Genomic DNA, 57,671 nt, shown 5'->3' on the forward strand with positions numbered 1-57,671 from the left:
GTTTGTAATTGGAGTTTTTTTGTTTATCAAAAGAGGATAAGCTTGACTGCAAGCTTTTTGGTAGCTCTCCTTGAATGCCCCACTTTTCTTTAAAAAAAGGAGTTTTTTATGTTGAAAAAATGGCAGTTAAAAGATGTTATCTTGCTTGCTTTCTTGTCTATCTTTTTTGGTGGCGTTTTTGTGGGTTCAGGCTATCTGTTTGATATCCTCACTCTGATTTTAGCCCCTCTTGGTTTACAGGCCTTTGCCAATGAAATCCTCTTTGGTCTCTGGTGTATGGCTGCGCCCATTGCGGCTATCTTTGTTCCAAGAGTCGGAAGTGCGACGATTGGAGAAGTGCTCGCTGCGCTTGCTGAAGTTCTTTATGGTAGCCAATTCGGCCTAGGTGCCCTATTGTCTGGCTTGGTTCAAGGCTTGGGAAGTGAATTTGGTTTTCTCGTAACCAAGAATCGCTATGAAAGTTGGCTCTCTCTAACTGCTAATAGTATTGGGATTACACTTTTTAGCTTTGTCTATGAATACATTAAGTTAGGTTACTACGCCTTCTCCCTTCCTTTTGTCCTTTCCTTGCTTGTGGTTCGTTTTATTTCCGTCTTTTTCTTCTGTACCATCTTGGTTCGTGCCATTGTCAAACTCTACCATCAGTTTGCGGCCGGAGGCAAGGTGTAGATGTGGCTAGAACTACGGGGGATTCAGTCACCAATCTTTTCGGAGCCGATTGATTTTACTTTTCATGCACAAGCTTTTACCTTGTTAGTTGGGAGCAGTGGTTCAGGAAAATCCAGTCTCTTTCAAGTCATTGCTCAAGTCTGTTCTCTTCCCTATAGTGGTCAAGTGCTGATAGATGGAAGGCTAGTCAGTCAGCTTTCTACCGTTGAACGTGTTCAGACGGTTGGTATTCTCTTTCAAAATCCCAATCATCAATTTACCATGGAGAATTTGTTTGAGGAGCTGATTTTTACCTTGGAGAATATCGGCCATCCTGTTCAAGAAATTGATTCTAAAATAGCTGAGGTGGTCCGGCAATGTCGTTGCGAGGCAATCTTGCACCGTCCCATCCATCACTTATCAGGTGGGGAAAAGCAAAAAGCTGCGCTGGCTGTTCTCTTTGCCATGAATCCTAGGGTCTATCTCTTGGATGAGCCCTTCGCTTCCATTGACCGCAAGAGCAGAATCGAGATCTTAGAGATTCTAAAAGAGTTGTCCTCTAATGGGAAGACAATTATTTTGTGCGATCATGATTTAACGGACTATGGAGCCTACATTGACCATATGGTGGAGCTAAGAGACGGGCAACTAAGGGAAATAAATAAAATCCCTACCTCTGAGATGACACTGGTCGCTTCAAAGGAAGTTGCTCCTAGTCCAGAACTATTCCATATGGATCGTGTGACTTGTGAGCTAGATCATCGCCCCCTCTTTTCCATTTCTGATTTTACATTCTACCAAGGAATTTCTTGTATCTTGGGTGATAATGGTGTCGGGAAATCAACCCTCTTTCGCTCCATTCTTCAATTTCAAAAGTATAAAGGGCGCATTACTTGGAAGGGGAAAGTCCTGAAAAAGAAAAAGAGCCTGTATCGTGACCTGACGGGTGTTGTTCAGGAAGCTGAGAAGCAATTTATCCGAGTCAGTCTGAGAGAGGAACTGCAATTAGATAGTCCAGACTCTGAAAGAAATCAGCGGATTCTCCAAGCTTTACAATACTTTGATCTTGAGCAGGCACTTGATAAGAGTCCCTATCAATTAAGTGGTGGCCAACAAAAGATTCTTCAGCTTTTGACCATCTTGACCAGCAAGGCTTCTGTGATCTTGCTAGATGAGCCATTTGCTGGTTTGGATGATAGAGCCTGCCATTATTTTTGTCAGTGGATTGTGGAGGATAGAAATCAGGGAAGAAGTTTTTTGATCATTAGCCATCGTTTAGATCCCTTGATCTCTGTTGTTGATTATTGGATCGAGATGACTAGTGAGGGGCTCCGTCATATTAAAGACGTGATAATCAGCAAACCTTTCAGTTTTCTGAGTAGGAATGCTCAAGGGGAGGTGAGGTAGTATGATCAAAGTAGCAACTAAGACACCAGTTATCAGCCTCTTCTTTCTAATTTTATCCTTGGAAACATCTTTCCTTCCTTCGATTGCTCTTAATCTTTCAGTAGTCGCATTTTGCATCCTCTTTATGCTCTATTATCGTCGATTTAAAGTATTGGCTTGGATGATTCTGCTCGCCATTTTGCCATCCTTCGCTAACTATTGGGCAGTACAGTTACATGGGGATGCTTCGCAGGCAGTGATACTTGGAACGAGAGCTTTTGTGACGGTTTGTATTGGTCTTGTCTTTGTTTCTAGTATTTCCCTAAAAGAGCTTCTCTTGTACTTGGCTCAAAAGGGGTTATCGCGTTCTTGGGCCTATGCCTTGATTGTGGTATTCAATTCCTTTCCCCTCATTCAGCAGGAAATCAAGTCCCTCAAGGAAGCTTGCTTACTGCGTGGCCAAAAACTGCATGTTTGGTCGCCCTTGATTTACAGCAAGGTTCTGATGACGGTCTTTAGATGGCGCCATCTCTACTTGAGAGCTCTGTCTGCACATGGATATGATGAGCATGCACAGTTGGAGAATCGCTATCGGACTTTTTATATTTCTCAGAGGACAAAATTGATCTACCTACTTTTCTTTTTATTGCTTCAAACCAGTTTATTTCTATAAAGGAGTTATTATGGAATTTACAGATATTGCGATGGAATTATCCACGGAAGCTTGGCAGGCTTCCTTTCATCATCCCTTTGTTTTACAGTTACAAGAGGGAACGTTAGAACCTACTATTTTCCGCTATTACTTGATTCAGGATGCCTATTATCTGAAGTCTTTTTCAGAAGCCTATCACCTCTTGGCTGATAAGACTTCAAACGAGGAGATGAAAAGACTCTTGAAACAAAATGCTCAGAGTCTAGTGGAGGGTGAATTATTTATCCGTCAACAATTTTTCAAGGAATTAGGAATCAGCGACCAGGAAATGGAGCAACATCCAATCGCTCCAACCTGTTACCATTACATTTCTCATATTTATCGACAGTTTGCAGAGCCAAACTTGGGCATTGCTTTTGCTAGTTTGCTCCCATGTCCTTGGCTATACCATGATTTAGGCAAGGCACTGAATCGCAAACCATCCCCGAATCCTCTTTATCAACAGTGGATTGAAACCTATATCACCGATGAGTTAGAACAGCAGATTAAAGAGGAAGAAGCCCTGGTGAATCAACTCTATCGAGAAAGCGACGAGACGGACAAACAAAAAATGCTAGAGGCCTTCCACAGAAGTGTCCACATGGAAGCCAAGTTTTGGGAGATGGCTTACCAACATCAAACATGGACGAGTGATTTGCAGTCCTTAGAAAAAGAGAAGAAATAGAAAATGAGAAACCACCAACTTCAAGTTCACAAATTAACCATTTTATCCATGATGATTGCCCTTGACGTAGTTCTTACACCCATTTTTCGAATTGAAGGAATGGCACCAATGTCCAGTGTAGTCAACATTCTTGCAGGGATCTTGATGGGGCCTGTTTATGCCTTGGTCATGGCTACAGTCACAGCCTTTATCCGTATGTCTACTCAGGGCATTCCCCCTTTGGCCCTAACAGGAGCTACTTTTGGAGCCCTCCTCGCAGGTCTCTTTTATAAGTTTGGTAGAAAATTTTACTTCTCTGCCCTAGGAGAAATTTTGGGAACAGGGATTATCGGATCCATTGTTTCCTATCCTGTTATGGTACTTTTTACAGGATCGGCTGCTAAGCTCAGCTGGTTTATCTACACTCCGCGATTTTTCGGAGCGACCTTGATTGGTACAGCCATAGCTTTTCTTGCCTTTCGATTTTTGATCAAGCAGGAATTCTTTAAAAAAGTGCAGGGATATTTCTTTGGAGAAAGGATAGAATGATGCAGAAATTGACAAATCCTTTCCCTCTGGCAACCAGTTCCTTGATTCACTGTATTACCAATGAGATTTCTTGTGAGATGCTGGCTAATGGTATTTTGGCCCTGGGATCTAAACCTGTCATGGCAGATGACCCTCGTGAGGTCCTTGATTTTACCAAACAAAGCCAAGCTCTCTTTATCAATCTGGGGCATTTGTCAGCTGAGAAGGAGAAAGCAATCCGTATGGCAGCTTCTTATGCAAATCAAGCTTCTCTACCAATGGTAGTAGATGCGGTTGGCCTAGCAGCATCTACCATTCGTAAGGGGCTAGTCAGAGAGCTTTTAGAATACAAGCCCACGGTCCTTAAAGGAAATATGTCGGAAATCCGAAGTCTTGTTGGTTTAAAGCACCACGGAGTGGGAGTTGATGCTAGTGCTAAAGATCAAGAAACTGAGGATTTGCTTCAAGTCTTGAAAGACTGGTGTCAACTTTATCCTGGTATGTCGTTCCTAGTCACTGGACCCAAGGATCTCATCGTTTCGGAGAATCAGGTTGCAATATTGGGAAATGGCTGTGCAGAATTGGACTGGATAACAGGGACAGGAGACTTGGTTGGAGCCTTGACAGCCGTTTTTCTCAGCCAAGGAAAGACTGCCTTTGAAGCTTCGTGCCTAGCAGTTTCTTATTTCAATATCTCTGCTGAGAGAATAGTTGTTCAAGGAATGGGATTGGAAGATTTTCGTTACCAAGTTCTCAATCAACTCTCTCTCCTAAAAAGAGACGAAGACTGGCTAGAAGCCATCAAAGGAGACTTTTATGAATAGAGAAGCACTTAGACTGTATCTAGTAACCAATCGCTACCAAGATTCCTTGGAAAGCTTTCTTGAAAAAGTTGAGACGGCTTGCCGTTCAGGTGTTACCATAATCCAACTACGAGAAAAAAATCTCACCACTAATCAATACTATCAGCTGGCAAAACAAGTCAAGGAAATAACAGATGCCTACCAAGTACCCTTGATTATAGATGATCGGTTGGATATCTGTCTTGCAGTCGATGCTGCTGGGTTGCATATAGGCGACGATGAACTACCAGTTTCGGTTGCCCGCAAAGTACTAGGTTCGGAAAAAATCCTCGGTGTCACTGCTAAAACAGTTAAAAGAGCTCTCGAAGCAGAAACATCGGGTGCGGATTACTTGGGAACAGGAGCCATTTTCCCGACTACGACCAAGGAAAATGCACCCATCACCCTAATTTCAACCTTGAAAACCATTTGCCAAACGGTCGCCATTCCAGTAGTTGCTATCGGAGGCTTGACGTCAGAGAATATTGACCAGCTTATCGGCACGGGTATAGCTGGAGTAGCAGTCGTACGTGATTTGATGCAGGCAGAAGATATTGAGGCAAAAACGCAAGCCTTTTTAACAAAGCTGGATGACATGATTTCCTAATCAAAAACTCTCTAGTTCCCTTAAACTGGGAACTAGAGAGTTTTTCTTAATCTTTAAAAGTTGTATGGTTGACTGGGCCAGAACCATGTCCGAGTTGAGGAGCGTCTTGGATGGCTTTCGTGATAAAGGCCTTGGCCTTATCGACTGCCTGGTAAAGGCTTCTGCCCTTGGCTAGTTCAGCCGTAATCACAGCAGCAAAGGTACATCCGGTACCATGGGTGTGACAGGTTTGAATTCGTGGACTTTCCCAGACAAATTGCTCCTCCTTGGTAAAGAGGAAATCCTTGGCACCACCTTCCAGATGGCCACCTTTGATAACAACAGACTGAGGACCAAATTCTTTTATAATCAGGCGACCAGCACGCTGCATGTCTTCTGGGTCATGAATCGAAAAACCAACAATCTCTTCTGCTTCAGGAAGATTCGGAGTGATAATGGTTGCAAGGGGAAGCAGATTTGTTTTTAGGTAGTCTCTGGCACTAGAATCAATCAGGGTGTCCCCACTCGTAGCGACCATAACAGGGTCAAGCACATAGGGACAGTCCAGTTTTTTAAGATAGGGTTGGATGATCTCCATGATCTCAGTAGTTGCCAACATCCCTGTTTTTACAGCCTGAGGCTTGATATCCGAAAAGACACTATCCAATTGAGCTTCCAGCATTTGGTTGGAGACGTGCTCGATTAATTGAACGCCTCTGGTATTTTGAGCGACAAGACTGGTCACAACGGCCATTCCATAGACATCTCTAGCTTGGAATGACTTCAAATCAGCCATAATACCAGCACCGCCACTAGGGTCTGTCCCAGCAATGGTTAGAGCAACGGGTAAATAAGTCATCTAAAACCTCCCAACCAACTGAAGTTTGTATTCTCAAGAACAAGCTAGTCTGTTTGAGGAAAGTAATAGAAGACAAGTAGTCCTCATTATCATTTCCACTTCCATCAGCTAGCATTACCTAGATTGAGTCAAAGGGATCTAACAGTCGTTAATCTCAGCTTTACGCACCCCTAGTGGTTGTTTTCTTTTTTCTTCAGTATAGCATATTTTTATAGTTTATATAGTAAAATTTGACTGCAAATCTCTCGTTACATGATTAGAATTCTATTTTTCAAAAAAAAAATAAAAATTATAGTTGACAAATGTAGATTTTCGAAGTATACTAATAACTGTAATCGACAAATGTAGATTTAGGAGGTGTGATTATGCAGATTTCAGATGCAGAATGGCAGGTCATGAAGATTATCTGGATGCAGGGCGAGCAGACCAGTAGCGATTTGATCAGGGTTCTGGCAGAGCGGTTTGACTGGTCCAAGTCCACGGTTCAGACCCTTTTGGCTCGTCTGGTTGAGAAAGAGTGTCTGACCAGGAAAAAAGAGGGCAAGTCCTTTGTTTATTCAGCCCTTTTAACACTAGACCAAAGCCGATACTTGCTTGTCCAAGATATCAAAGACAAGGTTTGTTCCCGTAGGATTAAGAACTTGTTGGCTGATTTGATTGTGGAATGTGATTTCACTTTGGCTGACTTGGAAGATTTGGAAGCTGTGATTTCTGAGAAAAAAACTAGCGCAGTTGCTGAAGTAAAATGTAATTGTATGTAAAGGAGACGTCATGTTAAATAGTATTGTAACCATTATTTGTATTGCCCTTATTGCGTTTATCTTGTTTTGGTTTTTCAAAAAGCCTGAAAAGTCTGGACAAAAGGCCCAGCAAAAAAAGGGCTACCAAGAGATTCGAGTGGAAGTCAAAGGGGGCTATACGCCTGAGTTGATTATCCTCAAGAAATCAGTGCCAGCCCGCATTGTCTTTGACCGCAAGGACCCTTCACCCTGTCTGGATCAAATTGTTTTTCCAGATTTTGGTGTGCATGCGGACCTGCCTATGGGGGAGGAGTATGTAGTGGAAATCACGCCTGAGCAGGCTGGGGAGTTTGGCTTTTCATGTGGTATGAACATGATGCACGGCAAGATGATTGTAGAGTAGGAGGAGATTATGACTGAAATTGTGAAAGCAAGCCTAGAAAATGGCATTCAAAAAATCCGTATACGAGCTGAAAAAGGTTATCATCCAGCTCATATCCAGCTTCAAAAAGGGATTCCGGCTGAGATTACCTTTCATCGAGCAACTCCTTCAAACTGTTACAAGGAAATTCTGTTTGAAGAAGAAGGCATTTTGGAACCAATCGGCGTAGATGAGGAGAAAGTCATTCGTTTTACACCTCAAGAATTAGGTCAACATGAATTTTCTTGTGGTATGAAGATGCAAAAGGGGAGTTATACCGTAGTTGAGAAGACGCGAAAATCTTTGTCACTTTTGCAACGTTTTTGGATTACCAGTATCTTTACTGTGCCGCTGGTTATTCTCATGATTGGGATGTTGACAGGGACTATCAGTCATCCAGTCATGCATTGGGGTACCTTTTTAGCTACAACGCCTATTATGCTTGTGGCAGGCGGTCCTTATATTCAGAGCGCTTGGGCCAGCTTTAAAAAGCACAATGCCAACATGGATACCTTGGTTGCTCTGGGAACCCTAGTGGCCTATCTCTATAGTCTAGTTGCCCTCTTTGCTGGTCTTCCTGTCTATTTTGAAAGTGCTGGATTTATCCTCTTCTTCGTTCTTTTGGGAGCCGTTTTTGAGGAAAAAATGCGAAAAAATACCTCCCAAGCTGTGGAGAAATTACTTGATTTGCAAGCTAAAACAGCAGAAGTCTTGCGTGAGGATAGCTATGTTCAAGTTCCCTTGGAGCAAGTCAAGGTAGGAGACCTGATTCGGGTGCGTCCCGGTGAAAAGATTGCGGTGGATGGTGTTGTAGTCGAAGGCGTCTCCAGTATTGACGAATCCATGGTGACAGGTGAGAGTCTGCCAGTAGACAAAACAGTTGGAGATACGGTCATTGGCTCCACCATCAATAACAGCGGCACTCTTATTTTTAAAGCAGAAAAAGTTGGTTCAGAGACTGTCTTGGCTCAGATTGTGGACTTTGTGAAGAAAGCTCAAACGAGCCGTGCACCGATTCAGGATTTGACGGATAAGATTTCAGGAATTTTTGTCCCAGCAGTTGTCATTTTAGCGATTCTGACTTTTTGGATTTGGTTTGTCTTGCTTGGGGCTAGCTTTGTGTCTTCTCTTCTTTATGGGGTGGCAGTTTTGATTATCGCCTGCCCTTGTGCCCTAGGTCTCGCAACACCAACGGCTCTCATGGTGGGAACAGGACGGAGTGCCAAGATGGGAGTTCTCCTCAAGAATGGAACCGTCTTACAGGAAATCCAGAAAGTCCAAACTCTCGTCTTTGATAAGACAGGGACTTTGACAGAAGGAAAACCAGTGGTCACTGATGTCATTGGCGACGAGACAGAAGTACTTGGCTTAGCTGCCTCTTTAGAAGAAGCCTCTCAACACCCATTGGCTCAAGCTATTGTCAAGCGAGTGACTGAAGCAGGACTTGAGCTTCAACCTGTAGAAAATTTCCAAGCCTTGCATGGAAAAGGTGTTTCAGGGCAAATCAATGGGAAACAAGTCTTGCTTGGAAATGCTAAAATGCTAGGTGGGATGGATATTTCGACCGCTTATCAGGAAAAACTAGAAGAACTGGAAAAAGAAGCTAAGACAGTTGTGTACTTGGCTGTTGACAATGAAATCAAAGGCTTGCTTGCCCTGCAAGATATTCCCAAAGAAAATGCCAAGCTTGCCATCAGTCAGCTGAAAAAACGTGGTCTCCGAACAGTTATGCTGACAGGAGATAATGCTGGCGTGGCGCGTGCTATTGCAGATCAGATCGGCATTGAGGAGGTTATTGCTGGTGTCTTGCCAGAAGAAAAAGCCCATGAAATCCATCAACTGCAACAGGCTGGTAAAGTAGCCTTTATCGGAGATGGTATCAATGATGCGCCAGCTCTCAGTGTGGCGGATGTCGGGATTGCCATGGGTGCAGGAACCGATATTGCCATTGAGTCGGCAGATTTGGTGTTGACAACTAATAACCTTCTAGGAGTGGTTCGTGCCTTTGACATGAGTAAGAAAACCTTTAATCGAATTCTGCTCAACCTCTTCTGGGCCTTTATCTACAATGTCGCCGGCATTCCGATTGCAGCAGGAGTCTTTTCAGGAATTGGTCTCGTTCTCAATCCAGAACTGGCTGGTCTAGCCATGGCCTTTAGTTCTGTATCTGTTCTGACTAGTTCACTCTTACTAAACTTTAGTAAAATAGACTAAAAGCGAGCTTGCTCGCTTTTTATTATAAAACAGTTCTGAAAAACGTTTTCAAACTGTACTGTAATAGAGAATAAAAACTTCTGAGCACATTCTTAGGATACCCAAAACAAATGTGGTAAAGTAGTAGAGTAAAAATTTGCTGAAACGTTTCCAATTAGTATATGAAAACGGATTTATCAAGTTTTAAAAATATTTGAAGGAGAGTTATCATTATGACTCAAGGGAAAATTACTGCATCTGCAGCAATGCTCAACGTATTGAAAACATGGGGCGTAGACACAATCTACGGTATCCCATCAGGAACACTCAGCTCATTGATGGACGCTTTGGCTGAAGACAAAGATATCCGTTTCTTGCAAGTTCGCCACGAAGAAACAGGTGCTCTTGCAGCGGTCATGCAAGCTAAATTTGGCGGCTCAATCGGGGTTGCTGTTGGTTCAGGTGGTCCAGGTGCGACTCACTTGATTAACGGTGTTTACGATGCAGCTATGGATAACACTCCATTCCTTGCTATCCTTGGATCACGTCCAGTTAACGAACTCAACATGGATGCCTTCCAAGAATTGAACCAAAACCCAATGTACAACGGTATCGCTGTTTACAACAAACGTGTCGCTTACGCTGAGCAATTGCCAAAAGTAATCGACGAAGCTTGCCGTGCTGCAGTTTCTAAAAAAGGTCCAGCTGTTGTTGAAATCCCAGTAAACTTCGGTTTCCAAGAAATCGACGAAAACTCTTACTACGGTTCAGGTTCATACGAACGTTCATTCATCGCTCCTGCTTTGAACGAAGTTGAAATTGACAAAGCAGTTGAAATCTTGAACAATGCTGAACGTCCAGTTATCTATGCTGGTTACGGTGGTGTTAAAGCAGGTGAAGTGATTACTGAATTGTCACGTAAAATCAAAGCACCAATCATCACAACTGGTAAAAACTTTGAAGCCTTTGAATGGAACTACGAAGGTTTGACAGGTTCTGCTTACCGTGTTGGTTGGAAACCAGCCAACGAAGTGGTCTTTGAAGCAGACACCGTTCTTTTCCTTGGTTCAAACTTCCCATTTGCTGAAGTTTACGAAGCCTTCAAGAACACTGAAAAATTCATCCAAGTTGATATTGACCCTTACAAACTTGGTAAACGTCATGCCCTTGATGCTTCTATCCTTGGTGATGCAGGTCAAGCAGCGAAAGCAATCCTTGACAAAGTAAACCCAGTAGAATCTACTCCATGGTGGCGTGCAAACGTTAAGAACAACCAAAACTGGCGTGATTACATGAACAAACTCGAAGGTAAAACCGAGGGTGAATTGCAATTGTACCAAGTTTACAATGCAATCAACAAACATGCTGATCAAGACGCTATCTACTCAATCGACGTAGGTGACACTACTCAAACATCTACTCGTCACCTTCACATGACACCTAAGAACATGTGGCGTACATCTCCACTCTTTGCGACAATGGGTATTGCCCTTCCTGGTGGTATCGCTGCTAAGAAAGACAATCCAGATCGCCAAGTATGGAACATCATGGGTGACGGTGCATTCAACATGTGCTACCCAGACGTGATCACAAACGTTCAATACGACCTTCCAGTTATCAACGTTGTCTTCTCAAATGGTAAATATGCCTTCATCAAGGACAAATACGAAGACACAAACAAACACTTGTTTGGTTGTGACTTCCCTAACGCGGACTACGCGAAAATCGCTGAAGCTCAAGGTGCTGTAGGATTTACAGTTGACCGTATCGAAGATATCGATGCAGTTGTTGCAGAAGCTGTTAAATTGAACAAAGAAGGTAAAACTGTTGTGATCGATGCTCGCATCTCTCAACACCGTCCACTTCCAGTAGAAGTACTTGAACTCGATCCAAAACAACACTCAGAAGAAGCAATCAAAGCCTTCAAGGAAAAATACGAAGCAGAAGAACTCGTACCATTCCGCCTCTTCTTGGAAGAAGAAGGATTGCAATCACGCGCAATCAAATAATTCCTCTCGTCGAAAATCAAATGTAAACTTTGTAGATTTTATTCTTTGATTTTCTTAGAGCAGAACTTGAAAAGATCGGAGTAATCCGGTCTTTTTATGGAGGATAGTAAATGAATTTAAATCAATTAGATATTATTGTTTCAGATGTCCCCCAAGTCTGTGCTGACTTGGAGCGTATTTTGGATAAAAAGTCCGATTATGTTGATGACAGTTTTGCTCAGTTTACGATTGGCAGTCATTGTCTCATGTTGTCCCAAAATCATTTGATTCCTTTGAACAATTTTCAGTCAGGAATCATTCTTCACATCGAGGTTGAGGATCTAAATCAGAACTACCAACGATTGAAAGAAATTGGTGTCGAGATTTTACACGGTCCAGCTGTAACTGATTGGGGAACAGAGTCTCTACTAGTTAAAGGCCCTGCTGGTCTTGTGATTGATTTTTATCGTATGAAATAGGTCGCTTAATCATTTGAAGCTAACCTTAATCATTCTTAAAACAGAATGTGAGAATATGAACTATTGAAAGATCGGAGCAATCCGGTCTTTTTATGGAGGAATTTCATATTGAAGAAATTTTTTAGTTGTTATTTATATTTTAAGATTTTCTAACGAATAGAACAAATTTTCATGACCAAACAAAGATATAAAATAACAATTATAAAGAATGAACTACGTGTTACTGATATTTAAACAGTCTTAATTATTATTTTTATCTAACTAATAATAATATTTTCAAGTCCCTATAAATTTAAACTATTTATATGATATAATGTATATGAAATTTATTCTAAATATTGAAGGAGATTGGGAATATGTCCCGCAACAATGAAGAACATTCTAAAATTGTTAATAATAGAAAGTTAAATAAGTATTTAGTGTCTAAAGAGAAACTGTTTATAATTACAGCCCTCCTTTTTTTGATTATGATTATTCTTACCGCTATCATTTTATCAAAAATAAAAGATAATCATGTACCAAATGATAATGTTGTCTCTTCTAATACTATTGTGGAAAGTTCTACATCAAGTGCCACAAGCAATTACGCCATAATTGATGCTACAAATAAAGAATTGGAGAATCTGGATTATTATCTTCTTAAAGATAGAACTAAAATAGGGCAAAAATACCGTTTTTCCTTAAAACTTCCTAAAAGATCTGAATGGCGAACTTCTCCGTATATTGATGGTTTTACTGAAATTGAAATAAAAGAATTTTCTTTTATAAGAGTACAAGTATCAAATAGTCTTGCTGATCAACTTGAGGGGGAAAAAACAACTAAATTTGTTGTTGAGGTTGTAGAGAAGAATAGCGAGAGATACTTAATGGCTCTTGAAGCTAAGCTAGAAGAAAAAGATTCTTTAAGCCCAAATCAATCAGTTCCACCAGAATCATCATCTGATTTGTCAACAAAATCTGAGCAATCTGTAACTAAAAAGATAGACTTAGAAAAATACTATAATGCTATAAAGGATTCAGTTGAAACTGTAAATACAGAGGCGGGCTATAGTTTACTTGAGATGGAAAAAACTTCAGTAACTCCGGGTATAAGAATTATTCTTACTGAAAACAATGACTCTTATTCAGAAAAAGAACTTAGAACGGTTATTAGGGCGTTAAATAAATCTTTGTATAAGATTGCTATAACTCATGGAGTGAATAGCCCAAGATTTTATTATATTTTAAGTGGCGAAGAAGTTGCTGTTAATCGTTATATCATGGCACCTGATGAAGTAAAATTTTCTGGGAAATTAAAATAAATATAGGTCTACTCTAATAAATTATGAGAGTGCAATCTTTAACTAAGTGTAAAGTAGAACTCGGGGATACAAATGAAAAGAATAGAACATAGCTCAACCTTGTCAGCATTAAAAAGGTTGCTCTTTTGATTGAAGAAAATTGTCCAAAATGGACTTTTTCTTCAATCTGAAGAGGACTTTATCACAAGATTGTGATAGTTTACATCTTCATAACAAAAGCTTCAAAGTCTTGATTGTTTTGAAGAAAGATTATAAAATATGATTCATAAAAATGAAAGAGGTTTTGAAAATGTCTGAAAAACAAATGAAAATTTTGGGTTGGGTAGCGACCTTCATGTCTGTTATGATGTATGTGTCTTACTTCCCACAAATCATGAACAACCTGGCTGGTCAAAAAGGAAACTTCATCCAACCCTTAGTCGCAGCCATCAACTGTAGCCTATGGGTTTATTACGGTCTTTTCAAGAAAGAAAGAGATATTCCCCTCGCGGCTGCTAATGCGCCAGGTATTATTTTTGGTCTGGTAACGGCTATCACAGCTTTGATTTAAAAAGAAGACTGGTTTGAACTGCACCCCAAAAGTTAGATTTTTTCTGTCCAACTTTTTGGGGGCAGTACATATTGCATCCTTTTTAAATTTTTAGTGGATTAGATAAATACATAAAATTTTAGGTCATAAATTTTTCTACAATATAATTATATTTCTTAGTAAGAATTTCTTTTGTTTCAATGGCATTAAGTATTTTGTATAACAACATTCTCTTGCATTGAAGCATATTATGGTTATTGTGATATAAAAAATCCATTTCGCTTCTTTTACTTTTGTAAAACATTTTTCATTCTTCGTTCTAAATTTAAGTATTCCATAAAAGTTTAAAATTCTGTTAAAATTTCAAAAAAACTATGACGAATTAAGAGTAAGTTTTATTTTTATTATGTTATAATATAATAAAGGTAATGTTTTTTCAAAACAGTCTTAGTTACTTTATAATACAGTCAATAGCTTTAGCATATGAAAGGATAGTTTAAATGAATAGAGGTTCTGAATTTAGAAAATGGGATTTGCATATACATTCACCATATACAGTGTTAAATAATCAATTTAGTAAATTTGAAGATGGAAGTCCAGATATTGAAAGTTTTATTCAAAAAATTAAGGATGAGGATATTTCAGCAATTGGTTTAACTAATTACTTTAATTTTACCGATGACGATTTTAATTTAAAAACAAGACTTGAAGAGAACGGTATTGTAACTTTTCTTAATTTAGAAGTGAGATTATCTAATATAAATAAATCTGACCAGTTATTTGATTATCACATCATTTTTGATAATACATTAGATGATGGTATTATTAAGAATTTATTAGGGGAATTAAAGGCAAATATTGGTGCAACTGAGAAAGCATTCAATAGATTAAGTAATAAAGAGATTGAGTCTTCTGCTCATGTTGATTTCAAAAGTTTAAATCAAATATTAGAACGGAATACAGAATTAAATGGAAACTATTTAAAAGGATTTCTCTCGAGAGGGCATGGTAGTGCTACTAGTGATTCTGATTCCAAAAATAAGGCTGTTTATGAACAGATTTGTGTGAATTCAGATTTTATTATTCATTCTAGTTGTAATGATTCTTCGACTTGCCAAGACCCCAAATGCAAACATATGAATATAATATCTGACCGAGAATATTGGTTGCATAAATCTGATTATGTTAGACCTCTTTTACAATCTTCTGATTCGCACTCTTTAGAAGGGATTGGAACGAAGTATAGTTGGATTAAAGCAGATTTGACTTTTGAAGGTTTGAAGCAAATAATCTTTGAGCCAGAACATCGGATATGTGTAGGAATAGGAAAACCAGTTCGAACTGATGATGAGCTAATTATTGATAGAATTGAATATGATGGAGATACCATACTTTTATCAGATAATTTAAATACGATTATTGGTGGTAGATCAACTGGAAAATCCACCTTATTAAATTCAATTGCCTATAAACTTAATGATAGTGAATCTAAAAATAAATATACGTATAAAGATATGGAAAACTTTCATGTGTTCTGGAAAGATAGGGAAGAGGATGATACTAGAAAAATACAATACCTACCTCAAGAACATATGATTCAACTAGCGAATAATACTGAAAAGTTAAATTTTCTTGTTAATGAAATTATTCAATCTAAAGGATTGGATGAAAATATTAAAAGTTATCAACAAAGTCATAATAAAATAGATATCGCAATTAAGGGACTTTTAAATGAATTTAAAGAAAATCTTCAACGTCAACAAAATCTCGTAAAACCAGAATTTGATAAAAAAGCTACTAACAAAAGGATTATTGAACTTCATAAAAAACGAGATGAATTGTTATCCGCAGTAGATATTGATGATGAAGAGAAGAAAAAATTTGAGATAGATAACTCTACTATTAAGAAGTTACAAGGTGAAATAAATCGGCTTGAAAAAGATTTTGTATTTATTGATAATTTATTTATTCCTAATATTGCAGCATATTCCAAATCTAATTCTGCACTTGAACATAGTGACGAAATAAGAGATATAATTAATAGTGCTGTTGAGGATATTAATCAAAAAGTACAACAAACATTTGAAGACAAAATTAATATTCTTAAGCAGAGATTAAATGATCAACTTTATGAAACTAAGAATAAAATTGGTTTAATTAGAGATACTCCAGATTTTAAAAAGTTTTTATCTTACTTACAAGATAATAATGAGTTGTCATTTATAGAAGAGAACATAAAGCAAGAAACTACCATATTGAAAAAAATTGAAAGTTACGAACAAGAGATATCCAACCTTAAAACTGAAAACGATCAATTAAAACAAAATATTATTAATCAGTATAGAGAGTATTCAAAAATTCGAAAAGAATTACTTACTTCGTTCGATATATCTGAAAGTGATTTAAAAATTACTGTAGATTTTTACCTCAAGGATTTGGAGCTAGAGTTTGACTACATTAATGCTCAAGGACGTTCAAAAGCAGAATTTATTGAGAAATTAAATTTTGAGTTTGATTCAATGATTGATACTATATTTGAGGATAATTCTTTAAAATTTAATGGAAACAAAACCACATTAGACCATATCGAAAAGTTTTTCACTACTGATTTTTACTCTTATAAATTTGATATTGAATATCAGAATGATAAGTTTGAACAGATGTCACCAGGTAAAAAGGCTTTCGTTGTATTAAAACTGATTTTAGATTTTTCTAATAGTCGGGTTCCTGTATTGATTGACCAGCCAGAGGATAGTTTAGATAATAGAGCTATTTACCATGAGTTGACAGCATATATTAAGCAGAGAAAATTAAAAAGGCAAATTATTATTGTCACACATAATCCTAATATCGTCGTATCAGGTGATTGTGAAAATGTTATTGTAGCAAATCAACATTCAGAAAATAATCCTAATCCCCATAACAAAGTTTTTGCTTATAAAAATGGAGCTTTAGAGAATCAGATAAAAGAACCTGACAGTAATTTTATTTTAAACAAAAAATGTATAAAAGAACATGTTTGTGAAATTTTAGAAGGGGGGATTGAAGCATTTAAGAGACGAGAAGATAAATATGGTATTAAAATAGATAATCTAAATTCTCCAAAGGTAATTCAAGAATAGAAATAAGAAAGTTTGAGTTTTGATTAATGATATCTTAAAACTATTGATATATGACCCTAAAAAACCGAAACAATCTTTCGTCGAAAGACCATTAAAACCTGATCGTTATGTATGGCTGTCTATGTGTTTTGTCTACTTGCTTGTTTTCGTGATGATTATGTTAGCTTTTTTCATCATGTTCGTTCTTCCAAATCTTATGAAAGAATAGCTTCTTTTAGATTTATCAAAAGTATGAAAACCATATCGTTACTATTTTTATAAAATCTTCTCCCTACTTTATAAGATAGTAAAAAGAGTTCAATTCGAACTCTTTTTTTGCTATAATGAGGGGAGAAAAATCAGACAGGAGATCAAGATGTCAGAACCGTTATTTTTAAATTCTGTAATGCAAGAAAAAATCTGGGGTGGGACTAAACTACGTGATGAGTTTGGTTACGACATTCCTAGTGAAAAAATCGGAGAATACTGGGCTATTTCAGCCCACCCAAATGGAGTTTCAAAGGTCGCTAATGGGCACTACGAGGGAACAGACCTAGCTACTTTGTATGCAGAACACCGTGAATTGTTTGGCAACCGTCCAGAACCTGTATTTCCACTCTTGACCAAGATTCTGGATGCCAACGACTGGCTCAGTGTCCAAGTTCACCCAGACGATGCCTATGGACTAGAACATGAAGGCGAGCTCGGAAAAACAGAGTGCTGGTACATCATCGCAGCAGACGAAGGTTCAGAGATTATCTACGGTCACAATGCCAAATCAAAAGAAGAACTCCGCCAGCAAATTGAGGACAAGAACTGGGATGCCTTGCTGACAAAAGTACCAGTTAAAGCTGGAGATTTCTTCTATGTACCAAGTGGTACCATGCACGCTATTGGGGCGGGTATCTTGATTCTTGAAACCCAGCAGTCTAGCGATACCACCTACCGTGTCTATGACTTTGACCGTAAGGATGACAAGGGCAACTTGCGTGAACTTCACCTTGAAAAATCCATCGATGTTTTGAACATTGGTGAGCCTGCTAATAGCCGTCCAGTAACTGTCAAAGCTGATGATTTGCGTTCTACACTCCTCGTTTCTAGCGAGTTCTTCGCAGTTTACAAGTGGGAAATCACTGGCAAAGTTGATTTTGAAAAGACAGCTGACTACAGCTTATTTAGTGTCTTAGCTGGTCAAGGTCAGCTTACTGTTGACGGAAAAAACTATCCAATCCAAAAGGGTAGCCACTTTATCCTACCAAGTGATGTTGAAGCTTGGACCTTGGAAGGGCAAGGTTTGGAATTGATTGTTAGCCATCCATAAAAAGAAAGGGCCTGAGTTTACTACTCAAGTCCTTTTTGATTACATAAATGGGGCGATAAAAACCACGATGATGATGATTGGAATGATAAAACGAAGAAGGAAGAGCCAGACTTGGAAAAGTCCCTGTTTCCATGCTCTTTCATCGAGATGGAGTTCCTCCTTAGCAAGAGCCTTCTTAAAGATGTAGCCTGTAAAAAGTGACAGGCAGAGAGCGCCAAATGGCATGAGGAGATTGGAAACCAAGAAATCCATGGCATCAAAGAAGGTTTTACCCAAAATATGAACATCCGCCATAACACCGTAAGATAGGGCTGAAGGAATTCCAAAGACGAAGGTCAAGATTCCTAAAATGGCACTCCATTTGGCACGCTTGCGGTTGTCTTGATTGGTGATATTGCCCACATTGATCTCCAGCATCACGACAGATGAAGTGACTGTCGCAAAAAGGAAGAGCAAGAGGAAGAGGATGTAGAAAATGGTTCCAAAGGGCATCTTGTCAAAGAGTTGAGGCAAGACGATAAAGAGCAGGCTTGGTCCCCCTTCAGACTGGATATTGAAGGCTGACATGGCTGGGAAAATGGCTAGACCTGCCATGATGGATACCGAGATGTTCATGGATACGATGGAAATCCCTGACTGGACCAGATTGGTTTTCTTGTCTAAGTAAGAAGCATAGGTCAGCATGGCTGTAACCCCTAGTGAGAGAGCAAAGAAAGATTGTCCCAGAGCATAGAGGAGACCAGCACTGGTCAGTTTTGAAAAGTCTGGTTTTAGGAAGTAAAGAACCCCTTCCATAGCATTTGGCAAGCTGAGAGAGCGCCCGATGATCACGACAAAGATGATAAAGAGCAGGGGCATCATGACTTTCGAAGCTCTTTCGATCCCTTTTTGAACCCCACGTGATACAATAAAGATATTCAATAAGATAAAGGCAGCTTGAGCTCCTAGGGCAATGGCTGGATTTGAAATGATGGAAGTAAATAACTGAGCATAATCACCCGTTCCACCAAGTTGGAACAATTTCCCAAACTCAATACCCAGATAGACTAGAATCCATCCTCCAATAACACTGTAAAAGGAGAGAAGGATAAAGAGGGCAAAGGCACCAATCCAACCGATAAAGTTGTACTTGTTATTCTTGCCCAGTTTTCCAAAGGTTTTGATAGCGGAAACGCCAGCACTACGGCCAAGGGAAAACTCAGCCAGCAGGAGAGGGAAACCGATTAAAATAGTGGAAATGAGAAAGACTAGTAAAAAGCCTCCACCGCCATTAGCAGCAGTCATGTAGGGAAACTTCCAAACGGCACCAAGCCCGATGGCCGAGCCAGCAGATGCTAGAATAAAGCCAAGTTTCGACCCCCATTGTGATTTTTCTGACATAGTTGAAACTCCAATCTTGTTTTTTAAATAAGAAAAGGCTACTTGAGTTGTCAAATAGCCTTCTCTCAATGGCTCTTTATGAGCCTTCTGTTTGATTGATAGACTTGACTATCCTATCACGTTTTCTAAGGCCTGTCAAGAAAACCATTTTCAAGTTTTCACACCTTTCTCAAAAAAGTTAAAAAATTTTCGCAAAAGCGCTTGACTCTGACCTAAGGGGAGGGGTTATACTATCCTTGTAAGGAGGAAATCATGTACCATATAAAAGAAGCTGCGCAGCTTTCAGGTGTCTCTGTCAAGACCCTGCACCACTACGATAAGATAGGGCTCTTGGTTCCCTTAAAGTCGGAAAACGGCTATCGAACCTATAGTCAGGAGGATTTGGAACGACTTCAGGTCATTCTGTATTACAAATATCTAGGTTTTTCTTTAGAAAAAATAGCAGAGCTGTTAAAGGAAGAAAGGACAGATTTATTGCCTCATTTGACTAGGCAGTTGGACTATCTAACTCGAGAAAGGCAACATCTGGATACCTTGATTTCCACCTTGCAAAAAACCATTCAAGAACAAAAAGGAGAAAGAAAAATGACGATTGAGGAAAAATTCACTGGATTTAGCTATCAAGACCATCAAAAATACCACCAAGAAGCGGTAGAGGAGTACGGACAAGAAGTCATGGATCAAGCCCTCGAACGCCAAAAGGGTCGCGAAGATGAGTCTACGGCCGCCTTTAACCAAGTCTTTCAAACTTTGGCGCAAAATCTTCAAGCTGGTTTACCTGCAACAGCAGCCGAAAATCAAGAAGAAGCAGCCAAACTCTTGCAAGCCATTCGTACTTATGGATTTGACTGCTCTATTGAAGTCTTCGGTCATATCGGTAAAGGGTACGTCTACAACCCAGAGTTTAAGGAAAACATTGACAAGTTTGGTTCTGGAACAGCCCAGTACACGTCAGATGCCATTGCGGCTTACGTTCAGACAAATGCAGAATAAATAGGCTAGGAATTTCCTAGCCTATTTTTTATTTCAAATCATAAAGCCAGTCGTCACCATCTTTCTAGTAGAAGAACTCACTGAGATCTTCTACTAGAAACACACGAAGCATATCAGACATATCATCGGTTGCAAGTTTTAGATGAGAAAGATTTTCAAAGTCCTCCCACCAAACTTTCCCTTCGTCTGAAGACTGGAGTTCACCAGTAAAGTGTTCTGTCTTGTAAAAAAGGACGACATAACGATAATCCTTGTCATCGTACCAGTTTTTGATACCACAGAGTTGGGGTTTGGAAATGGTCAGACCAGTTTCTTCTTTCACTTCACGAATGACAGCATCGACAAAGGATTCGCCACGTTCAACATGACTACCAGGAAAAGTAATGCCGGGCCAGTCGGGACTAACTCGATCTTGAACCAGAACCTTGTCTCCGTTTTGAATCATACACATGTTGACAAATTCGACTGTTTCTCTTCTGTTCATTTTTCACAACCTTTGATCTTTAATCATAATGCAGACTTCCTGCCACCCAACCGGTACAGAGGGCAGAAGTGATGTTAAAGCCGCCCGTGTGGGCATTGATATCCAGTACCTCGCCAGCAAAGTGGAGCCCAGGAACGAGTTTGCTTTCCAGAGTTTTAGGATTGATTTCTTTGAGACTGACACCGCCTTTGGTGACAAAGGACTTAGCAAGGGACATTTTGCCAGTCACAGGAATTTTGAGGGCCTTGATAGATTGGACAAGCTGGTCGCGTTCTTTTTCAGTTAGCTGTTTGACTTTTTCAGGAAATCCTTGTACAAAAAACTCAGCCAAGCGTTCCGGAAGAAAAGTTTTCAAAGCATTCTTCAAGGATTTTTCCCGATTTTCTTCTAGAAATGCAACCAAGTCACTCTCAGAAAGTTGAGGCAAGACATCGAGAGAGAGAACCTCCCCACCCTTGACAAAGCTAGATATACGCAGAGCAGCTGGACCAGATAAACCAAAGTGGGTAAAGAGCAAATCATGAGTGATGACATGCTTGCCATAGCTTAGGGTCACGTCATCTAGGGAAATTCCCTGCAAGGCCTTATGCGGAAAATCTGTTAACAAAGGACTTTCAGCGGCTTCAAGCTCGGTAATGGTGTGCTTAAAATGGCGGGCAATCTCGTGACCAAAACCAGTTGAACCAGTGGAAGGGTAGGATTTTCCACCAGTTGTGACAATGAGTTTATTGCAAGTGAAGATTTGGTCTGCGGACTTGAGGACAAACTGGTCGTCTATCTTTTTAACCGAAACAATCTCCGTTTGAGTAGCAACTTGTCCGCCGAGTTCAGTGATTTTCTTTTCCAAGGCTTCGATAATGGTCCGAGACTTGTCGCTGGCAGGAAAGACGCGGCCGTGGTCTTCAACCTTGAGTTTAACACCGTTTTCCGTGAAAAAGTTGATGATATCATGGTTATCAAACTGGGAAAAGACACTGTATAGAAAGCGTCCATTTCCAGGGATACCAGCTAGTAGGTCATCTAAACTTCCGTTATTGGTCACATTGCAGCGACCACCGCCCGTTCCAGCTAATTTTTTCCCAAGTTTGCGATTTTTCTCGATGAGAAGGGGTTTCTGACCATAAAAGCTACTGGAAATCGCAGCCATCATGCCAGCAGGTCCACCACCGATGACAATAGTATCAAAATGTTTCATAGCTCTATTGTACCACAAAAAACAAGAGATGCTTGGCATCTCTTGTTGCTCATAATCTTAGTTAATTTCATATCCCATCAACAAACCGCCATCTTCTGCATAAAAACTGCAGAGACCAGATGTTGGAATGATTTTGATATTGGCTTGAGGGAATGTTTCCAGCAAGCGTTCTGACAATTGCTGACAGAATTTTTCATTGCTGCGATGAGCCATGACGATACGGCCACCAGTATAGCCAGCCTTGGTGAGTTCTTCATAGGCTGCTTGAAGGGATTTTTTAGCACCGCGAGCCTTTTGTAGCAACTCTAGGGTTCCTGTTTCACTTGCTTCCCCAACCATACGGATGTTGAGAAGGCCAACGACTGTACCGATAAGCTTACTCAAACGGCCATTTTTTACCAAGTTATCGACTTTAGCGAGGACAAAGAGCAACTTGGTTTTTTCTTGGTAGGCTGTAGTAGCTTCAACAATTTCCTCAAAAGAAAGTCCTTGATCAATCAAATCATTGATTTTTTCGACAATCAAGTCAACCTCACCACCTGCAGACAATGTATCGATCACATGAATCTGAGTGTCAGGATGTTCTTCAAGGTAGATATTTTTAGCGAGCTGCGCACTATTATGACTACCTGAAAGAGTACCAGTGATAGTAACGACAAAGATATGCTTAGCACCTTCAAATGCACGCAAGTAATCATCAGGGCTAGGACAAGCTGATTTTGAAGCCTCAGAAGTCGCATACATGGTTTCCATCATGTGGTCAATGTCAAGATTGGCATCATCAATAAAGACCTGATTAGCTACCTGAATGGTTAAAGGAACACTAACAAATTCCGTATCAATAGCAGGAGTTGCCAGTTGACGATAATCACAACCAGAGTCAGCTACAATCTTCCAAGTCATAGAAATTCTCCATCTTTGTCACTTATACATTGACAAAGGTTCTGTCTTTTTTTACAATTATATCATGAAAGCCCTTGAAACAAAAGTACCACCTCTCTGTTGTCACAAGTAGAAAGAAATTGTTATGTCTGAACGTAGAATATCTGAAAAATCTCTTGAAAATCTCAGAAAATCAAATCAAGAATCCAATTTTTTAACCAGAGAAGCAATCGAGACGGCTCTTTTGCAACTTCTAGAAAAAAAAGATTTGGCCAAGATCAGCATTTCGGAGCTGGTCAAGCGAGCGGGCGTCTCTCGTGCTGCCTTCTATCGTAACTATGACTCTAAAGAAGAAATTTTGGAAAGCGTCTTTAAACGCAGTGTCCATAACATCATGGAACAGCTCAGCCACTACGATGTCAAAACGGACCTTTATCTAGTCTGGGTTCACCTTTTTCGAGCAGCCAAGAAAGAAGCCAAGGTTATCCAACTTGCTCTGGACTACCACTTGGAAAAGATTTTCGTCCAAGCCATGCAGGAATTTCTGGAAAAATACCACGGAAAATCAAAAGGTGTCAGCAGCTACCTTCATTCCTTTTGGAGTTCTGCTATCGTATCGGTTCTGCTCAAATGGATCAAGGATGGCATGAAGGTTCCAGCAGAAAAGATTGCAGATTTACGCTTGCCATTTTTCAAAAAATAGGGGATAAGGAGAAGAATTATGACAGAAAAAAGACTGGCTTGGGATGAGTACTTTGCAGCCCAGGCTTTACTGATTGCCAATCGTTCTACTTGTAAACGCGCCAAAGTAGGAGCTGTCCTCGTTAAGGATAATAAAGTCATTTCAACGGGTTACAATGGTTCCGTATCAGGAACTGAGCACTGTATTGACCACGAATGTCTGGTCATTGAAGGTCACTGTGTCCGAACCCTTCACGCCGAGGTCAATGCCATTTTACAAGGAGCCGAACGAGGGGTTCCAAGGGGATTTACAGCTTATGTGACCCACTTCCCTTGTCTCAACTGTACAAAACAACTCTTACAAGTCGGTTGCAAGCGCGTGGTTTATATCAACCAGTACCGAATGGATGACTATGCCCAGTACCTTTATCATGAAAAAGGCACCGAGTTAACCCATTTGCCATTAGAGACTGTTCAGACAGCTCTCCAAGAGGCAGATTTGATTTAAAAATTAATAAAAATAAATGGTTTAGAAAGCTTTTTAAACCGTTTTTTGATATAATAAGAAGAATAAATTGAAAGAAGGAATTCAGAAAATGGGAAAAATTGAAGTCATTAATCATCCACTCATTCAACACAAATTGTCAATCTTGCGACGTACAGATACTTCTACAAAAGCTTTTCGTGAACTAGTAGACGAGATTGCAATGTTGATGGGATATGAAGTACTTCGTGATCTTCCACTTGAAGACGTGGAAATCGAAACACCTATCACAAAGACCGTTCAAAAACAATTGGCTGGTAAAAAATTGGCGATTGTCCCAATCTTGCGTGCAGGTATCGGGATGGTAGATGGTCTCTTGAATCTGGTTCCAGCAGCAAAAGTTGGACACATCGGTATGTACCGTGATGAAGAAACCCTTCAACCAGTTGAATACTTAGTGAAATTACCTGAGGATATTGACCAACGTCAAATTTTTGTCGTTGATCCAATGTTGGCAACAGGTGGCTCAGCAATCTTGGCAGTAGATTCCCTTAAAAAACGTGGCGCTTCAAATATCAAGTTTGTCTGCCTAGTATCTGCTCCAGAAGGAGTGAAAGCCCTCCAAGAAGCACACCCAGATGTAGAAATTTTTACTGCAGCCTTGGATGAACGCTTGAACGAACACGGTTATATCGTTCCAGGTCTTGGAGATGCTGGAGACCGCTTGTTTGGTACTAAATAAAATTCCAAAGTAAATATTGAAACTAGAAGTTCGTTTTTGACTTGAAAGGAGGTTGAGTTTTTGTTTCTGTTTAGAGAATAGAGCAAAAATTTGACCTTTTTTGACCAAAAAGATATAATAGTTGTATTGAGTCGTAAGACTAAGAAAATTCAACCTTAAAAGGAGAAATGAATGATTCCTGTAGTTATTGAACAAACAAGCCGTGGAGAACGTTCATATGATATTTACTCACGTCTACTAAAAGATCGTATCATCATGTTGACTGGACCAGTTGAAGACAACATGGCCAACTCCGTTATTGCTCAATTGCTCTTCTTGGATGCTCAAGATAGTACAAAAGATATTTACCTTTATGTAAATACTCCGGGTGGTTCTGTATCAGCTGGTTTGGCAATCGTTGATACCATGAACTTTATCAAGGCAGATGTCCAAACAATCGTTATGGGGATGGCTGCATCCATGGGAACTGTCATTGCATCAAGTGGCGCAAAAGGCAAACGTTTCATGCTTCCAAATGCAGAGTACATGATTCACCAACCAATGGGTGGTACAGGTGGTGGTACCCAACAGACAGATATGGCAATCGCTGCAGAGCACTTACTTAAAACTCGTAAGACTTTGGAGCAAATTCTTGCAGATAACTCTGGTAAAACAGTTGAGCAAATTCATGTAGACGCAGAACGTGATTACTGGATGAGTGCCCAAGAAACACTTGAGTATGGTTTTATTGATGAAATCATGGCCAACAACTCTTTGAGCTAACCAACCTAAAAAGCAAACTCGACGGGGTTTGCTTTTTTTGATATAATAGGAGCAGATTTCTTAGAAAGAGGGTTCCTCATGTTTGAAAAGGTCAATCGATCAGGATTAATCATCTATCTCTACTATAATCGGGATGCAAAAAAACTTCAGGAATACGGTGATATCTGTTACCATTCCAAAAAACATCGTTACTTGCAGCTCTATGTTCCAACTGAGGAGCTAGATGACTTAGTTGAGAGATTAGGTAAGGAAAGATATATCAAGAAAATTAGACGGTGTCACATTCAAGAGTTAGAAACTCCCTTTGTTGGCAATCTCTATCGAAATAAAGAAAACGTTATCATTTAAAAAAGTGAATAAAAAGGTTGACAATTTTCTGATAATTCGGTATATTCTTAACATACTATTTTGGAACAATATTATAAGGAGATAAAAAATGAAGAAAAAATTTGCCCTATCTTTTGTGGCCCTTGCTAGCGTAGCCCTTCTCGCTGCTTGTGGAGAAGTCAAATCAGGAGCCTCAAACGCTGCTGGTAACTCAGTCGATGAAAAGACAATTAAAATCGGATTTAACTTTGAAGAAACTGGTGCCGTAGCAGCCTATGGAACATCTGAACAAAAAGGAGCTCAACTTGCCGTTGATGAAATCAATGCAGCAGGTGGTATCGATGGAAAACAAATCGAAGTTGTAGACAAAGACAACAAGTCAGAGACTGCCGAAGCAGCTTCTGTTACAACGAACCTTGTTACCCAATCAAAAGTAGCAGCTATTGTAGGACCTGCGACATCTGGTGCAACTGCTGCAGCTGTAGCTAACGCTACCAAAGCTGGAGTGCCATTGATTTCACCAAGTGCTACTCAAGACGGTTTGACTAAAGGTCAAGATTACCTATTTATCGGAACATTCCAAGATAGCTTCCAAGGGAAGATTATTTCTAACTATGTAACAAACAAATTGAATGCTAAGAAGGTTGTTCTTTATACTGACAATGCTAGTGACTATGCTAAAGGTATTGCTAAATCTTTCCGCGAAACCTACAAGGGTGAGATTGTAGCAGATGAAACGTTTGTAGCAGGTGATACAGACTTCCAAGCAGCCCTTACTAAAATGAAAGGGAAAGAGTTTGACGCTATTGTTGTTCCAGGCTACTACACAGAAGCAGGTAAAATCGTAAACCAAGCCCGTGGTATGGGAATTGATAAACCAATCGTTGGAGGTGATGGATTTAACGGTGAAGAATTTGTTCAACAAGCAACAGCTGAAAAAGCATCAAACATTTACTTCATCTCAGGATTCTCAACTACAGTTGATGTTTCTGAAAAAGCTAAAGCTTTCCTTGAAGCATACCGTGCTAAATATAATGAAGAACCTTCAACCTTCTCAGCCTTGGCTTATGACTCAGTTTACCTAGTAGCCAATGCTGCAAAAGATGCTAAAAACTCAGGTGAAATCAAGGATAACCTTGCTAAAACAAAAGATTTTGATGGTGTAACTGGTCAAACGAGCTTTGATGCTGACCACAATACAGTGAAAACTGCTTACATGATGACCATGAACAATGGTAAAGTAGAAGCAGCAGAAGTTGTAAAACCATAACATTAGAATAGTAGTTGAAATAGGGAATGAGCCTTTGACTCACTCCCTGTTTCGGTGTTTATGAACTTGTGAAAATGATGAAATTTTCTAAAAAATAACGATAGAAAAGAGTGAATGCTATGCTCCAACAACTTGTGAATGGTTTAATCCTGGGTAGTGTTTATGCACTTTTGGCCTTGGGTTATACCATGGTTTATGGAATTATCAAACTCATCAACTTCGCCCACGGTGATATTTATATGATAGGTGCCTTTATTGGTTACTTTTTGATTAATTCCTTCCAAATGGATTTCTTTTTAGCTTTGATTATTTCAATGGCAGGAACCGCACTACTTGGTGTTGTGATTGAATTTCTTGCTTACCGTCCTTTGCGACACTCTACACGTATTGCCGTATTGATTACTGCCATCGGAGTGTCTTTCCTACTGGAATACGGAATGGTTTATCTAGTAGGTGCCAATACTCGTGCCTTTCCTCAAGCAATTGAAACAGTCCGCTTTGACTTGGGACCAATTAGCTTGACAAATGTTCAATTGATGATTTTAGCAGTTTCTGTACTCTTGATGGTTTTATTGCAATTAATCGTCCAAAAAACAAAAATGGGGAAAGCCATGCGTGCGGTATCAGTTGATAGTGATGCAGCTCAATTGATGGGAATTAATGTAAATCGTACAATCAGCTTTACTTTTGCTTTGGGTTCAGCCCTTGCTGGTGCGGCAGGTGTCCTCATTGCCCTTTACTACAACTCTCTTGAACCTTTGATGGGCGTGACTCCAGGTCTAAAATCATTCGTTGCAGCCGTACTTGGTGGTATCGGGATTATTCCTGGTGCAGCTCTAGGGGGATTTGTGATTGGTTTGTTGGAAACATTTGCTACTGCCTTCGGTATGTCTGATTTCCGTGATGCTATCGTATATGGAATCTTGCTTTTGATTCTGATTATTCGTCCTGCAGGTATCCTTGGTAAGAATGTGAAAGAGAAGGTGTAAACAATGAAGACAAATCTTAAAGTAAATATTCTCTGGTTATTCCTTCTGTTAGCGGGTTATGGATTGATTAGCGTACTGGTTTCTGCTGGTGTTCTCAATCTATTCCATGTTCAAATTTTAGAACAAATTGGGATTAATATCATCCTTGCAGTAGGTTTGAACTTAATTGTCGGTTTTTCAGGACAATTCTCACTCGGTCATGCAGGTTTTATGGCGATTGGGGCTTATGCAGCAGCGATTATTGGTTCAAAATCACCAACCTATGGTGCCTTCTTTGGAGCAATGGTCTTGGGTGCCTTGATTTCTGGTGCAGTCGCTTTGCTTGTTGGGATTCCAACTCTACGCTTGAAGGGGGACTATCTGGCTGTTGCAACACTAGGTGTTTCAGAAATCATTCGTATCTTTATCATTAATGGTGGCAGTTTGACCAATGGTGCCGCTGGTATCTTGGGTATTCCAAACTTTACCAATTGGCAAATGGTTTATCTATTTGTGGTGATCACAACTATTGCAACTCTCAACTTCTTACGTAGTCCAATTGGACGCTCTACTCTATCTGTTCGTGAGGATGAGATTGCTGCTGAGTCAGTTGGGGTTAATACAACTAAAATTAAAATCATCGCTTTTGTCTTTGGTGCTATTACTGCAAGTATTGCAGGGTCACTTCAGGCTGGATTTATCGGGTCTGTTGTACCGAAAGATTACACCTTTATTAATTCCATCAATGTGTTGATTATCGTTGTATTTGGTGGACTTGGATCGATTACTGGTACCATCGTTTCAGCGATTGTTTTAGGAATTTTAAATATGCTCCTTCAAGATGTTGCTAGCGTGCGTATGATTATTTACGCTTTGGCCTTGGTATTGGTCATGATTTTCAGACCAGGTGGACTCCTTGGAACATGGGAATTGAGTCTATCACGTTTCTTTAAAAAATCTAAGAAGGAGGGACAAAACTAATGGCATTACTTGAAGTTAAACAGTTAACCAAACATTTTGGCGGTCTAACAGCTGTTGGAGATGTCACTCTTGAATTGAACGAGGGAGAATTGGTCGGTCTGATTGGACCAAACGGGGCAGGTAAAACAACCCTTTTCAATCTCTTGACCGGTGTTTATGAACCAAGCGAAGGTACTGTGACACTAGATGGTCACCTCCTAAATGGGAAAACTCCCTACAAGATTGCCTCACTTGGTCTCAGTCGTACCTTCCAAAATATTCGTTTGTTCAAGGACTTGACAGTTTTGGAAAATGTTTTGATTGCGTTTAGCAATCATCATAAACAACATGTCCTTGCGAGCTTTCTACGTCTACCAGCTTTTTATAAGAATGAGGAAGAATTAAAAAGCAAAGCTTTGGACTTACTAAAGATTTTTGATTTGGATAGTGATGCAGATACTCTTGCCAAGAATCTGGCCTATGGTCAACAACGTCGATTAGAAATCGTTCGTGCTCTGGCAACTGAACCTAAAATCCTCTTTTTGGATGAACCGGCAGCTGGGATGAATCCTCAAGAAACAGCTGAATTGACAGAACTGATCCGTCGTATCAAAGATGAATTTAAAATTACTATCATGCTCATCGAACACGACATGAATTTGGTTATGGAAGTCACTGAGCGTATCTATGTTCTGGAATATGGTCGCTTGATTGCTCAGGGAACTCCTGACGAAATTAAGACGAATAAACGTGTTATCGAAGCTTATCTAGGAGGTGAAGCCTAATGCCTATGTTAAAAGTTGAAAACCTCTCTGTACATTATGGTATGATCCAAGCAGTTCGTGATGTGAGTTTCGAGGTTAATGAAGGAGAAGTTGTTTCCCTTATCGGTGCCAATGGTGCTGGTAAAACAACCATTCTTCGTACCCTTTCAGGTTTGGTTCGCCCAAGTGCTGGTAAAATTCAGTTTTTAGGAAAAGAAATTCAAAAGTTGCCAGCACAAAAAATCGTGGCAGGTGGCCTTTCACAAGTTCCTGAGGGGCGCCATGTTTTCCCAGGTTTGACTGTTATGGAAAACTTGGAAATGGGAGCTTTCTTGAAGAAAAATCGTGAAGAAAATCAAGCCAACTTGAAAAAAGTCTTTTCACGTTTCCCTCGTCTGGAAGAACGTAAAAACCAAGATGCGGCAACTCTTTCAGGCGGTGAACAGCAGATGCTGGCTATGGGACGCGCTCTCATGTCTACACCTAAGCTCCTTCTCTTGGATGAGCCGTCAATGGGACTTGCCCCTATCTTTATCCAAGAAATTTTTGATATCATTCAAGATATTCAGAAGCAAGGAACAACGGTTCTCCTAATTGAACAGAACGCTAACAAGGCCCTTGCTATCTCTGACCGTGGTTATGTACTTGAAACAGGCAAGATCGTCCTATCAGGAACAGGAAAAGAACTCGCCTCATCAGAAGAAGTCAGAAAAGCATATCTAGGTGGCTAAACTAGTCTGGAAGACTAGTTTAGGTTGTGGATGAGAGTTGCGAAAGCAATTTCCCTATAGACCCGGGGGCATTTCAATCGTTAGATGAAGATGGCCAAACAATCATCCTATAACAGGGGCTTACTTTCCTAATCATCAGATGATAAAATGTTCTGGAGCTCCAACTTAGGAGCTTTTTCGTTTATAGTTGGATTTTGGAAATAGATGAAATGGTGCCTTAATTTTAACTAGATGATTTCGTGTTTGAATTGGCAGTCATTTTTGTTCATATTATAATATGGATAAGTGGAAATTGAACAGGAGGACTAATGAATGGTGACAGAAAAACAATTTAAACTTTTGCAGTTTATGTTGATACATAAAGAAAAGACCTTTACTCAGAGACAGTTAGCTGAAGAGTTAGGTCTATCTGTAGGGACAGTTAACACATTATTGAAAAAACTGAAAGAAGAGAAGTGGGTTGATGAGGAGCTTCACTTAACTGAACTAGGTCAGAAAGTTTTAGAACCCTATCGAGTAAAAAATGCTATTATAATGGCTGCTGGCATGAGTAGCCGTTTTGCTCCTTTGTCTTATGAGATTCCCAAAGGATTACTTCAAGTCAAGGGGGAACGCTTGATAGAGAGGGAAATCAGACAGCTGCAAGAAGCAGGAATAGAAGATATAACCATTATCGTAGGCTATCTTCAAGAAAAAATGTTCTATCTTGCAGAGAAGTTTGGTGTGAAAATTGTAGTGAATAATGATTACTACAAATACAATAACTGTTCGTCTCTTATGTTGGTTAAAGATAAACTTTCCAACACTTATATTTGTTCATCAGATAATTATTTTGTGGAAAATCCGTTTGAGCAATATATTTATAGAGGTTACTACTCGACGATTTTTGCAGAAGGTCAAACGGACGAATATTGTGCTATAGAGAATTCAAATCACACTATCGTTGATATCCAGATTGGTGGAGAAAATACTTGGGCTATGGTGGGGCACGTTTATTTTGACCGTGCATTTAGCGAGAAATTTAAGGAAATTTTAGAAACCGAGTTTAAGCACGAACCTTATCGGGAACAGCTTTGGGAGGATTACTATAGTCGCCATGTCAAGGAACTCCTTTTAGAAGCTCGCCACTATTCAGCGGATAGTGTTAAAGAATTTGATTCACTGGATGAACTCCGTCAATTTGATGAACGTTATTTGGTAAATGCAGACTCAGCTATTATCGATAATATCTGTAAGACATTAAAGTGTGTGGCTTCAGATATTGTCAATATCAAACCTCTAAAAGATGGGTTAACTAACACATCATTTTCATTTGACTGTCTAGGGAAAAAATATGTTTACCGTCATCCGGGCAGGGGAACGGAAAATTATATCGACCGAGCTAGTGAAGCAGCTTCAATGGAAATTGCTGCAAAATTAAAGATTGACCGTACCTTCGTAGCCATGAACAAGGATGAGGGCTGGAAGATTTCAGAATTTATTCCCAATGCTAAGCAACTGGATTATGATAATTGGGATGATGTGGTACAAGCAATGGACCTCTTGAGACGGTTACACCAATCTGGAGAAAAAACGGGACATTCCTTTGACCAATTTGAGGGAATTGATGATTTTAGAGAAAAATTGCAGGCTAGAAATCGATTTGAATTTGATGGTCTCGAGGAACTGGATAAAACCGTCTCACTTCTCAAAAATTATTTACAGAATGATCCGAAACAGGTTACCCTTTGTCATGGAGATTCCTATAGTCCTAATTTCTTGTTGAATGAAGCAGGCGAAATGAGCTTGATTGATTGGGAATATTCTGGAATGGGAGAGCCAGCAGGTGATTTGGGCACCTTTATCGCGTGTTCCAATTATACCGTAGAGGATGCTGAAAAAGTACTGGAATTGTATCTACAAGGAGTTCCAGATAAGAAAACCAAACGTCACTATTTGGCTTATGTAGCAGTGACCTCATATTATTGGTTCTTGTGGGCTTTGTTCCAGGAGAGTGTCGGAAAACCAGTCGGTGAGTTCCTCTACATCTGGTATCGCTATACCAAACAATATGGACAACTGGCCCTTGACTTGTATTTGGAGGAAAACTAAGATGAAAACGACATCCGAAATTGAAGAATTAGTAGCAGCTGAAACAAAGAGAAGATTGGAAGAAATGGAGTCACCAAACTACGAGTTTGTTCAACCCTTCTTAAAAAGTGATTTCATTTTAATCATCTCCATAGTCCTAATCAACCTTATTTTGATTATCTTAGCAATGACGGGAGGAATTCAATAACATGTCTAAAATGAATGACTATATCCAACAAGAAACCATAACAGGAATTGTTCCCATGACCAATAAGGATCGTCAGTATTCTTTCTGGGATCTCTTTCTATCGACAAGTGGTTTTGCCATTGCTACTTGGTGTTATACCCAAGGAGCCTATGTAGCTCAATATTTGACCTTTAATCAAATGTTGATAAATATTTTTAGCTTTAACATTATCTGGGTTTTTATTGAATGTCTCCCTATTTTGTTTGCGGTTAAGTATGGAATTGATTTGTGGATTTGGTTGAGAGCCGTTCTAGGAAAAAGAGGTGTAGCCCTGTTATCAACCATTATTAGCTTGGCTAACTTTGGGTGGTATGCTGTTGCGGCCAATCTTTTTGCCAGTTCCATGATTCATTTAGCAAATAATTTTGGTCTTGGTTTGGAAAAGGGAGTATGGGCGCCTATTCTTGGTACCCTCTGTGTTCTTCTTGGGACTCTCATTGCTCTTGGAGGTCCAGAAGTGATTAAATGGACCAATCGCTTTTTGGTTATCGCCTTGTTGATTGTTGGTCTCATTATCGTTGGAATCTGCTTTGTCGCCGTTCCTATAACGGATATTATGAATATCCAACCAGCCACTCAAGGAGATTTGACGCCATTAGAACGCTTCATGCTCTCCGGAGAAGGAAATGTTGCCTTTGCCTTTTCTTGGTCTACACAGGCATTGGTTTTACCGCGTTTAGCAAAATCAGAACGAAGTGGTTATTGGGCTACAGCCTTATCATACGGAGTTGTGGCTCCATTCTTCGTTGCGACAGGTGGAGTCATGGCTCTAGCCATGTTTGTCAAAACAGGTGTTTATGAAAGTGATCCAACAACCATGCTATCAACTCTAAGCACCCCAGCCTTTGCCCTCTTAAGTCTACTACTAGTAGCCTTTGCCAATATTGGAACCCAGGGGACTGGATCGTATGTGAACTGTATGATTGTCAAAAGTGGGATGCCCAAAGTAAGCTATAAACTAATGGTTTGGATTGCCATGGTTTACGTGAGTCTACTCACTATATGGGGAGGAGTAGAAGAGTATTTCGGATCCTTCATCTCCCTAGCAGCCTATATTCAGGGACCAATTATTGGTATGATTGTTGTTGACTATTTTATCTTAAGAAAACGAAAACTAGACTTGCGGTCAGCCTATTTCCTTGAAGGGCATGACGCCTACGAGTTTACTAAAGGATTTAACTTAGTTGGCTTGTCTTGTGTATTTATCTCCTTATTGGTAGCGGTACTATTTGTTTATAACCCTGTAACTGCACAAATTCAAAGTCCAATCTTTTTAATCACAACGGGTAGTGGCTTTACTGCGCTATTTGGCGGTCTACTATACTGGTTAGCTAGTCTTAGCCCACTGAAACGTTATATGATAAAAGATCGAGACACTATTACGATTTAAGAAGAGAGGGGACTTCGGTTCCCTTTTAACTTACACTGGCATTTTATGCAAACTTCTCAGATTATTCAAAATCTTGAAAAAGAGATGAAAGCGTTTGATAGATTTTCTAAGAAAGTGTATAATAAAAGTAGCAATATAGAAGGAGAAGTCTCATGGCAGTTAAAGATTTCATGACCCGTAAGGTAGTTTATATCAGTCCAGATACGACTGTAGCACACGCAGCAGATTTGATGCGCGAGCAAGGTTTGCACCGTTTACCTGTTATCGAAAACGATCAATTAGTCGGATTGGTAACAGAAGGAACCATTGCGGAAGCCAGCCCATCTAAAGCAACCAGTCTCTCTATCTATGAGATGAATTATCTTCTGAATAAAACCAAAGTAAAAGATGTAATGATTCGAGATGTCGTGACGGTTTCTGGCTATGCTAGTCTAGAAGATGCGACCTACCTGATGCTGAAAAATAAAATTGGGATATTACCAGTCGTAGACAATCATCAGGTCTACGGCGTCATTACAGACCGCGATGTTTTTCAGGCTTTCTTGGAAATCGCTGGATACGGAGAAGAGGGGATCCGCGTTCGTTTTATCACAGAAAATGAAGTCGGTGTACTGGGAAAAATTGTAGCTCTAATCGTAGAAGAAAATCTAAATATCTCGCACACAGTTAACATTCCACGTAAGGATGGGAAGGTAGTCATCGAAGTTCAAATTGATGGAAAAATCGATTTGACTTCATTAAAGGATAAGTTTGAAAAAGAAGGAATTCAAGTGGAGGAGATTACTCAGACCTCTGCCAAAATCCTTTAAACCAGAGGCTTTCGGGCCTCTTTTCTTTTGCCACAAAAAGCGATGAAAAGCAAAATATGGAAAGAAATAAGAGATTATGGTATAATAAAACGATATGAAAAGGAGTATCTATGGACATTTCAGAAATTCGTCAAAAAATTGACGCAAATCGTGAAAAATTAGCTTCTTTCAGGGGGTCTCTTTGACCTCGAAGGCTTAGAGGAAGAGATTGCCATCTTGGAAAACAAGATGACAGAACCTGATTTTTGGAACGATAATATCGCGGCCCAAAAAACGTCGCAAGAATTAAATGAATTAAAAAACACCTACAACACCTTCCGTAAAATGGAAGAGTTGCAGGATGAAGTTGAGATTTTATTGGACTTTTTAGCAGAAGACGAGTCAGTCCATGATGAACTGGTCGAGCAGCTAACCGAGTTGGATAAGATGATGACCAACTACGAGATGACCCTTCTCTTGTCAGAACCTTATGACCATAATAATGCCATCTTGGAAATCCATCCAGGATCTGGTGGTACTGAGGCTCAGGACTGGGGCGATATGTTGCTTCGCATGTACACTCGTTATGGAAATGCCAAAGGCTTTAAAGTAGAAGTCTTGGATTACCAGGCAGGTGATGAAGCAGGTATCAAGTCTGTGACCTTGTCTTTTGAAGGACCGAATGCTTATGGCCTACTTAAATCAGAAATGGGTGTTCACCGTTTGGTCCGTATTTCACCATTTGACTCTGCCAAACGTCGCCATACTTCATTTACATCCGTAGAGGTTATGCCTGAGCTGGATGATACTATCGAAGTGGAAATTCGTGAAGATGATATCAAAATGGATACCTTCCGTTCAGGTGGTGCTGGTGGACAAAACGTCAATAAAGTTTCAACAGGTGTGCGTTTGACACACATTCCTACAGGAACTGTCGTCCAATCAACGGTCGATCGTACCCAGTATGGAAATAGAGATCGTGCCATGAAGATGTTGCAGGCTAAACTCTATCAGATGGAGCAAGAAAAGAAAGCTGCGGAAGTTGATTCTCTCAAAGGTGAGAAAAAAGAAATCACATGGGGAAGTCAGATCCGTTCTTATGTCTTCACACCTTATACTATGGTAAAAGATCACCGTACAAGCTTTGAAGTTGCTCAGGTAGATAAGGTGATGGATGGAGACCTTGATGGTTTTATCGATGCCTACCTCAAGTGGCGAATCAGCTAAGATAGAAAGGAACTCATATGTCAATCATTGAAATGAGAGATGTTGTCAAAAAGTATGATAATGGAACGACTGCCCTGCGTGGTGTCTCTGTCACCATTGAACCAGGAGAGTTTGCCTATATCGTAGGACCTTCTGGGGCAGGTAAGTCAACCTTTATTCGAGCTTTATACCGAGAAGTAAAGATCGAAAAAGGAAGCCTATCAGTTGCAGGCTTTAATTTAGTTAAAATTAAGAAGAAAGATATCCCGCTTCTACGTCGTAGTGTTGGGGTTGTCTTTCAAGATTACAAACTCTTGCCTAAGAAAACGGTTTATGAGAATATTGCCTACGCAATGGAAGTTATCGGAGAGAATCGCCGTAACATCAAAAAACGTGTTATGGAAGTGTTGGACCTAGTAGGTTTGAAACACAAGGTTCGTTCTTTCCCGAATGAACTCTCAGGTGGAGAACAGCAACGGATTGCGATTGCCCGTGCGATTGTCAACAATCCTAAAGTATTGATTGCTGATGAACCAACAGGAAACTTGGACCCAGATAATTCGTGGGAAATTATGAATCTGTTGGAACGCATCAATCTTCAAGGTACAACTGTTTTGATGGCGACCCACAACAGCCAGATCGTAAATACCTTGCGCCACCGTGTCATTGCCATTGAAAACGGCCGTGTCGTTCGTGACGAAGCTAAAGGAGAATATGGATACGATGATTAGTAGATTTTTTCGCCATTTATTTGAATCATTAAAGAGTTTAAAACGAAATGGCTGGATGACAGTAGCAGCAGTAAGTTCAGTTATGATTACCTTGACACTCGTTGCCCTGTTTGCATCCGTAATTTTTAATACAGCAAAGCTGGCTACCGATATTGAAAACAACGTTCGTGTTATGGTCTACATTCGTAAGGATGTGGCAGATAACAGTGAAACGATTGAAAAAGAAGGTCAGACAGTTACCAATAATGACTACCACAAGGTCTATGACGCTTTGAAAGCTATGCCTGCTGTAAAAAGTGTTACCTTCTCAAGTAAAGAAGAACAGTATGAAAAATTAACGGAAACCATGGGTGACGATTGGAAGGTCTTTGAAGGGGATGCAAACCCTCTCTATGATGCCTATATCGTCGATACAAATTCTCCAAGTGATGTTAAAACAGTAGCTGAAGAAGCGAAGAAAATTGAGGGAGTATCAGAGGTTCAAGATGGTGGAGCCAACACTCAACGACTTTTTGAACTAGCTTCCTTTATCCGTGTTTGGGGATTGGTTATTGCAGGGCTCTTGATTTTTATTGCAGTCTTCCTCATTTCCAATACCATCCGTATCACCATTATTTCACGTAGTCGTGAGATTCAGATCATGCGTCTTGTAGGAGCGAGAAATGGTTATATCCGTGGCCCATTCTTGCTAGAAGGTGCTTTTATTGGCTTGCTTGGCGCAGCGATTCCTTCGGTTCTTGTATTCTTTGTTTACAATATCGTTTATCAATCGGTCAATAAATCCTTGGTAGGTCAAAACTTATCGATGATTACACCAGATGTGTTTGTCCCTTTGATGACAGTTCTACTATTTGTAATCGGAATTTTCATTGGTTCAATTGGTTCAGGAATTTCGATGCGTCGATTCTTGAAAATCTAATTGGATATAAATGCAAATTGAGATAAAAACAGAAAAACAAAACATTTTTAAAGAGAAGTTTTCGTAAACTTCTCTTTTTCCTTTTAAAAATTAAAAAAAGTAGACAATTTTTTTATAAAAGCCTTTACAAAAAAAAATAAAGTGGTATAATTGAATTATAAATAAGTGCAAACGTTTTCGTAAAACGTTTGCCTAAATAAAAATAAAGGAGATTTGAATGATGAAAGCTACATTCAAAAATGTCTTGTCTTTCGAATTTTGGCAAAAATTCGGTAAGGCTTTGATGGTGGTTATCGCGGTTATGCCGGCTGCTGGTTTGATGATTTCAATCGGTAAGTCACTTCCAATGATTGACCCAAACCTTGCTCCCCTAGTGATTACTGGTGGCGTACTAGAGCAAATTGGTTGGGGGGTTATCGGTAACCTTCATATTTTGTTTGCCCTCGCTATTGGGGGAAGCTGGGCAAAAGAACGTGCAGGTGGTGCATTTGCAGCCGGGCTTGCCTTTATCTTGATTAACCGTATCACAGGTACTATCTTTGGAGTTACAAGTGATATGCTGAAAAACCCTGAGGCTATGGTCACTACTCTCTTTGGAGGCTCAATCAAAGTTTCTGATTACTTCATCAGTGTTCTTGAAGCACCAGCATTGAACATGGGTGTTTTTGTAGGGATTATCTCTGGTTTTGTAGGGGCAACTGCCTTTAACAAATACTACAACTACCGTAAACTTCCTGATGCGCTTTCATTCTTCAATGGGAAACGCTTCGTACCATTCGTTGTCATCCTTCGTTCAGCTATTGCAGCAATTGTACTTGCAGCTTTCTGGCCAGTAGTTCAAACAGGTATCAATAACTTTGGTATTTGGATTGCCAACTCTCAAGAAACTGCTCCAGTTCTCGCACCATTCTTGTATGGTACTTTGGAACGTTTGCTCTTGCCATTTGGTCTTCACCACATGTTGACAATCCCAATGAACTATACAGCTCTTGGTGGAACATACGAAATCCTTACTGGTGCAGCTAAAGGAACTCAAGTATTTGGTCAAGATCCACTTTGGCTTGCTTGGGTAACAGACCTTGTTAACCTTAAAGGTTCAAATGCTGACCAATACCAACACCTTCTTACAACTATCACTCCAGCTCGTTTCAAAGTTGGTCAAATGATCGGTTCATTCGGTATCTTGATGGGTGTCATCGTTGCTATCTACCGCAATGTTGATGCTGACAAGAAACACCAATACAAGGGTATGATGATTGCGACAGCCCTTGCAACATTCTTGACAGGGGTTACTGAACCTATCGAGTATATGTTTATGTTTATCGCAACACCTCTTTACCTAGTGTATGCTCTTGTTCAAGGTGCTGCCTTTGCTATGGCGGATATTGTTCACCTTCGTATGCACTCATTCGGTTCAATTGAATTCTTGACTCGTACTCCGCTAGCTATCAACGCTGGTCTTGGTATGGATATCATTAACTTTATCTGGGTAACTGTCCTCTTTGCAGTCATCATGTACTTCATTGCCAACTTCATGATTAAGAAATTCAACTATGCAACTCCAGGACGTAACGGAAACTATGAAACTGCTGAAGGAGCATCAGAAGATGCAGCTCCAGGAGAAACAAAAGTTGCAGCAGCTTCTCAAGCTGTAAATATCATTAACCTTCTTGGTGGTCGTGCAAACATAGTAGATGTAGATGCATGTATGACTCGTCTTCGTGTAACTGTTAAGGATGCAGATCGTGTTGGTACTGAGGAACAATGGAAAGCTGAAGGAGCTATGGGTCTTGTCATGAAAGGACAAGGTGTCCAAGCTATCTACGGACCAAAAGCTGACGTATTGAAATCTGATATCCAAGATATCCTTGACTCAGGTGAAGTAATTCCTGAAACTCTTCCAAGCCAAATGACAGAAGCTCAAAAGAATACTGTACATTTTAAAGGTGTAACTGAGGAAGTTTACTCAGTAGCTGATGGTCAAGTTATTGCCTTGGAACAAGTGAAGGATCCAGTCTTTGCTCAAAAAATGATGGGTGATGGTTTTGCAGTAGAACCAGCAAATGGAAACATTGTATCTCCAGTTACAGGTACTGTATCAAGTATCTTCCCAACAAAACATGCACTTGGACTTGTTACTGACTCAGGTCTTGAAGTACTTGTTCATATTGGTTTGGATACTGTAAGTCTTGAAGGAAAACCATTTACTGTTCACGTTTCTGAAGGACAAAAAGTGACTGCTGGTGACCTTCTTGTGACAGCTGACTTGGATGCTATCCGTGCAGCAGGTCGTGAAACATCAACAGTGGTTGTCTTTACAAATGGTGATGCTATCAAATCAGTTAAATTAGAGCAAACAGGTTCTCTTGCAGCTAAAACAGCAGTTGCTAAAGTAGAATTGTAATATACTCGAGGTTGGAAGCTGTTTTCCAACCTCTTGTTTTAGGAGAAAAGCATGAAATTTTTAACACTCAATACTCATAGTTGGATGGAAAAAGAAGCAGAGGAAAAATTCCAGCTCTTGCTCCAAGATATTCTTGACAAAGATTATGATTTGATTTGTTTTCAAGAAATCAATCAAGAAATGAGTTCGCCTGAGGTAGAGGTTAACAATCACTATCAAGCTTTACCATCAGCAGAACCTATTCATCAGGACCACTATGTCCGACTTCTGGTTGAAAAATTGGCTGAGAAAGGGAAAAACTACTACTGGACTTGGGCTTACAATCATATCGGCTATGACCGCTACCATGAAGGTGTAGCCATCTTATCCAAAACACCGATTAAGGCGCGTGAGATTTTAGTGTCAGATGTAGATGATCCAACGGACTACCATACTCGCCGTGTTGCCTTGGCGGAGACAGAAGTTGAAGGTAAGGAGCTTGCTCTTGCAAGTGTCCATCTCTCTTGGTGGGATAAAGGTTTCCAAGAAGAATGGGCAAGATTTGAGGCTGTATTAAAAGAGTTGAACAAACCTCTGATTTTAGCAGGTGATTTTAATAATCCAGCTGGTCAGGAAGGCTATCAAGCGATTTTAGCTAGCCCATTAGGATTACAAGATGCATTTGAAATCGCGAAAGAAAGAAGTGGTAGCTATACCGTTCCACCAGAAATTGATGGCTGGAAAGGCAATACCGAACCACTACGAATCGACTATGTCTTTACGACAAAAGACTTAGAAGTGGAAAGTTTGCATGTGGTTTTTGATGGTCAAAATGGTCCACAAGTCAGTGACCACTATGGTTTGAATGCTATTTTAAACTGGAAATAAAAATGAAAGGAAGTAATTCCTTTCATTTTTTGCTTCTCGAACTGGACTACTGAAAATGTTCAAATTATGGTATAATGGTTAGATGAATAGAATCGAGGATAATATGTCATTTACGAAATTTCAGTTTAAAAACTATATAGAAAAGGCATTGGAGGAGTTGAAGTTTACGACTCCTACCGAAGTTCAGGAAAAGTTGATTCCTATTGTCTTGGCGGGTCGTGACTTGGTGGGCGAGTCAAAAACAGGTTCAGGAAAGACTCATACTTTCTTATTACCCATTTTTCAACAATTAGATGAAACTAGCGATAGTGTGCAAGCGGTGATTACTGCACCAAGTCGTGAGTTGGCTACTCAGATCTACCAAGCAGCCCGTCAAATCGCAGCCCACTCAGAAGTAGAAGTTCGTGTGGTTAATTATGTAGGTGGTACGGATAAGGCGCGTCAGATTGAAAAACTTGCCAGCAATCAACCACATATCGTTATTGGAACGCCCGGTCGCATCTATGACTTGGTCAAATCTGGTGATTTAGCTATTCACAAGGCCAAGACCTTTGTAGTTGATGAAGCCGATATGACCTTGGATATGGGATTCTTGGAAACCGTTGATAAGATTGCAGGGAGCCTTCCAAAAGACTTGCAATTCATGGTCTTTTCAGCGACAATTCCACAAAAATTGCAACCGTTCTTGAAAAAATACTTGTCAAATCCTGTCATGGAGAAAATCAAGACTAAAACAGTCATTTCTGATACCATTGATAACTGGTTGATTTCAACCAAGGGCCGCGACAAGAATGCTCAGATTTACCAACTGACTCAGTTGATGCAACCTTATTTGGCAATGATCTTTGTTAACACAAAAACGCGTGCTGATGAATTGCATGCCTACTTGACTGCCCAAGGATTGAAGGTAGCAAAGATTCATGGAGATATTGCCCCTCGTGAACGCAAGCGGATCATGAATCAGGTGAAAAATCTGGATTTTGAGTACATTGTCGCAACGGACTTGGCAGCGCGTGGAATTGACATTGAAGGCGTCAGCCATGTTATCAATGACGCCATTCCGCAAGACTTGTCCTTCTTTGTTCACCGAGTTGGACGTACTGGGCGCAACGGTCTACCTGGTACAGCGATTACCCTTTACCAGCCTAGTGATGACTCGGATATCCGTGAGTTGGAGAAATTAGGGATTAAGTTTACTCCTAAGATGGTCAAAGACGGAGAGTTTCAAGATACCTATGACCGTGATCGTCGTGCCAATCGTGAAAAGAAGCAGGATAAGCTTGATATCGAAATGATTGGCTTGGTCAAAAAGAAAAAGAAAAAAGTTAAACCGGGTTATAAGAAGAAAATCAAATGGGCGGTTGATGAAAAACGCCGCAAAACCAAGCGTGCTGAAAATCGAGCACGTGGGCGTGCAGAGCGGAAAGCCAAACGCCAAACATTTTAAGAACAAAATTGGAGCTGAATGGCTCCTTTTTGTAACTTTGTTTTATAAATTATCGAAAAGAATGCAAAAATGAGTAAAAAGTGGTATAATGATAAGGTTATATAGTCCCGATAAGATGGTAGGCATTCATTACTAGTAGTTTTCCTATCAGTACTTTGTAACTCTATAACAATATTTTTTAAGGGGGGACATTTTTATGTCAGAACGTAAATTATTCACGTCTGAATCTGTATCTGAGGGGCATCCGGATAAGATTGCAGACCAAATTTCAGATGCGATTTTGGATGCTATTTTAGCAAAGGATCCAGATGCGCACGTTGCTGCCGAGACAGCTGTATACACAGGTTCGGTCCATGTTTTTGGTGAAATTTCTACAAATGCTTATGTGGATATCAACCGTGTGGTTCGTGATACCATTGCAGAGATTGGTTATACCAATACAGAGTATGGTTTTTCTGCGGAGACGGTGGGAGTTCATCCGTCGCTTGTTGAGCAGTCACCAGATATCGCCCAAGGAGTTAACGAAGCCTTGGAAGTCCGTGGAAATGCAGATCAAGATCCGCTTGACTTGATTGGTGCTGGTGACCAAGGTCTTATGTTTGGATTTGCGGTGGATGAGACAGAAGAACTCATGCCATTGCCAATCTCACTCAGTCATAAGTTGGTTCGTCGTTTGGCAGAACTTCGTAAGTCTGGTGAAATCAGCTATCTCCGTCCAGATGCTAAATCACAAGTTACGGTTGAGTATGATGAAAATGACCGTCCGGTACGTGTGGATACAGTTGTTATTTCAACTCAGCACGATCCAGAAGCTACTAATGAACAAATCCATCAAGATGTGATTGACAAGGTTATCAAAGAAGTTATTCCAGCTTCTTACTTGGATGAGCAAACAAAATTCTTCATCAATCCGACTGGTCGCTTTGTAATCGGTGGACCTCAAGGAGACTCAGGTTTGACTGGTCGTAAGATCATCGTGGATACCTATGGTGGCTATTCTCGTCATGGTGGCGGTGCCTTCTCTGGTAAGGATGCGACGAAGGTGGACCGTTCAGCCTCTTATGCGGCTCGCTACATTGCCAAGAATATCGTGGCAGCAGGTCTTGCTAAGAAAGTAGAAGTGCAATTGGCCTATGCCATCGGTGTGGCACAGCCTGTTTCTGTTCGTATCGATACTTTTGGTACAGGAACAGTAGCTGAAAGCAAACTTGAAAAAGCAGCGCGTCAAATCTTTGATCTTCGCCCTGCAGGAATTATCCAAATGCTGGATCTTAAACGTCCAATTTACCGTCAAACAGCGGCATATGGTCACATGGGACGTACAGATATTGACCTTCCATGGGAACGTTTGGATAAGGTAGATGCTTTGAAAGAGGCTGTGAAATAAAATTAAAAGATTGGTAGTACACAACTACCAATCTTTTTTGTAAGTGAAGACCAGCTTTTAAGTTGGTCTTCTTATTTTATAGGGATTGAAATCTCAATCAATTTATCCGAATAGAGGGTTTTGATATTGGCTTCATCGATGCTTCCCTTGTCGATTTTACGTTTCAAGAAGAAGTCTTGGATGGTTTCAATTTCGGGTTCACGAATAGCACGGTGTTTGTTGGAAATGAGGATTTCATAGTGAAGCGGGGCTTGTGTGAAAACCACATCTGTATTTCCAGCCGAATAGACCTCGACAAGAGTTGCGTCAGTACTTTCTAATTGGTTTTTAACAAGTTGCGAGTGTGAATTAGTCGTGTTGATAAGCTTCATAACAGTTCCTCCGATTTTCTAACTCTATTATAGCACTTTTTGGATAAAATCGTGTATTTTAGCCAATTCTATGCTGGATTTTCCAAGCTTCTATTCCCCATTTATGGCTACCACGTTTGAGTTTTTCAATTGCTTCATCAATAGGAAACCAAGCAATATGATTAAAATCTTCCAATGGTTTTTGTACTTTTTGGAAAGAAATAGCTTCATAGAGATAAGCTGGATTGTAGTAGTAGGTATCACGGTGGCGAGAGTAGAAATACTCATCAGCTTGCCCATAATAGGTTCCAATCTCAGCTGTAAAGCCAAGTTCTTCGATTAGTTCTCTCTTCAGTGCTTCTTGATGATCTTCGCCTGCTTCAATCTCTCCGCCTGGCAAGAACCAAGCACCATTGGGGGCTTGAACTAGGACAATTTGTTTTTTCTCCGCATCCGGAATAACTGCGTACACACCATAGCGGGACTGGTAGATCACATTCTCTTTTTTTTCACCAAAAGTTGGGTTTGCCATTGCATTTTCCTCATTATCTAGTATCTTTATTATTATCATAATGGACAAGGGGCTAGCTGTCAAGAATAAACCAACGAACTTGTGTAGAAATAGCTACTTTGTCTTGATCAATACTTATCTAGTTAAACTTTCCAACTCTCGTACTATAACTGATATAATAAAAGAGAGGTGATTTTATGGCAGAATCAAGACTATTTCGTATCCTATATCTACTTTTAGAAAAAGGTAGCATAACGGCTCCTGAATTAGCCCGATTATTTGAAGTATCTGTACGAACGATTTATCGCGATATTGAGCGGTTGAGTATGGCGGGAATCCCTCTATATTCAGTACCTGGAAAGGCGGGCGGAATCTTTTTAATGAAGGACTTTGTTCTGGATCGTACTCTCGTATCGGAGGATGAAAAATTAGAACTTCTGTCAGCTTTGCAAGGGATTCAATCCCTGACCGATGATAGGCAAGACCTGTTGCTTGAAAAGTTGGAATCTATTTTTCAAGTTTCTACTAGCCCTTGGATAGAAGTAGTCTTGACTGACTGGAGGAAGCGAGAAGGTCAAAAAGAATTATTTGATAACATCAAACAAGCTATTCTAGAGAAGAGGCGACTGGTGGTCACTTATCTGGGTGGGAGTGGTCAGAAAACGGTTCGTACAGTTGAACCTTTTAAACTCATATTTAAAAAGAGAGATTGGTATCTTCATGCCTACTGTTGTTTGAAAGAAGAGTGGCGTTTTTTCAAATTGTCTAGAATTAGGAACTATCACCTAACAACTGAAACTGTGAAGCAGAAAAATGTGCTGGATTGCGTTGATGGTTCAGATCAAGTGGCACATCAAATCGAAGTTTCCTTGAAGTTTAGCCCCAATCTTGCTTTCCGGGTTTATGAAGATTTTTCAGAAGATGAGATTAGCTTGGGGAAAGATGGATATTATTATGTCAAGACTGTCCTACCTGACCACGAAAGCATGTATACTTACCTCCTGTCTTATTTAGATGGAGTGGAAATACTCGCCCCCAATCATCTGAAGAAGGAATTGCTTTCTAGAGTAGAAAAAATCCAAAAACTTTACAAACCTTGACAAAAGATGTCAGGGTTTTGGTGCTATACTAGAGATAGAAAGGAGAAGAAACAAATGAAATACGAATGGAGAAAAGAAGCAAAAGATCTTTATCAAGTGAAAGCTAGGCCCAGCATCCTGCAGGTACCAGGTCAATTCTATATCGTGATTGATGGTAAAGGTGATCCAAATCAAGAAGATTTTTCAGAACGCGTAGGGGCCTTATATGCCTTAGCCTATGCGATAAAGATGAAGTATAAAAAAGCTCCTCTGGATGATGTTTACACTGATTTTACTGTCTTTCCTTTAGAAGGTGTATGGAGAAAGGAGAAGTAGGGAGAACTGGTAAAAAGTGAGCTTTCTTATAGCATTATGATTGGGCAACCCGATTATATTACGAGAGAACTATTTGAAAAAGCTTTGGAAGAGGTCAAAATCAAGAAGCTAAATCCTCTCTATGAGGCTGTTCGTTTTGAAAAGATAGAAGAAGGCCCAAGCCTTGCTATGCTTCATGTAGGACCTTTTGATACTGAAAATGAGACTTTTGCAGAGATGGAGCATTTTTGTCAACTTCATAAGCTCAAAAGAACTTCGGAAGTCCACCGAGAAATCTATCTCAATAATCTTCATCGAACGGAGCCAAACAAATTAAAAACAATTCTTCGCTATCAAGTTCAAGAAGAGAATTAAAAAAGAACAGGAAACAAGATTTCCTGTTCTTTTTTACGAGTTCTAATCTTCTCTTTCAGAAGTATTCTCTTTGATTTTTTCAGTTTTTTTGGCAGATTTGATTTGAATCTTGCCATTGCTTGTCATAACTGCCTTGAGGTCTTTTTCACTTGGATTTTCAAGGTAGTAGTCAGTGATGGCATCCTCAATATGGTCTTGAATGGTACGGCGGAGTGGGCGTGCCCCCATTTTTGGATCATAACCTAAGTCAACCAATTTTTCCTTGACCTTGTCTGTCGCATCGAGGTGGATATTGTTGCTGGAGAGGCGTTTGTTGACATCCGCTAGCATGAGTTCGACGATTTGGAGAAGGTTGTCCTTGCTGAGAGGTTTAAATTCGATGATGCCATCAAAACGGTTTATAAACTCTGGACTAAAGAAGTTACCGAGTTCACCGAGAACAGAGTTGGTTCGACCTTCACGAGCAGCTCCAAAACCAACGCTGGCTTCGGCCTTACCAGTACCCGCATTTGAGGTCATGATAATGATGGCATCCTTAAAGCTAACTGTACGTCCTTGCCCATCTGTCAAACGACCATCATCCAAGACTTGAAGGAACATGTGCATCACATCTGGGTGGGCTTTTTCAACTTCATCGAGAAGGATGAGAGAGTAGGGATTGCGACGAACCTTTTCAGTCAGTTGACCAGCTTCATCGTAGCCTACATAGCCTGGAGGGGCTCCGACTAATTTAGCCACACTGTGTTTTTCCATGTATTCACTCATATCAAAGCGAATCATGCTGTCAGCAGAACCAAAGAGCTCAATGGCTAGTTGTTTGGAAAGTTCTGTTTTACCGACACCAGTTGGTCCGACAAAGAGGAAGCTTCCGATTGGCCGGTTAGGAGTTCCAAGTCCAACACGATTACGACGGATGGCTTTGGCAATCTTATCGACAGCTTCATCTTGACCAATGACATGAGTTTTGAGGTCGTCTGCTAGATGGATAAGCTGAGATTGTTCCTTTTCTTTGAGTTCTCCAACAGGAATATTGGTTTTCTGCTCAATGATATGCTCAATGGTTTTCTCGCTAATGATAGGAGTATCTTGGTCAGTCACCTTGTTTTTCTGCATTTCCTTGTACTTGGCAATCTGATCGCGGAAATAGGCAGCTTTTTCAAAGTCTTCCTCTCGTGTAGCCTGAGCCTTGAGATTTTCAGCTTCAATTAGACGCTGATCAATCACTTTAGGATCAACAAAGTTTAGCGTCAGATTCATCTTAGAACCAGCTTCATCTAAGAGGTCAATGGCCTTGTCTGGCAAGAAGCGGTCTTGGATGTAGCGGTTGGAAAGATTTGCAGCAGCTTCGATAGCAGCGTCTGTGTACTTGACGTGATGATAGTCTTCGTATTTTTTTTGAACCCCTTTGAGGATGGTAATGGTTTCCTCGACAGTTGGTTCATCTACCTTGACAGGTTGCATACGGCGCTCGAGAGCAGCATCTTTTTCAATGATGCGGTATTCATTGAGAGTAGTGGCACCGACCAGTTGCAATTCACCACGGGCAAGGGCTGGTTTGAGGATATTTCCTGCATCCATATTGCCATCGCCAGCAGATCCAGCGCCAACAATTTCATGGATTTCATCGATAAAGAGGATGATGTCCTCGCGTTTGCGAATTTCTTCCATGAGTTTTTGCATACGTTCCTCAAATTGGCCTCGGATCCCTGTTCCTTGAACTAGGCTAACCACATCCAGACGGATGACCTGCTTGCCTTGGAGTTTATGGGGAACATCACCATCGACAATCTTCTGAGCTAGACCTTCGACAACAGCTGTTTTACCAACACCAGGTTCTCCGATAAGGACAGGGTTGTTCTTGGTTCTTCGGTTGAGGATTTCGATAACTCGGATAATCTCCTCATCTCGACCGATAACAGGGTCAATATCTCCTCGACGAGCTATTTCAGTCACGTTGATACCATACTCCTCTAGGAGTCCTCTTTCTTGGCTAGGAGGAGGTGTTTGAACAGGTCCGCGGTTTTGAGGTCCATAACCACCGTTTCCTCCATATCCCCCACCAGATTGAGTTGGAGGGACGTTATTAGAAGAAGGTTTGAAATTGTTCAAGTCATTGAAAAAGTCGCCGAATGGATCAAAGTCATGATTGTTTAAGTCAGTCATTCCTTTAAAGAGGGTATTATTTGGATCTGTTTTGATAATTTTATAGCAGTTTTGACAAAGATCAATTTGCTTTTGCTGTCCATTGATATTGGTATACAGATGAATTGTTGAGTCGTTTATTTTACAGTTTTGACAGAGCATACATCTACCTCATTTCATTCGTATACTTGGCCTAAGAAAAAGGTCAAGAATAGTCAAAGTTTTATACTCTCATTATAGCATGATTAAGGTGTAAAGCAAGTAAAAAGATTGGGAAGTGGTCGTTTTTAAAAGAAGGATTTATGGAGAATCCAGCGACTTGAAGGTAAGAAAAAATCCCATTTGTGGTGACAAAAAGGATTCTCATTCATCGGGACTTACTGCCCGTTGTTTTTATATTAGTAAAGGAGTTCGTAGATCTCCATTGCAATCAAATCAATGCTATCAAAGGTATAAGTTTCACGAGCTTCTACATCGCGAAGGGTGAAGAGTGATCCGTTTTCTTCGTCGTGGCTGTATGCAACTTCTGCGACAACAACACCTTCACGTTCAAAATTACGTTTTAGATTTCCACCATCTTGTGTCATTGCTTCTAGGCGGTTAATGATTCTAACCAAATGTGATTCCATTTTGATTCTCCTCCATTTCTTATCGTTTCTATTTTACCATAAACAAGAGGTAGTTGACTAGAAAAAAACTGTGATTTCTCTCTATTTCTCCATTCTATCAAGTTAGTTGTTAAAATTAGAGAAAAAGGATTGCATTTTAATTCAATCTATGTTATAATCATACAATCTAATACATAGAAAGTTGATTGAATATGAATTTCTCTTTTTTACCAAAGTATTTACCATATTTTAACTATGGTGCTCTGATTACCGTATTGATTTCCATCTTTGTTGTCTGCTTAGGGACCATTATAGGTGTGTTACTGGCCTTTGCCCAACGTTCACGCTTTAAACCGCTCGTTTGGTTTGCAAATGTGTATGTTTGGATTTTCCGTGGTACTCCAATGATGGTTCAGATTATGATTGCCTTTGCTCTTATGCATATCAATGCTCCGACTATCCAAGTGGGAATTTTAGGAGTTGATCTTTCTCGTTTGATTCCTGGTATTCTGATTATTTCTATGAATAGTGGTGCTTACGTTTCAGAAACTGTTCGTGCGGGGATCAATGCGGTTCCTAAAGGGCAGTTAGAGGCCGCTTACTCTCTTGGTATTCGTCCGAAAAATGCCATGCGTTATGTCATTTTGCCACAAGCTATCAAGAATATTCTTCCAGCTCTGGGAAATGAATTTATCACCATTATCAAGGATAGTTCCCTCTTGTCTGCGATTGGGGTGATGGAGTTGTGGAATGGTGCAACGACAGTAGCGACAACAACTTATTTACCGTTGACTCCCCTTTTATTTGCAGCCTTTTACTATTTGATTATGACCTCTGTTTTGACAGTGGCGTTGAAAGCATTTGAAAAACATATTGGACAAGGAGATAAGAAATAATGACAGAAACCTTGATTAAAATTGAAGAACTACATAAATCTTTTGGGAAAAATGAAGTTTTAAAAGGCATCAATCTTGAGATTAAACGTGGAGAAGTTGTGGTCATTATCGGTCCGTCAGGGAGCGGGAAATCAACTCTCCTTCGTTCGATGAATCTCCTTGAAGAAGCAAGTAAAGGTAAGGTTATCTTTGAAGGAGTTGATATCACAGATAAGAAAAATGACCTTTTTGCCATGCGTGAAAAGATGGGCATGGTATTCCAACAATTCAACCTCTTTCCAAATATGACGGTCATGGAAAACATCACCTTGTCACCAATTAAAACCAAAGGTGAAAGCAAGGAAGTTGCGGAGAAAAGAGCACAGGAACTGTTAGAAAAAGTTGGCTTGCCAGATAAGGCGACGGCTTATCCTCAGAGTTTATCAGGTGGTCAGCAACAACGGATTGCCATTGCACGTGGACTTGCTATGGAACCAGATGTTTTGCTCTTTGATGAGCCGACTTCAGCCCTAGACCCTGAGATGGTTGGAGAAGTTCTAGCTGTTATGCAAGACCTTGCCAAGTCAGGGATGACTATGGTGATTGTGACTCATGAAATGGGTTTTGCGCGTGAGGTAGCAGACCGTGTTATCTTTATGGCGGATGGAGTTGTTGTCGAAGATGGAACACCAGAGGAGATTTTCGATCAAACAAAAGAACAACGGACCAAGGAATTTTTGAGTAAGGTTTTGTAATACCTCATTTTTAGAAGAAATGGAGTAGGCATTATGGCTTCCAGTAAAGAATATTTAGATTTTATTCTTGAACAGCTATCGGAGTTAGAGGAGATGAGTTATCGTCCAATGATGGGAGAGTATATCCTTTATTATCGTGGGAAGATTATTTGGGGAATCTATGATAATCGTTTGTTACTGAAGCCTGTGAAGGTGGTCTTGGATCAACTGGGGCAGACTAGGCTTGAACGTCCTTATGAAGGAGCTAAGGAGATGATTTTGATAGAAGACATTGAAGATAAGTCATGTCTAATCAGATTAATCAAGGAGATGTATGAAGTCTTACCGGCTCCAAAAGTCAAAAAGAAAGCCTGACAAGTTTACTTAGTATAAATAAGCATAAAAGCTCGATAAGGGCTTTTTCTTATAATTTCAGACTATAAGGTCCATTAGGCAAGAAGTGTTAGAATGGCGAGTTATTTTTTGATATAATAGAGGATATTTGATAGAAAAGAGAAGAGATATGGCACAGATTATTGATGGGAAGGCTCTTGCAGCTAAGTTACAAGGACAGTTGGCTGAAAAGACGGCTAAACTAAAAGAAGAAACAGGTCTAGTTCCAGGATTGGTAGTGATTTTGGTGGGAGACAATCCTGCCAGCCAAGTCTACGTTCGCAATAAGGAACGGTCAGCTCTCGCTGCTGGCTTCGGTAGTGAAGTAGTGCGAGTTCCAGAGACCATTACCCAAGCGGAATTGTTAGACTTGATTGCCAAATACAATCAAGATCCAGCTTGGCATGGGATTTTAGTTCAATTACCTTTGCCAAAACATATTGACGAAGAGGCAGTTTTATTAGCCATTGATCCCGAAAAAGACGTGGATGGTTTCCATCCGCTAAATATGGGGCGTCTTTGGTCTGGTCATCCAGTTATGATTCCTTCGACACCTGCAGGAATTATGGAAATGTTTCATGAGTATGGGATTGACTTGGAAGGTAAAAATGCGGTTGTTATTGGTCGCTCAAATATCGTTGGGAAACCAATGGCTCAGCTTCTTTTGGCTAAGAATGCGACTGTGACTTTGACCCACTCACGCACCCATCATCTTGCCAAGGTGGCTGCTAAGGCGGATATTCTTGTCGTAGCTATCGGTCGCGCTAAGTTTGTGACTGCTGACTTTGTCAAACCAGGAGCGGTTGTCATTGACGTTGGGATGAACCGAGATGAAAATGGCAAGCTTTGTGGAGATGTTGACTATGATGCGGTTGCCCCACTTGCCAGTCACATCACACCTGTACCGGGTGGAGTTGGACCTATGACTATTACCATGCTAATGGAGCAAACCTATCAGGCAGCGCTTCGAACACTAAACAAGGACTAGGAAGATGAAATTCGTATTTGACCTGGATGGAACGCTATCTTTTGACTACATGACCATTGATGAGGAGATTAAGCAGGTTCTTTTAAAGGCTGAAGATTATGGGCATGAGCTTGTGTTTGCCTCAGCCCGCTCTTATCGGGATTGCTTGGGTTTATTAGGTTCTGAACTCAGTCAGCGCTTGGTCATAGGGTTGAATGGTGGCGTAGCCTATCATTTGGGGAAGGCTATCTTCGAAAGGAATCTCGATGCTAGAGTTTATCATGCGCTAGTTGATTATTGCCAGACTTATAATCTCCCTTTCTTTGTAGATGATTGCTTTGACTATAGTGGTCAGATTGTAGAGAAGATTCCATTTTTCTCCAGTGTGGATCCCCTAAAGGTAGCTCGTCATCAGAAACTCGAGGGCTTGGGTACTCCGATTAAGGTAGTTGTTTATATGGGCGACCACGAGGAGTTGCTTGATGATCTGCTAGGTCAGTTAGAAAGACTGGGGCAGGCTCATCTCTCCTATCATGCGCATGAAAAGTGCCTTTATGTCAACCCCTTGGATACTCATAAGGCGACAACTGTTGAAAAGTTATGCGGGGAGAACTTCATCGCTTTTGGAAATGACCAAAACGATATTGAACTATTTAAAACGTCTCTCTATTCTGTCCAGATAGGAGATTTTGCTGGCCTTACTCCATATGCAGATGACACATTAGAGCTAAAAGGAGAACCTTCTCCAGCAGTGGCAGCTAAAATCTTACAGACCTTTGCGGAATTTAAGGGAAAATAGATAGAAGGAGGTTTGCCCCTCCTTTTGTAGTATAATGGAGTGAAAGGAAAAAACGATGAAAGTGATTGATCAAGCTTTATTAGAAAAAGTCATTATTGAACGTTCTCGTCACAGCCATAAGGGAGATTACGGTCGCCTGCTCTTGCTGGGAGGGACCTATCCCTATGGGGGAGCTATCATCATGTCAGCCATTGCAGCAGTCAAAAGTGGGGCAGGGTTGGTGACTGTTGGCACGGATAAGGAGAATATTCCGGCTCTTCACAGTCATTTACCTGAGGCCATGGCATTTTCTCTTCAAGACCAGCAATTGTTAGAAGAACAGTTGGAAAAGGCAGAAGTTGTCTTGTTAGGTCCGGGTTTGCGAGAGGATGCATTTGGAGAAGAACTGGTAAAAAGGGTCTTTGACAGCCTTAGAAAAGACCAGATTTTAATTGCAGATGGCGGTGCTTTGGGCATCTTAGCAAACGGCCAGTTACCATTTCTTTCTAGTCAGCTCATCCTAACTCCCCACCAAAAGGAATGGGAAAGACTGTCTGGTATAGTTCTTGACCATCAAAATACAGAGGCGACTGCTAGGGCTCTTTCTGCTTTTCCTAAAGGAACGATTTTAGTTGAGAAAGGTCCGGCAACTCGTATCTGGCAAGCTGGGCAGCCTGAATATTATCAATTAGAAGTCGGAGGCCCCTATCAAGCAACTGGTGGGATGGGAGATACTCTGGCCGGGATGATTGCAGGTTTTGCAGGTCAGTTTCACCAAGTCAGTCTCTATGAGAGAGTGGTGGTAGCGACTCACCTTCATTCAGCTATCGCGCAAGAACTAGCTCAAGAAAACTACCTTGTCTTGCCAACCGAAATTAGCAAGCTACTTCCGAAAGCAATGAAAAAAATATCTCAAAAAGGCAGCTAATACCTTGGTTGTCTTTTTTATGTTGATGTAGCTTTGTTAATAAGGTTTTCAAATACCTCAGAACTAGCGACCAACTGCTGAATTTGCGTGAAATTCTCACTTTTAAGGTCTTGATTTTTAGTCAAACTCGCAATTAAAGCGAGATTGTTATCAAAGTTGAGGGGTGTCAAATCATGCTTTTTTTGATATAATTTTTAATGATGAATTCGAGAAATGATCGGTATGTGGTCGTTGATTTAGAGGCGACCAGCACCGGAAGCAAGGCAAAAATTATTCAAGTAGGCATTGTGGTGATTGAGAATGGTGAAATCATCGATCAGTATGCGACTGATGTCAATCCCCATGAACCCTTGGATTCTCATATCAAAGAATTAACGGGTCTGACCGATCAGCGTTTGGCTGCGGCACCAGAGTTTTCTCAGGTGGCCGGAAAAATTTTTGAATTGGTTAAGGACGGTATTTTTGTTGCGCACAATGTACAATTTGATGCCAACCTCCTTTCAGAATTCCTCTTTTTTGAAGGATATGAATTGCGCACCCCGCGGGTGGATACTGTTGAGTTAGCCCAAGTTCTATATCCTCAATTTGAAAAGTACAATCTAGGTATCCTTTGTCAAGAGTTGGGCATTGAGCTGGAACATGCCCATACTGCCCTGTCAGATGCTCAAGCAACAGCTGAACTCTTGCTTTACATGCGTCAAAAACTTTTTGAGCTACCTAAAGGGCTTTTAGAAAGCTTATTAAACCTTGCAGCCAACCTTCTCTATGAAAGTTATCTGGTGATTGAGGAGGTCTATCAGCAACAATCTCTCTTATTTTCGCCCGACTTGATGGAGCTTCATGGGCTTTTCCTCAAAAAGGAAAGCAAAGGCTTAGTCCCACGAAAGTTATCCAAAGACTTTGCTAAAAACATTTCTTTATTGGGGCTGGAGGAGCGTCCGCAACAGTTGGAATTTGCGGAGAAGATTGAGCAATTATTGGAAGAACACCAGACTTCCTTTATCCAAGCTCAAACGGGACTGGGCAAGACTTATGGTTATCTCCTCCCAGCTTTGAACTTGGAGAGTCAAGCAGGTATCTTAGTGAGTGTTCCGACCAAAATTCTTCAAAATCAAATCATGCAAGAAGAAGGTCGGCGTTTAAAAGAGGTCTTCCATATGGAAATTCATAGTCTCAAGGGGCCTCAAAATTATTTAAAACTGGATGCTTTTCACCAAGTCCTCCATCGGCCGGAGTCCAATCGTCTATTTACTCGCTTTAAAATGCAACTGCTCATCTGGATAACAGAGACAGAGACAGGTGACTTGGACGAAATCGGGCAGCTTTATCGCTACCAGCATTTTCTGCCAGAACTAGTCCACGATGGCAAGCTTTCAAAGAAAAGTTTATTTGCTACAGAGGATTTTTGGAAACGAGGGCAGGAAAAGGCCAAGACCAGTCGTGTTCTTCTGACCAATCATGCCTATCTGGTCACTCGTTTGGAAGACAATCCAGAGTTTGTCGACAATCGTTTGGTGATTTTGGATGAAGCTCAAAAAATGCTGCTAGCTCTTGAAAATCTAGCCCAGCAGGCTTATCGCCTTGAGGAGCTTGTAACCAAAATTGAAAAGTCCTTGGAGACAGAGGAAGATTTGGTTCAGAAACGCTTGCTTGAGAGTATTAGCTTTGAATGTCGATACTTGATAGAGCACTGTCAGTCAGGCCTTAAGAATGGAAAGTGGTTGGATTCTCTCGAAGAGTTGCGCCAGCATTTTTCGGAGTTAGCTCTCCCAGAGTATAGAGAGATTGCAAACTTTTTCACCTCGGACCGTGAATTTTGGCTTGCTACAGTAGAGAAATCGAGCAAGGATGTCTTGATTTGTTCAAGCAAAAAAGGCCGCTTTATACTAGCAGACCTATTGCCAGAAGATTGTAGGCTCCTAGGAGTATCGGCCACTCTTGAAATCAGCAATCGGGTTTCCCTAGCAGATCTATTGGGATTTCCAGATGCTCCGCTTGTTAAGCTTGATGTAGCAAAGCAGGAGCAACAAGAAGTCTTTCTAGTCAATGACTTTCCTCTTGTGACAGAAGTTCCGCATTTTGACTATGCTAGTGAAGTGGCTTCTGTTATTCGAAGGTTACAAGCCTTTCAAGAACCCTTATTGGTTTTGTTTACTTCAAAAGAAATGCTGCTGGCAGTTTCGGACCTGCTCGACCAACCGCATCTAGCTCAGTATAAAAATGGGGAACCAAGCCAACTGAAAAAACGTTTTGAAAAAGGTGAACGCCAAATCTTGCTTGGAACAGGTAGTTTCTGGGAAGGAGTTGACTTTTCTACCCATCCATTTGTAATCCAAATAATTCCGAGATTGCCTTTTCAAAATCCCCAAGAACCTTTAACCAAAAAATTAAACCAAGAACTGCGTCAAGAAGGGAAGAATCCCTTTTATGATTATCAGTTGCCGATGGCGATCATTCGGCTAAAACAAGCCCTTGGTCGTACTGTTAGACGGCCCAACCAAGGTTCGGTTGCTGTAATCTTAGACAGTCGTGTTGTCAGCAAGCGCTACGGCAAACAAATCGCCCAGACCTTGTCAAAAGAAAGGGCTGTTCAGGTTCTTTCTAGAGAACAGCTAGAGCCTGCTGTAGCTGATTTTCTCCAATCCCGTCGCAATAGAATGAAAGAAAAATCCAAGAAAGAGAAAAGGTAAAAAATATGAAACGTTCCTTCGACTCTCGAGTCGATTATAGCCTCCTTCTACCAGTGTTTTGTTTACTGGTGATTGGAGTAGTGGCCATTTATATAGCAGTTAGTCATGATTATCCAAATAATGTGTTACCAATACTAGGCCAGCAAATCGCTTGGATTTCCTTGGGCCTTGTCATTGGTTTTGTGGTCATGTTCTTCAATACTGAGTTTTTATGGAAGGTGACTCCTTATCTCTATGGTTTAGGCCTAGCCTTGATGGTCCTCCCTCTTGTTTTCTACAATCCAAATCTTGTAGCGTCAACAGGTGCCAAGAACTGGGTATCGATTGGTGGAACGACACTCTTTCAGCCATCTGAGTTCATGAAGATTTCCTATATCTTGATGCTAGCTCGAGTCATTGTAAGATTCACTCAAAAACACAAGGAATGGCAACGGACTATTCCCTTGGATTTTCTATTGATTGGTTGGATGATTGCCTTTACCATCCCAGTCTTGATCCTCTTAGCCCTACAAAGTGACTTGGGGACTGCCTTGGTCTTTGTAGCTATTTTTTCCGGTATGGTTCTCCTTT

General features: G+C 40.4%; 55 protein-coding genes, 2 pseudogenes and 1 riboswitch (1 of these 58 running past the window's edge). Of the genes and pseudogenes, 48 read left to right on the plus strand and 9 right to left on the minus strand.

Features of this window, described 5'->3' with window-relative positions; all coding sequences use genetic code 11:
- Positions 1-108: 108 nt before the first annotated feature.
- The 7 genes from HMPREF1518_RS06175 to thiE are packed head-to-tail and all read left to right on the plus strand — an operon-like array spanning position 109 to position 5,366.
- Positions 109-669 (plus strand): ECF transporter S component, encoded by a 561-nt coding sequence (locus HMPREF1518_RS06175; RefSeq protein ID WP_033584916.1) that lies wholly within the window; start codon positions 109-111, stop codon positions 667-669.
- Positions 670-2,055: an ATP-binding cassette domain-containing protein gene (locus HMPREF1518_RS06180; protein ID WP_033584918.1), complete on the plus strand. Its 1,386-nt coding sequence runs from the start codon at positions 670-672 to the stop codon at positions 2,053-2,055.
- A gap of 1 nt (position 2,056) precedes the next feature.
- Positions 2,057-2,707 (plus strand): energy-coupling factor transporter transmembrane component T, encoded by a 651-nt coding sequence (locus HMPREF1518_RS06185; RefSeq protein WP_033584920.1) that lies wholly within the window; start codon positions 2,057-2,059, stop codon positions 2,705-2,707.
- 10 nt (positions 2,708-2,717) lie between these two features.
- On the plus strand, positions 2,718-3,410 hold the full coding sequence (gene tenA, locus HMPREF1518_RS06190; RefSeq protein WP_033584922.1) for a thiaminase II: 693 nt from the start codon (positions 2,718-2,720) through the stop codon (positions 3,408-3,410).
- A gap of 3 nt (positions 3,411-3,413) precedes the next feature.
- A complete protein-coding gene (gene thiW, locus HMPREF1518_RS06195; protein ID WP_033584924.1) occupies positions 3,414-3,938 on the plus strand; it encodes an energy coupling factor transporter S component ThiW in 525 nt (174 codons plus the stop codon).
- The gene (locus HMPREF1518_RS06200) at positions 3,938-4,741 is read left to right on the plus strand and encodes a hydroxyethylthiazole kinase (RefSeq protein WP_033585036.1); all 804 of its coding nucleotides are present in this window, start codon (positions 3,938-3,940) and stop codon (positions 4,739-4,741) included. The genes thiW and HMPREF1518_RS06200 overlap by 1 nt, the downstream gene beginning before the upstream one ends.
- Complete coding sequence (gene thiE / locus HMPREF1518_RS06205; RefSeq protein ID WP_033584926.1) at positions 4,734-5,366, plus strand: thiamine phosphate synthase; 633 nt, start codon at positions 4,734-4,736, stop codon at positions 5,364-5,366. Before HMPREF1518_RS06200 ends, thiE begins: the two co-directional genes overlap by 8 nt.
- A 46-nt stretch (positions 5,367-5,412) precedes the next feature.
- Here the strand turns inward: thiE and thiD are convergent, their stop codons facing one another.
- On the minus strand, positions 5,413-6,204 hold the full coding sequence (thiD, locus tag HMPREF1518_RS06210; RefSeq protein WP_033584931.1) for a bifunctional hydroxymethylpyrimidine kinase/phosphomethylpyrimidine kinase: 792 nt from the start codon (positions 6,202-6,204) through the stop codon (positions 5,413-5,415).
- An 83-nt stretch (positions 6,205-6,287) separates the two neighbouring features.
- Positions 6,288-6,386, minus strand: a riboswitch (TPP riboswitch).
- Between the two features lie 183 nt (positions 6,387-6,569).
- On the opposite strand from thiD, the gene HMPREF1518_RS06215 reads away from it, so the two are divergent.
- The 9 genes from HMPREF1518_RS06215 to manA all read left to right on the plus strand — a co-directional run bounded on the left by HMPREF1518_RS06215 (position 6,570) and on the right by manA (position 18,277).
- Positions 6,570-6,965, plus strand: coding sequence for a CopY/TcrY family copper transport repressor (locus HMPREF1518_RS06215; RefSeq protein WP_033584933.1), 396 nt, complete (start codon positions 6,570-6,572; stop codon positions 6,963-6,965).
- A 10-nt stretch (positions 6,966-6,975) separates the two neighbouring features.
- On the plus strand, positions 6,976-7,347 hold the full coding sequence (locus tag HMPREF1518_RS06220; protein ID WP_033584934.1) for a cupredoxin domain-containing protein: 372 nt from the start codon (positions 6,976-6,978) through the stop codon (positions 7,345-7,347).
- 9 nt (positions 7,348-7,356) lie between these two features.
- On the plus strand, positions 7,357-9,579 hold the full coding sequence (locus HMPREF1518_RS06225) for a heavy metal translocating P-type ATPase (protein WP_033584935.1): 2,223 nt from the start codon (positions 7,357-7,359) through the stop codon (positions 9,577-9,579).
- A gap of 212 nt (positions 9,580-9,791) precedes the next feature.
- Positions 9,792-11,567 (plus strand): pyruvate oxidase, encoded by a 1,776-nt coding sequence (gene spxB / locus HMPREF1518_RS06230; RefSeq protein ID WP_007520383.1) that lies wholly within the window; start codon positions 9,792-9,794, stop codon positions 11,565-11,567.
- A gap of 110 nt (positions 11,568-11,677) precedes the next feature.
- On the plus strand, positions 11,678-12,025 hold the full coding sequence (locus HMPREF1518_RS06235) for a VOC family protein (protein WP_033584936.1): 348 nt from the start codon (positions 11,678-11,680) through the stop codon (positions 12,023-12,025).
- Between the two features lie 356 nt (positions 12,026-12,381).
- A complete protein-coding gene (locus HMPREF1518_RS10995; protein ID WP_231458941.1) occupies positions 12,382-13,326 on the plus strand; it encodes a hypothetical protein in 945 nt (314 codons plus the stop codon).
- Positions 13,327-13,615: 289 nt separating this feature from the next.
- Positions 13,616-13,876, plus strand: a complete 261-nt coding sequence (locus HMPREF1518_RS06245; protein ID WP_001291471.1) for a SemiSWEET family transporter — start codon at positions 13,616-13,618, stop codon at positions 13,874-13,876.
- Positions 13,877-14,355: 479 nt separating this feature from the next.
- Entirely contained in the window at positions 14,356-16,977 is a 2,622-nt protein-coding gene (locus HMPREF1518_RS06250) for a TrlF family AAA-like ATPase (RefSeq protein ID WP_033584938.1), read from the plus strand.
- Between the two features lie 355 nt (positions 16,978-17,332).
- Positions 17,333-18,277 (plus strand): mannose-6-phosphate isomerase, class I, encoded by a 945-nt coding sequence (gene manA, locus HMPREF1518_RS06255; protein ID WP_033584940.1) that lies wholly within the window; start codon positions 17,333-17,335, stop codon positions 18,275-18,277.
- Positions 18,278-18,297: 20 nt separating this feature from the next.
- Here the strand turns inward: manA and HMPREF1518_RS06260 are convergent.
- Positions 18,298-19,657 (minus strand): annotated as a pseudogene (locus HMPREF1518_RS06260) (sodium-dependent transporter).
- Positions 19,658-19,909: 252 nt separating this feature from the next.
- Between HMPREF1518_RS06260 and HMPREF1518_RS06265 the strand changes: the two are divergent.
- Positions 19,910-20,650, plus strand: coding sequence for a MerR family transcriptional regulator (locus HMPREF1518_RS06265; RefSeq protein WP_033584942.1), 741 nt, complete (start codon positions 19,910-19,912; stop codon positions 20,648-20,650).
- Between the two features lie 64 nt (positions 20,651-20,714).
- Here HMPREF1518_RS06265 and HMPREF1518_RS06270 read toward each other — a convergent pair whose 3' ends face one another.
- Genes HMPREF1518_RS06270 through HMPREF1518_RS06280 form a run of 3 tightly spaced genes read right to left on the minus strand, consistent with a single transcriptional unit; the run spans position 20,715 to position 23,232 of the window.
- Complete coding sequence (locus HMPREF1518_RS06270; protein ID WP_033584944.1) at positions 20,715-21,134, minus strand: 8-oxo-dGTP diphosphatase; 420 nt, start codon at positions 21,132-21,134, stop codon at positions 20,715-20,717.
- A 19-nt stretch (positions 21,135-21,153) separates the two neighbouring features.
- Entirely contained in the window at positions 21,154-22,329 is a 1,176-nt protein-coding gene (locus HMPREF1518_RS06275; RefSeq protein ID WP_033584946.1) for an NAD(P)/FAD-dependent oxidoreductase, read from the minus strand.
- 57 nt (positions 22,330-22,386) lie between these two features.
- Positions 22,387-23,232, minus strand: coding sequence for a DegV family protein (locus tag HMPREF1518_RS06280; protein ID WP_033584948.1), 846 nt, complete (start codon positions 23,230-23,232; stop codon positions 22,387-22,389).
- A gap of 124 nt (positions 23,233-23,356) precedes the next feature.
- Here HMPREF1518_RS06280 and HMPREF1518_RS06285 point away from each other — a divergent pair, with 124 nt between their 5' ends.
- The 21 genes from HMPREF1518_RS06285 to metK all read left to right on the plus strand — a co-directional run bounded on the left by HMPREF1518_RS06285 (position 23,357) and on the right by metK (position 44,356).
- Positions 23,357-23,914, plus strand: coding sequence for a TetR/AcrR family transcriptional regulator (locus HMPREF1518_RS06285; RefSeq protein WP_033584950.1), 558 nt, complete (start codon positions 23,357-23,359; stop codon positions 23,912-23,914).
- An 18-nt stretch (positions 23,915-23,932) separates the two neighbouring features.
- Positions 23,933-24,400 (plus strand): deoxycytidylate deaminase, encoded by a 468-nt coding sequence (locus tag HMPREF1518_RS06290; RefSeq protein ID WP_000136990.1) that lies wholly within the window; start codon positions 23,933-23,935, stop codon positions 24,398-24,400.
- An 88-nt stretch (positions 24,401-24,488) separates the two neighbouring features.
- A complete protein-coding gene (upp, locus tag HMPREF1518_RS06295) occupies positions 24,489-25,118 on the plus strand; it encodes a uracil phosphoribosyltransferase (RefSeq protein ID WP_000515972.1) in 630 nt (209 codons plus the stop codon).
- Between the two features lie 171 nt (positions 25,119-25,289).
- The gene (gene clpP, locus HMPREF1518_RS06300; protein WP_000613469.1) at positions 25,290-25,880 is read left to right on the plus strand and encodes an ATP-dependent Clp protease proteolytic subunit ClpP; all 591 of its coding nucleotides are present in this window, start codon (positions 25,290-25,292) and stop codon (positions 25,878-25,880) included.
- A gap of 78 nt (positions 25,881-25,958) precedes the next feature.
- Positions 25,959-26,228, plus strand: a complete 270-nt coding sequence (locus tag HMPREF1518_RS06305) for a YlbG family protein (protein WP_033584953.1) — start codon at positions 25,959-25,961, stop codon at positions 26,226-26,228.
- An 88-nt stretch (positions 26,229-26,316) separates the two neighbouring features.
- Positions 26,317-27,477, plus strand: coding sequence for an ABC transporter substrate-binding protein (locus HMPREF1518_RS06310; protein ID WP_033584954.1), 1,161 nt, complete (start codon positions 26,317-26,319; stop codon positions 27,475-27,477).
- Between the two features lie 119 nt (positions 27,478-27,596).
- Positions 27,597-28,466 carry a branched-chain amino acid ABC transporter permease gene (locus HMPREF1518_RS06315; protein WP_007517552.1) on the plus strand — a complete coding sequence of 290 codons (870 nt, stop codon included), beginning with the start codon at positions 27,597-27,599 and terminating at the stop codon, positions 28,464-28,466.
- Between the two features lie 3 nt (positions 28,467-28,469).
- Entirely contained in the window at positions 28,470-29,426 is a 957-nt protein-coding gene (locus HMPREF1518_RS06320) for a branched-chain amino acid ABC transporter permease (protein ID WP_000856262.1), read from the plus strand.
- Positions 29,426-30,190 carry an ABC transporter ATP-binding protein gene (locus HMPREF1518_RS06325; protein ID WP_001186017.1) on the plus strand — a complete coding sequence of 255 codons (765 nt, stop codon included), beginning with the start codon at positions 29,426-29,428 and terminating at the stop codon, positions 30,188-30,190. The genes HMPREF1518_RS06320 and HMPREF1518_RS06325 overlap by 1 nt, the downstream gene beginning before the upstream one ends.
- A complete protein-coding gene (locus HMPREF1518_RS06330; RefSeq protein WP_033584957.1) occupies positions 30,190-30,900 on the plus strand; it encodes an ABC transporter ATP-binding protein in 711 nt (236 codons plus the stop codon). Before HMPREF1518_RS06325 ends, HMPREF1518_RS06330 begins: the two co-directional genes overlap by 1 nt.
- Positions 30,901-31,212: 312 nt before the next feature.
- Positions 31,213-32,991 (plus strand): phosphotransferase, encoded by a 1,779-nt coding sequence (locus HMPREF1518_RS06335; protein ID WP_033584959.1) that lies wholly within the window; start codon positions 31,213-31,215, stop codon positions 32,989-32,991.
- 1 nt (position 32,992) lies between these two features.
- Complete coding sequence (locus HMPREF1518_RS06340) at positions 32,993-33,178, plus strand: hypothetical protein (protein WP_033584961.1); 186 nt, start codon at positions 32,993-32,995, stop codon at positions 33,176-33,178.
- 1 nt (position 33,179) lies between these two features.
- Positions 33,180-34,607, plus strand: coding sequence for a cytosine permease (locus HMPREF1518_RS06345; protein ID WP_033584963.1), 1,428 nt, complete (start codon positions 33,180-33,182; stop codon positions 34,605-34,607).
- Between the two features lie 152 nt (positions 34,608-34,759).
- Positions 34,760-35,416: a CBS domain-containing protein gene (locus tag HMPREF1518_RS06350; RefSeq protein ID WP_033584964.1), complete on the plus strand. Its 657-nt coding sequence runs from the start codon at positions 34,760-34,762 to the stop codon at positions 35,414-35,416.
- 110 nt (positions 35,417-35,526) lie between these two features.
- Positions 35,527-36,622 (plus strand): peptide chain release factor 2 gene (prfB, locus tag HMPREF1518_RS06355; RefSeq protein ID WP_142357175.1). Its coding sequence is split into 2 segments (ribosomal slippage): positions 35,527-35,598 and positions 35,600-36,622, totalling 1,095 coding nucleotides; the frame shifts between segments, so codons are not numbered across the junction.
- A gap of 17 nt (positions 36,623-36,639) precedes the next feature.
- Positions 36,640-37,332: a cell division ATP-binding protein FtsE gene (gene ftsE, locus HMPREF1518_RS06360; RefSeq protein ID WP_000022271.1), complete on the plus strand. Its 693-nt coding sequence runs from the start codon at positions 36,640-36,642 to the stop codon at positions 37,330-37,332.
- On the plus strand, positions 37,325-38,251 hold the full coding sequence (gene ftsX / locus HMPREF1518_RS06365) for a permease-like cell division protein FtsX (RefSeq protein WP_000625557.1): 927 nt from the start codon (positions 37,325-37,327) through the stop codon (positions 38,249-38,251). Before ftsE ends, ftsX begins: the two co-directional genes overlap by 8 nt.
- A gap of 217 nt (positions 38,252-38,468) precedes the next feature.
- The gene (locus HMPREF1518_RS06370; protein WP_081730828.1) at positions 38,469-40,655 is read left to right on the plus strand and encodes a PTS transporter subunit IIBC; all 2,187 of its coding nucleotides are present in this window, start codon (positions 38,469-38,471) and stop codon (positions 40,653-40,655) included.
- Positions 40,656-40,706: 51 nt separating this feature from the next.
- The gene (locus HMPREF1518_RS06375) at positions 40,707-41,522 is read left to right on the plus strand and encodes an endonuclease/exonuclease/phosphatase family protein (protein ID WP_033584968.1); all 816 of its coding nucleotides are present in this window, start codon (positions 40,707-40,709) and stop codon (positions 41,520-41,522) included.
- 103 nt (positions 41,523-41,625) lie between these two features.
- A complete protein-coding gene (locus tag HMPREF1518_RS06380) occupies positions 41,626-42,969 on the plus strand; it encodes a DEAD/DEAH box helicase (RefSeq protein ID WP_033584969.1) in 1,344 nt (447 codons plus the stop codon).
- A gap of 196 nt (positions 42,970-43,165) precedes the next feature.
- Positions 43,166-44,356, plus strand: a complete 1,191-nt coding sequence (gene metK / locus HMPREF1518_RS06385) for a methionine adenosyltransferase (protein WP_033584970.1) — start codon at positions 43,166-43,168, stop codon at positions 44,354-44,356.
- 71 nt (positions 44,357-44,427) lie between these two features.
- Here metK and HMPREF1518_RS06390 read toward each other — a convergent pair whose 3' ends face one another.
- Together HMPREF1518_RS06390 and HMPREF1518_RS06395 are read right to left on the minus strand one after the other, a co-directional pair.
- The gene (locus HMPREF1518_RS06390; protein WP_000767187.1) at positions 44,428-44,727 is read right to left on the minus strand and encodes a DUF1827 family protein; all 300 of its coding nucleotides are present in this window, start codon (positions 44,725-44,727) and stop codon (positions 44,428-44,430) included.
- Between the two features lie 58 nt (positions 44,728-44,785).
- The gene (locus tag HMPREF1518_RS06395) at positions 44,786-45,238 is read right to left on the minus strand and encodes an NUDIX hydrolase (RefSeq protein WP_033584972.1); all 453 of its coding nucleotides are present in this window, start codon (positions 45,236-45,238) and stop codon (positions 44,786-44,788) included.
- A gap of 176 nt (positions 45,239-45,414) precedes the next feature.
- On the opposite strand from HMPREF1518_RS06395, the gene HMPREF1518_RS06400 reads away from it, so the two are divergent.
- Complete coding sequence (locus HMPREF1518_RS06400; RefSeq protein WP_033584973.1) at positions 45,415-46,317, plus strand: helix-turn-helix transcriptional regulator; 903 nt, start codon at positions 45,415-45,417, stop codon at positions 46,315-46,317.
- A gap of 54 nt (positions 46,318-46,371) precedes the next feature.
- Positions 46,372-46,986, plus strand: a pseudogene (locus HMPREF1518_RS06405) (GyrI-like domain-containing protein).
- Positions 46,987-47,028: 42 nt separating this feature from the next.
- Here the strand turns inward: HMPREF1518_RS06405 and HMPREF1518_RS06410 are convergent.
- Both HMPREF1518_RS06410 and HMPREF1518_RS06415 read right to left on the minus strand, forming a co-directional pair.
- Positions 47,029-49,290: an ATP-dependent Clp protease ATP-binding subunit gene (locus HMPREF1518_RS06410; protein WP_033584976.1), complete on the minus strand. Its 2,262-nt coding sequence runs from the start codon at positions 49,288-49,290 to the stop codon at positions 47,029-47,031.
- A gap of 236 nt (positions 49,291-49,526) precedes the next feature.
- Positions 49,527-49,757: a DUF1797 family protein gene (locus tag HMPREF1518_RS06415; RefSeq protein ID WP_033584978.1), complete on the minus strand. Its 231-nt coding sequence runs from the start codon at positions 49,755-49,757 to the stop codon at positions 49,527-49,529.
- Positions 49,758-49,948: 191 nt separating this feature from the next.
- Between HMPREF1518_RS06415 and HMPREF1518_RS06420 the strand changes: the two genes are divergently transcribed.
- From HMPREF1518_RS06420 to HMPREF1518_RS06455, 8 genes are all read left to right on the plus strand, one after another.
- Positions 49,949-50,632 carry an amino acid ABC transporter permease gene (locus tag HMPREF1518_RS06420; RefSeq protein ID WP_002875953.1) on the plus strand — a complete coding sequence of 228 codons (684 nt, stop codon included), beginning with the start codon at positions 49,949-49,951 and terminating at the stop codon, positions 50,630-50,632.
- Positions 50,632-51,366 (plus strand): amino acid ABC transporter ATP-binding protein, encoded by a 735-nt coding sequence (locus tag HMPREF1518_RS06425; RefSeq protein WP_000140925.1) that lies wholly within the window; start codon positions 50,632-50,634, stop codon positions 51,364-51,366. The genes HMPREF1518_RS06420 and HMPREF1518_RS06425 overlap by 1 nt, the downstream gene beginning before the upstream one ends.
- A 33-nt stretch (positions 51,367-51,399) precedes the next feature.
- Entirely contained in the window at positions 51,400-51,720 is a 321-nt protein-coding gene (locus tag HMPREF1518_RS06430) for a TfoX/Sxy family protein (protein ID WP_033584980.1), read from the plus strand.
- 148 nt (positions 51,721-51,868) lie between these two features.
- Entirely contained in the window at positions 51,869-52,726 is an 858-nt protein-coding gene (locus HMPREF1518_RS06435; protein ID WP_033584982.1) for a bifunctional methylenetetrahydrofolate dehydrogenase/methenyltetrahydrofolate cyclohydrolase, read from the plus strand.
- Between the two features lie 4 nt (positions 52,727-52,730).
- The gene (locus HMPREF1518_RS06440) at positions 52,731-53,504 is read left to right on the plus strand and encodes an HAD hydrolase family protein (protein WP_033584984.1); all 774 of its coding nucleotides are present in this window, start codon (positions 52,731-52,733) and stop codon (positions 53,502-53,504) included.
- Positions 53,505-53,559: 55 nt separating this feature from the next.
- On the plus strand, positions 53,560-54,411 hold the full coding sequence (locus HMPREF1518_RS06445; RefSeq protein WP_033584985.1) for an NAD(P)H-hydrate dehydratase: 852 nt from the start codon (positions 53,560-53,562) through the stop codon (positions 54,409-54,411).
- Between the two features lie 200 nt (positions 54,412-54,611).
- Positions 54,612-57,101: a bifunctional DnaQ family exonuclease/ATP-dependent helicase gene (locus HMPREF1518_RS06450; protein WP_033585044.1), complete on the plus strand. Its 2,490-nt coding sequence runs from the start codon at positions 54,612-54,614 to the stop codon at positions 57,099-57,101.
- A 5-nt stretch (positions 57,102-57,106) separates the two neighbouring features.
- Positions 57,107-57,671, plus strand: partial view of an FtsW/RodA/SpoVE family cell cycle protein gene (locus HMPREF1518_RS06455; protein WP_033584986.1) — the 5' portion only. The gene runs 659 nt beyond the window's last position; only the first 565 of its 1,224 coding nucleotides appear in the window; it begins with the start codon at positions 57,107-57,109; its stop codon lies beyond the right edge, outside the window.

It is taken from the genome of Streptococcus sp. SR1, assembly GCF_000526075.1.
GTDB classification, from domain to species: domain Bacteria; phylum Bacillota; class Bacilli; order Lactobacillales; family Streptococcaceae; genus Streptococcus; species Streptococcus halitosis.

Bases quoted from the DNA above. Each gene is read 5' to 3' on its own strand.
- upp (WP_000515972.1), top strand. From the start codon at position 24,489: ATGGGAAAAATTGAAGTCATTAATCATCCACTCATTCAACACAAATTG.
- HMPREF1518_RS06375 (WP_033584968.1), top strand. From the start codon at position 40,707: ATGAAATTTTTAACACTCAATACTCATAGTTGGATGGAAAAAGAAGCA.
- thiD (WP_033584931.1), bottom strand. From the start codon at position 6,204: ATGACTTATTTACCCGTTGCTCTAACCATTGCTGGGACAGACCCTAGT.
- HMPREF1518_RS06415 (WP_033584978.1), bottom strand. From the start codon at position 49,757: ATGGAATCACATTTGGTTAGAATCATTAACCGCCTAGAAGCAATGACA.
- HMPREF1518_RS06400 (WP_033584973.1), top strand. From the start codon at position 45,415: ATGGCAGAATCAAGACTATTTCGTATCCTATATCTACTTTTAGAAAAA.
- HMPREF1518_RS06220 (WP_033584934.1), top strand. From the start codon at position 6,976: ATGTTAAATAGTATTGTAACCATTATTTGTATTGCCCTTATTGCGTTT.
- HMPREF1518_RS06340 (WP_033584961.1), top strand. From the start codon at position 32,993: ATGAAAACGACATCCGAAATTGAAGAATTAGTAGCAGCTGAAACAAAG.
- HMPREF1518_RS06225 (WP_033584935.1), top strand. From the start codon at position 7,357: ATGACTGAAATTGTGAAAGCAAGCCTAGAAAATGGCATTCAAAAAATC.
- HMPREF1518_RS06310 (WP_033584954.1), top strand. From the start codon at position 26,317: ATGAAGAAAAAATTTGCCCTATCTTTTGTGGCCCTTGCTAGCGTAGCC.
- HMPREF1518_RS06180 (WP_033584918.1), top strand. From the start codon at position 670: ATGTGGCTAGAACTACGGGGGATTCAGTCACCAATCTTTTCGGAGCCG.
- HMPREF1518_RS06445 (WP_033584985.1), top strand. From the start codon at position 53,560: ATGAAAGTGATTGATCAAGCTTTATTAGAAAAAGTCATTATTGAACGT.
- HMPREF1518_RS06395 (WP_033584972.1), bottom strand. From the start codon at position 45,238: ATGGCAAACCCAACTTTTGGTGAAAAAAAAGAGAATGTGATCTACCAG.
- HMPREF1518_RS10995 (WP_231458941.1), top strand. From the start codon at position 12,382: ATGTCCCGCAACAATGAAGAACATTCTAAAATTGTTAATAATAGAAAG.
- ftsX (WP_000625557.1), top strand. From the start codon at position 37,325: ATGATTAGTAGATTTTTTCGCCATTTATTTGAATCATTAAAGAGTTTA.
- HMPREF1518_RS06200 (WP_033585036.1), top strand. From the start codon at position 3,938: ATGCAGAAATTGACAAATCCTTTCCCTCTGGCAACCAGTTCCTTGATT.
- HMPREF1518_RS06270 (WP_033584944.1), bottom strand. From the start codon at position 21,134: ATGAACAGAAGAGAAACAGTCGAATTTGTCAACATGTGTATGATTCAA.
- HMPREF1518_RS06335 (WP_033584959.1), top strand. From the start codon at position 31,213: ATGGTGACAGAAAAACAATTTAAACTTTTGCAGTTTATGTTGATACAT.
- thiE (WP_033584926.1), top strand. From the start codon at position 4,734: ATGAATAGAGAAGCACTTAGACTGTATCTAGTAACCAATCGCTACCAA.
- HMPREF1518_RS06290 (WP_000136990.1), top strand. From the start codon at position 23,933: ATGACAGAAAAAAGACTGGCTTGGGATGAGTACTTTGCAGCCCAGGCT.
- HMPREF1518_RS06330 (WP_033584957.1), top strand. From the start codon at position 30,190: ATGCCTATGTTAAAAGTTGAAAACCTCTCTGTACATTATGGTATGATC.
- HMPREF1518_RS06420 (WP_002875953.1), top strand. From the start codon at position 49,949: ATGAATTTCTCTTTTTTACCAAAGTATTTACCATATTTTAACTATGGT.
- HMPREF1518_RS06185 (WP_033584920.1), top strand. From the start codon at position 2,057: ATGATCAAAGTAGCAACTAAGACACCAGTTATCAGCCTCTTCTTTCTA.
- HMPREF1518_RS06320 (WP_000856262.1), top strand. From the start codon at position 28,470: ATGAAGACAAATCTTAAAGTAAATATTCTCTGGTTATTCCTTCTGTTA.
- HMPREF1518_RS06450 (WP_033585044.1), top strand. From the start codon at position 54,612: ATGAATTCGAGAAATGATCGGTATGTGGTCGTTGATTTAGAGGCGACC.
- clpP (WP_000613469.1), top strand. From the start codon at position 25,290: ATGATTCCTGTAGTTATTGAACAAACAAGCCGTGGAGAACGTTCATAT.
- tenA (WP_033584922.1), top strand. From the start codon at position 2,718: ATGGAATTTACAGATATTGCGATGGAATTATCCACGGAAGCTTGGCAG.
- manA (WP_033584940.1), top strand. From the start codon at position 17,333: ATGTCAGAACCGTTATTTTTAAATTCTGTAATGCAAGAAAAAATCTGG.
- HMPREF1518_RS06390 (WP_000767187.1), bottom strand. From the start codon at position 44,727: ATGAAGCTTATCAACACGACTAATTCACACTCGCAACTTGTTAAAAAC.
- HMPREF1518_RS06275 (WP_033584946.1), bottom strand. From the start codon at position 22,329: ATGAAACATTTTGATACTATTGTCATCGGTGGTGGACCTGCTGGCATG.
- HMPREF1518_RS06425 (WP_000140925.1), top strand. From the start codon at position 50,632: ATGACAGAAACCTTGATTAAAATTGAAGAACTACATAAATCTTTTGGG.
- HMPREF1518_RS06325 (WP_001186017.1), top strand. From the start codon at position 29,426: ATGGCATTACTTGAAGTTAAACAGTTAACCAAACATTTTGGCGGTCTA.
- thiW (WP_033584924.1), top strand. From the start codon at position 3,414: ATGAGAAACCACCAACTTCAAGTTCACAAATTAACCATTTTATCCATG.
- HMPREF1518_RS06280 (WP_033584948.1), bottom strand. From the start codon at position 23,232: ATGACTTGGAAGATTGTAGCTGACTCTGGTTGTGATTATCGTCAACTG.
- HMPREF1518_RS06350 (WP_033584964.1), top strand. From the start codon at position 34,760: ATGGCAGTTAAAGATTTCATGACCCGTAAGGTAGTTTATATCAGTCCA.
- HMPREF1518_RS06370 (WP_081730828.1), top strand. From the start codon at position 38,469: ATGATGAAAGCTACATTCAAAAATGTCTTGTCTTTCGAATTTTGGCAA.
- HMPREF1518_RS06435 (WP_033584982.1), top strand. From the start codon at position 51,869: ATGGCACAGATTATTGATGGGAAGGCTCTTGCAGCTAAGTTACAAGGA.
- HMPREF1518_RS06175 (WP_033584916.1), top strand. From the start codon at position 109: ATGTTGAAAAAATGGCAGTTAAAAGATGTTATCTTGCTTGCTTTCTTG.
- HMPREF1518_RS06315 (WP_007517552.1), top strand. From the start codon at position 27,597: ATGCTCCAACAACTTGTGAATGGTTTAATCCTGGGTAGTGTTTATGCA.
- HMPREF1518_RS06235 (WP_033584936.1), top strand. From the start codon at position 11,678: ATGAATTTAAATCAATTAGATATTATTGTTTCAGATGTCCCCCAAGTC.
- HMPREF1518_RS06410 (WP_033584976.1), bottom strand. From the start codon at position 49,290: ATGCTCTGTCAAAACTGTAAAATAAACGACTCAACAATTCATCTGTAT.
- HMPREF1518_RS06380 (WP_033584969.1), top strand. From the start codon at position 41,626: ATGTCATTTACGAAATTTCAGTTTAAAAACTATATAGAAAAGGCATTG.
- metK (WP_033584970.1), top strand. From the start codon at position 43,166: ATGTCAGAACGTAAATTATTCACGTCTGAATCTGTATCTGAGGGGCAT.
- ftsE (WP_000022271.1), top strand. From the start codon at position 36,640: ATGTCAATCATTGAAATGAGAGATGTTGTCAAAAAGTATGATAATGGA.
- HMPREF1518_RS06265 (WP_033584942.1), top strand. From the start codon at position 19,910: ATGTACCATATAAAAGAAGCTGCGCAGCTTTCAGGTGTCTCTGTCAAG.
- HMPREF1518_RS06245 (WP_001291471.1), top strand. From the start codon at position 13,616: ATGTCTGAAAAACAAATGAAAATTTTGGGTTGGGTAGCGACCTTCATG.
- spxB (WP_007520383.1), top strand. From the start codon at position 9,792: ATGACTCAAGGGAAAATTACTGCATCTGCAGCAATGCTCAACGTATTG.
- HMPREF1518_RS06430 (WP_033584980.1), top strand. From the start codon at position 51,400: ATGGCTTCCAGTAAAGAATATTTAGATTTTATTCTTGAACAGCTATCG.
- HMPREF1518_RS06345 (WP_033584963.1), top strand. From the start codon at position 33,180: ATGTCTAAAATGAATGACTATATCCAACAAGAAACCATAACAGGAATT.
- HMPREF1518_RS06215 (WP_033584933.1), top strand. From the start codon at position 6,570: ATGCAGATTTCAGATGCAGAATGGCAGGTCATGAAGATTATCTGGATG.
- HMPREF1518_RS06305 (WP_033584953.1), top strand. From the start codon at position 25,959: ATGTTTGAAAAGGTCAATCGATCAGGATTAATCATCTATCTCTACTAT.
- HMPREF1518_RS06250 (WP_033584938.1), top strand. From the start codon at position 14,356: ATGAATAGAGGTTCTGAATTTAGAAAATGGGATTTGCATATACATTCA.
- HMPREF1518_RS06440 (WP_033584984.1), top strand. From the start codon at position 52,731: ATGAAATTCGTATTTGACCTGGATGGAACGCTATCTTTTGACTACATG.
- HMPREF1518_RS06285 (WP_033584950.1), top strand. From the start codon at position 23,357: ATGTCTGAACGTAGAATATCTGAAAAATCTCTTGAAAATCTCAGAAAA.